Genomic DNA, 57,671 nt, shown 5'->3' on the forward strand with positions numbered 1-57,671 from the left:
TAATGATTAAGTTCAGTATCATGGTACTGATCAAAAAGTTCCTAATTATTTAGGAGGTGAATCTCAATGGCAAACAAGGCAGAATTAGTTAGCGATGTCGCAGAAAAGACTGGTTTAACTAAAAAGGATGCTACTGCAGCTGTAGATGCAGTATTCAACTCAATTGAAAGCCACCTATCAGATGGTGAAAAAGTTCAATTGATCGGTTTTGGTAACTTTGAAGTTCGTGAACGTGCAGCTCGTAAGGGTCGTAACCCACAAACTGGTGCAGAAATTCAAATTCCTGCAAGCAAGGTTCCAGCTTTCAAACCAGGTAAGGCTTTAAAGGATGCAGTTAAATAATTGTATTTTTTAAAAAAGCCAGTGCGACGAATGTCGGACTGGCTTTTTTTATTGAATCATTTTAGGAGGAAGCAACATGAATAGCTACTCACAAAAGGCATTGGATTTTTTAGAAGCTGGCAAGTTAGATGAGTTTGATGAACAATTCCAGTTAGCTTTAAAAAAAGACGATGATGACCTGTTATTCTCATTAGCAGAGGAATTATACTCACTCGGTTTTTTGAGTCAAGCTAAGCAAATTTATCATCAACTGCTAAACAAATACCCCGATGCTGATGAATTACGCGCTAACTTAGCAGAAATTGCAATTAGCGAAGATCAAAATGACCTAGCTCTTTCATACTTAAGTGAAATTAATCCCAATTCGGATAGCTATGTGCAATCACTAATGATCGCAGCAGATTTATATCAGACCCAAGGCTTATTTGAGGTCAGTAAGCAAAAATTATTGATGGCTAAACAAATCGCTCCTGATGAGGACATAATTAATTTTGCATTAGCCGAACTATACTTTTCAACTCGCGAGTTCGATAAGGCAATCCCCCTTTATTTGCATTTAATTAAAAAGGGGATTACTGAACTATCTTCTGTGAACTTAGTGGAACGAATTGGATTGGCATATGCCAATGCAGGTAGGTTTGGGCATGCAATTGGCTATTTAAAACAGATCAAGTTAATTAATATGACCTCAGATGTTAAATTTGAAACCGCCTTTACCTATTTGCAGCTGAAAGATTACCGCAAAGCAGTAGCGATTTTTGAGGACCTTCGTGATAGTGACCATGATTATCAGACGCTTTATCCATACTTAGGAGAAGCATTGGAAAAAATGCATAAAGAAAAAGATGCTTTAAAGGTCTTTCAAGAAGGTTTAGGAGTCGATGAGTATAATGAATCACTGTGGACTAAGACGGGTGATTTAGCCCTGAAATTAGGTGAAATCGAGCAAGCTGAGCATTATTATCGTCGTGGTCATGAGATTGCCCCAGATGATTTGAATCTCACGATCAAGTTATCAAACCTATTAGTTCAAGAAGAAGAATATGAAGCCAATATTTCGTTTTTAAAACAGTATTTAGAAACCCATGCTATTGATCCTCAATTAGCATGGAATTTGGCAACTTCATATTCTGAAATAGACGAGCTTGCTCAAGCAACTAATTTTTACGAACAGGCCGCTAAATCGTTTTCTGATAACCCTGACTTTTTAAAGGAAGCAGCATTATTCTATCGTTCAATTGGTAAAAACGATACGATGTTGCCGCTCTTGAAAAAATATTTAGAATTAGAACCCACTGATGATGAAATGGATCAAATATTGAATGAATATCATTAGTCTAAATTATGAATCAACTTGCGATAGTATAGGATCGAGACCATGTCTAGTCGTAGCTTTTCTGACAAGTCGGGATCTGATAATCTAGGATGCTTTAAAATATAATCAACAACATAACTTTGGAACAATTGGGATGGCTTCAACTGCATCCCAATTTTTTGTTCATCTGGTTTTAAATACTTATGAATTCCTTGAAGTGTAATGTGGGGGTCCCCAGCAAAACGCTGTTTTAAAAAAATATCAGGACTGGATTGGCGCAATTGAATTGGTTGAATAAAATTATTAAATTTATCAATAAATTGTTGTTCGTTAGGTTGCCATTTGATTTGTTCAAATTCACGGTAAAAATTAGGTTGCAGGAACTCTTTTAAGTTATAACCCTTACTGATCAGTAATAATACTAAACGAGTGTAGATATGGATGCTGTCATCTGCAATGATATTAGGCAGTTCTTTTAGCCACTTAACTGAAACTGATGCAGGCGTCTTGCGTTCCTTTCCCTTTAGGTTCAGTGTCGGTAATTTTTGGGTGAGTTCTTGCGTAAAGAGGTACTTAAAATAGATATTTAAGTGCGATAGAACTTTATTGTAGGTCGTGTTAGTAATATTTCTTTCAGTCAATAACATGTTCATATACTGTTGAATATCACGATCGAATAGTTGACTAACCCGATGATCTTTTTGGTACCCATGGTTAAAATTAGACAGATATTCAAATAGGTCGATTAAAGTCGATGAGTATTCATCGATCGTAATCTGGGCTAGTGGAATTTGATGTAAGTATGTTTCAAAATTATTTTGGTAGGGGTAATTATTAACGGTCATGAAGGGGCCTCCTCACTTGTACATTTTTACATTAACTTATCTTAAATAAATAATACCATAATTAAATCCAAAATCAACCAAATTGCTAACAAATAACTGATGAAATTTGGTAACATTAATAGTAGTAATTTAGAATGGGGCGTAAAAATGAAAATTCAAAACTTACCGCATGAATTTGAAAAAGCAAGACCGATTTTACAGACGATCGAAGCTGCAGGATATGAAGCCTATTTTGTTGGAGGGAGCGTTCGTGATACTATTTTAGGGTTACCAATTCACGATGTCGATATTGCTTCCAGTGCTTATCCAGCTGAAATCAAGGCCCTATTTAAACGGACCGTTGATACAGGCATTGAGCATGGTACTGTGATGGTATTGGACCATGGAAATGGATACGAAGTAACCACCTTTCGGACAGAATCTGGCTATCAAGATTATCGAAGACCCGATAAAGTTACCTTCATCCGCTCGTTATCCGAAGATCTAAAGCGACGTGATTTTACAATCAATGCACTTGCAATGAAGGAAGATGGAACGGTGATTGATTTGTTCAATGGTTTAACTGACTTGAAGAATCATTTGATTCGGGCAGTTGGGGATGCTAACACGCGCTTTAACGAAGATGCCCTGAGAATGATGCGAGCAGTCCGCTTTGCCAGTAAGCTAGACTTTAGTATTGATCATGGTACGATGCAGGCAATTACAAAGCATAGTTACTTGCTTTCAAAAATTGCAATTGAGCGTATTTATACTGAATTCGTCAAGATGATGATGGGTTACAAGCCACAACTAGGATTAAGTGACATGGTTAATACGAAAATGATCGACTATGTTCCTGTATTTAACGAATACTTACCAGCTGTCGAACGAATAATTGAATTACCGCCCTTTAAGCTTTCGAACGAGAATCAAGTTTGGGGACTATTGGGGGTGGCATTTAAATTAAATCACTCACAGATTAGTACAATCTTAAAAAAGTGGAAGGCTTCGAACCAAGTGATTGAAGCGACCCAAAAAATTGTCATGGCGACAAATGCAATTCAAAGGAATCAACTAGATGCGATGGCTTTATTTCATACGGGACGCACATTGTTAATGGACGTGGTCGTTGTTGTTCGTGCCTTTGGAACCCCAGTGGATGCAACTGAGTTATTTTATCGCTTTGATGAACTACCAATTAAAGATGTCCATGAACTAGCAATTAACGGCGGTCAATTAATTAAAGCAGGGGTCGTTAAACCTGGCCCAGCATTAGGGAAGCTTTTAAAACAGCTCCAAACATCGGTGATCAATGGTGAATTACCAAATGATGGTCCAACGTTGTTAGAGCATGCACGATTACTTTTAAAAAAATAATGAAGGGGTGTTTATTGAATGCAAACGCTAAGAGCAGAAAACCTAACTAAAACATATGGCGAAAAGACCCTTTTTAAGTCGCTTGATTTTATCATTAACGAACATGATCGAATTGGTTTAATTGGAACGAACGGAAGTGGTAAAACTTCTTTATTGAACGTATTATCAGGAGTTGATACTGATTCTAGTGGAACGATCATTACTTCTAAATCCTATACAATTGGGTATTTAAGACAACATCCGGAATTAGATGATGATCTAACGGTTTTGGATGCAGTTTTTAGTGGGACCCAGGCGGTCTTTGAAACGATCCGTCACTATGAAGAAGTTTTGGATCGTTATTCATTTAATCCCGAAGATCCTAAGGTCCAAAAGCAATATTTAGATGCGGAAGCTAAAATGAATGAAGAAGATGCTTGGAATGCCGAAAGTGATGTAAAAACGATTTTGACCCAACTAAAAATTACTGACATGCAGCAAAAGGTGGCTAGCCTTTCAGGAGGACAAAAGCGTCGGGTTGCATTGGCCCAGGTATTGATTCAATCACCAGATTTATTGTTAATGGACGAACCTACCAACCACTTAGATTTTGATTCGATCGAATGGCTTCAAGAATATCTTGCTAAGTACAAAGGGTCGTTGTTGTTAGTAACTCATGATCGTTACTTCTTGGACCGCGTTGTAAATAATATTTGGGAGCTTTCATTTGGTGAGCTATATGCATATCAGGGTAATTATCAAGACTATGTTCAACAAAAAGCAGCACGGGTCGATCGAGCTGTAAGTGCCGAACATAAACAGCAACGACTCTACAAACAGGAACTAGCGTGGATGAAGAAGGGCGCCAAAGCACGTTCTACTAAACAACAGGCACGAATCAATCGATTTAATGACATTAAGGATAATATTAATCATTTACAATTGGATCAAGATGTCGATATTTCATTGGGGCAAAAACGGCTTGGTAAAAAAGTCATTAACATTGAACATGCTGATTTGAAATTGGGCGGCAAGGTGATTTTGAATGACTTTAATATGTTAGTACAAGGCAACGAGCGAATTGGGATCAGTGGTGAAAATGGAGCAGGTAAGTCTTCATTGTTAAATGTAATTGCTGGTCGCATCCCATTAGATTCAGGAGTCGTTACGATTGGTGAAACGGTTAAGATGGCCTATTATACTCAACAAACCGAACCGATTCCAGGCGACAAGCGGGTTATTAACTACCTGAGCGATGTTGGGCAACACGTTACTGATAATCAGGGAAATGAACTTAGCATTACCGAATTATTGGAACAGTTCTTATTTCCACGGTTCATGCACGGCACCTTGATTCGAAAGCTATCCGGTGGTGAAAAACGGCGCTTATACCTTTTAAAATTATTGATGCAACAGCCCAATGTTTTGTTATTAGACGAACCAACTAACGATTTAGATATAAGTACTTTGACGGTATTGGAAGACTATATTGAACACTTTAGTGGGACCGTGATTACGGTATCGCATGACCGTTATTTCTTAGATAAGACCGCTAATCGACTTTTATTCTTTGATGGCAATGGTAAAATCGAAGAACACTTTGGTCAATTTACCGATTATCTTTCACAACGGGTTACGGATGCTAAGACGCTCAATAAGCAAACTGATAAAAATAATAAACAGCCATCAGCAGATAAATCAGCTAAAAAAGAGAAGGTTAAGTTGACCTATGCTGAAAAAATCGAATACGATCAAATTGAAGCTGAGATTGATGATTTAGATGAACAACAATCCAATATTGAACAAGCAATGGTTGACAATAGTGATAACTTTGAAAAATTAGCAAAGCTACAAAAGCAACTCAATGCAGTTCAAAAAGAAGCAGAAGAAAAAATGCAGCGCTGGGAGTATCTTAGCCAGTATGCTGATGAATAGGAGAATTTGAATGCTAGAAGATGCATATTTGAACTTAGAACGCTATGTATTAGAACATGGTCATCGCAAGGGTGATCGAACTGGGACTGGAACGCTCAGTACCTTTGGATACCAAATGCGTTTCGACTTAGGAGCTGGCTTTCCCCTGTTGACGACCAAACGGGTCCCATTTGGATTGATTAAGAGCGAGTTACTTTGGTTCTTGCATGGTGACACCAATATTAAATTTTTATTAGCGCACAATAATCATATTTGGGATGAGTGGGCATTTGCTAAATATGTTCAATCTGATGACTATGATGGTCCTGACATGACTGATTTTGGACGGCGGCATTTATCTGATGAACGATTTAATCAGGATTATCAAGAACAAAAGAAACTTTTTTGTGATCGGATATTGTCAGATGATCAATTTGCTCAAAAATATGGTAATTTGGGGGATGTTTACGGCAGCCAATGGCGACACTGGAAAACCCGTCGGGGAGAAACAATCGATCAAATTAAAAACGTAATTGAAATGATCAAGACGCACCCTGACTCAAGGCGCATGATCGTATCGGCTTGGAATCCTGAAGACATTCCTACAATGGCCTTACCGCCCTGTCATACAATGTTTCAGTTTTATGTTAATGATGGGAAACTTAGTTGTCAGCTGTACCAACGCAGTGGGGATATTTTCTTAGGCGTTCCATTTAACATTGCTAGTTATGCATTGTTGACATGTTTGATCGCAAAAGAAACGGGGTTAGAGCCTGGTGAATTTATCCATACGCTTGGGGATGCTCACATTTATTCTAACCATGTTGACCAGGTTAAAGAGCAATTGACGAGAAGTCCTAAACCAGCACCTAAATTATGGCTGAACCCAGCTAAAAAAAGTATATTTGATTATGGGATGGATGATATCAAGGTGATTGACTATGATAGTTATCCAGCAATTAAAGCTCCCGTAGCTGTTTGATTAGGAGAATGATAATGATTGCATTTGTATGGGCAGAAACAAAGAATGGAACGATTGGACAAAACGGTGGATTACCTTGGCAAATGCCAGCGGACATGCATCATTTTAAGACGTTAACGACTGGTCATAAAATTTTGGCAGGGCGGAAGACCTTTTTATCATTTGGACGCCCCCTGCCCAATCGGACTAACATGGTTTTAACTAGTCATCATGCAAGTGAATTACCAGATGGTGTGGTTGTATTTAATGATGTTGAATCATTTTTGGCTGATTACTCGCAACATAATTATGACGTATATGTTGTTGGGGGAGCGATGATTTTTAAGGCACTAATTAACGAAGTTGACGTATTGTACCGAACGGTAATTGAAGCAGATATTAATGGGGATACCAAGATGCCGACCATTGATTATTCGCGATTTGAAATGATTCAGCATACCAATTTTCCAGCTGATGAACGTAATCAATATCCATACCGTTTTGAAACGTACCGCAAAAAGAAATAATGCGAGGATGACTATTAATGGGACAAAGCTTTTATCAATATTTAATGACCGAACGGAATCCAAAAAGTTATGAACCGATTGCAGAGTTCGCTAATAACGCTTTTCATGATCACTCTTTTCCGAAAAATACTGCTGATTTTGATGAAATCTCTAAGTACTTAGAGGAAAATGGTTCGTATCTTCCATCGATGACAATTTTCGATGAAGCATGGAGTCGCTTTTTGGATTATAGGGATTAGAAACCGAGGTGCAAAAATGGGAGTAAATATTCAATGGTTTCCAGGACATATGGCAAAGGCAATTCGCCAATTTGAAGAAAATGTGCACTTAGTCGATATTATTTTTGAATTAGTCGATGCAAGGGCCCCCTTTAGTTCAATGAATCCAGAAGTAGCTAGAATTGGGGTCGATAAGCCACACCTATTGATTTTGACGAAGGCTGATTTAGCAGACCATAACCTTACTGATCAATGGATTAAATATTTTGATACACATGGTTATACTGCAATTGCTGTGGATTCCAAACAAAATGGTGCTAATAAATTAGTAACTCAAACGGCACTAAAAATCTTACGGCCTAAATTAGATTCAGAAATAAAACGAGGAATGAAGGAGCGTCCAATTAAAGCAATTTGTGTCGGAGTACCAAACGTTGGGAAGTCGACCTTGTTGAACCGCTTAGTAAAAAAACGGGCAGCTCAAGTAGGAAACCGACCAGGGGTCACAAAGGGGCAACAATGGCTTCGCTCTAGTAAGGATTTGGAACTTTTGGATACCCCAGGGATCCTATGGCCTAAATTTCAAAATCAATCAATCGCTAATAAATTAGCATTGACTGGTGCGATTAAGGATAATTTATATGCAAGTGATGATATTGCATTATTTGCTTTGGAATACTTCAGGAAGTACCGCACAAATGAATTAATGAAACGCTATCGTTTGAATGCTGATGATATGGAGAGCAATAACGTTGATCTATTGTTAAAGATCACGAAGCAAATTGGGATGAAAGACGATTATGAACGAGCCTCAGTGCGTTTGATTCAAGATGCGCGAAAGGGTAAATTAGGGCGGTTTACTCTTGATTCGATGGAGCTGGTTGAACCTGATGAAAAATGAAACGGTAAATGAAATCAAACATCGATTAGCTAAGATCGATTCTTTAGACGATGAACGGCTAAAGTTGATTGCAAAAGATGCGCGAAAAGGCGTGCAAACCGCTTTAAAACAACGGATTCGCAAGTTGCAAAAAAACGCAGATCAAATGGCTGCGTTTTTGCAACGCTCCCAAATTGAACGTTCGCTTTGGCAACGGGGCTTGAATTATATTGCTGGGGTGGATGAGGTCGGCAGAGGGCCTCTTGCAGGGCCAGTAGTATCAGCTGCGGTCATTTTACCCCATGATTTTGACTTAGTGGATGTAAATGATTCTAAACAATTGACGCCAGATCGTCGTGCAAAATTGGCACCCTTGATCAAGTCAAAAGCCTTAGCTTATGGAATTGGCGTTATGGATAATTCTGTTATTGATGACGTTAATATCTACGAGGCAACGAGATTAGCAATGAAGTCAGCTGTCAATCAGTTAAGCATTCAACCTGATCGAATTATCGTGGATGCGATGCAAATCGATCTGCCAATTGAACAAATTTGTTTAATCAAGGGGGATGCTAAGAGTATTTCGGTCGCTGCTGCTAGTATCTTAGCAAAGGTTTATCGAGATCAGTTAATGGATCAATATGCGATTCAATATCCTGAATATGATTTTAACCATAATGCTGGTTACGGAACGGCAAAGCATTTATCAGCATTAGCAAAGTTTGGCGTGACCCCTATTCATCGCATTAGTTTTGCACCAGTCAAAAAAATGATCAAAAAATAATTTAATTGCGTATCTTTCCTAAAATGAAGGGATTGATATAAATGCAGGCAAGAAGATTATTACTGAAGTTAAGGATCTGTCGTGGAATTAGTTTTAGAGGTGAATATCGAGTCTATCAATGGCTTAAAAGTAAAAAGTGGAATTCAAAAATGGAATTATCTGCTTTAGATATCATTGAGATTGCACAGATTAAAAAAAGCGCACAGGCTGAATTTAAAGCCCATTTTTTCAGTAATCAATTGGAGTCAGATATTATTTTAAACGAACAAATGTGTAAGTATACGACCATTTTGGATGATGATTATCCACCTAATTTAAAAGAGGCTGCATTTCCACCAATGGTCTTATTTTATCAAGGGGATATCCGACTTGCGCATTGCCAATTGTTGGGGGTCGTTGGGAGTCGCAAGAACTCCAATTACTCTTTTCAGTCGCTTAGAATTTTACTTCCCGAATTAGTTAGGCATCAAATCGTTACGGTTTCTGGTTTGGCTACCGGGGTAGATGGTCTGTGCCATCAAATGACGATTCAAAATGGTGGGAAAACGATTGCAGTGATTGGAACTGGACTAGACTATTGTTACCCCAGAAGCAATGTTCAACTACAATCAATTATTGCACATGAACACCTATTGCTATCTGAATATCCATTGGGCGTGAGCGTCCGTAAACATCACTTCCTTGAACGAAATCGCATTATTGCTGGGTTGATTAAAAATATTATTATCGTAGAAGCTGCTAAAAAATCGGGAAGCTTGATTACCGCTAATTTAGCCCTCCATAATAACCGCAATGTAATGGCAATTCCTGGTCCGATCAGCCATTTGCTGTCGGTCGGTTGTAACGAGTTAATTGCCGAAGGGGCTAAGCCTATTTTAACCGTTGAAGATATTTTAGAAGATTTTTAATTTGACACAAACCCTTAACTGCAATATTATGTGAGAGATTTAATGAATAAAAATAAATAATTTGATTGAGGGATTATTTAATGACTATAAAAACAAAAACTTCTACATCGAAACGTAAGAGAACAGTTAAGAAAAAGTTAGTAATCGTCGAATCACCGGCAAAAGCAAAAACAATTGAAAAATATTTAGGACGGACTTACCGAGTAATTGCAAGTAAGGGCCACATTAGAGATCTGCCTAAGAGTAAGATGGGGGTCGATATTGAAAATAATTTCGAACCGCATTACATTTCGATTCGAGGAAAGGGCGATACGATTAAGATGCTGCGCTCAGAGGCTAAAAAAGCAAAGGCAATTTACCTAGCATCTGACCCTGACCGCGAAGGAGAATCGATTGCATGGCATTTATCACATCTATTAGGATTAGATATTAATGATAATAATCGGGTCGCCTTTCATGAAATTACTAAGGATGCCGTCAAAGATGCCTTTAAAAACCCCCGAAGTATCGATATGAACTTAGTCGATGCTCAACAAGCCAGACGGGTATTAGACCGTCTAGTGGGTTATTCCATCTCACCATTGTTATGGAAAAAAGTAAAGAAGGGCTTGAGTGCTGGACGGGTCCAATCGATTGCTTTGTGGCTAATTATTGATCGGGAACGAGCAATCAGAAAATTTGTTCCTGAAGAATATTGGACGATTGATAGTGAATTCAAAAAGGGACGCTCTAAATTTAATGCCAGTTTTTACGGTTTAGATGGCCAAAAGACAGAACTACACAATAATAACGACGTTCAAGCTGTTTTAGGAAAACTTGATAGCAAGGCTGATTTTGAAGTCGTTAGTGTCAAGCGCCGTGAAAGAAAGCGCCAACCCCAACAACCATTCACGACCAGTACGATGCAACAAGTAGCGAATAGGCAGTTGAATTTTAGAACTGGTAAGACAATGATGGCTGCTCAACAGTTGTATGAAGGGATTCATTTAGGTAAAGATGGTAGTCAAGGTTTGATTACTTACATGCGGACGGATTCAACTAGAATCTCAGCAATTGCTAAACATGAAGCCGCTACTTTTCTTCATGAAAATTATGGAGCTGAATATGCAGCTAATAAGCCGTTGAAGGGGAAATTACCTGAGGGTGCCCAAGATGCCCATGAAGCGATTAGACCGACTTCTGTGATGCGGACGCCAGATAGCGTTAAGGAATACTTGAACAAAGACCAGTTTAGGCTTTATCAATTGATTTGGTCGCGATTCTTAGCTAGCCAAATGACACCTGCTTTAATGGATACCATGACCGTTGATATAGAACAAAACGGGGTTAATTTCCGTGCTAATGGTTCTAAACTGAAGTTTCCCGGTTTTTTGAAGGTGTATGGAACTCGTGAAAAGGACAATAACCTTCCTGATTTAAATGAGGGGGATGTTGTTAACCTAGTTAAAACGAATCCTGATCAACATTTTACCCAACCACCTGCACGTTACAGCGAAGCTAATTTAATCAAGGCATTAGAAGAAAATGGAGTTGGACGCCCATCTACTTATGCCCCAACGTTAGGGACGATTCAAAAACGTTATTATGTCAAGTTCGTTGGTCGCCGCTTTGAGCCAACCGAATTAGGTGAAATTGTTAATGGCATTATCGAGGAATATTTCCCTGATATTATTAACATTGATTTCACTGCTGATTTGGAATCTAAATTAGATGAAATTGAAGATGCTAAACAAAACTGGGTCAATGTCGTTGATCAATTTTACGAACCCTTTTCAAAGGAAGTCCACCATGCTGAAAAGACAATGGAAAACGTCCAGATCAAAGATGAGCCAGCAGGCTTTAATTGTGAAATTTGTGGCGCACCAATGGTGGTTAAGATGGGCCGTTATGGTAAATTCTATGCTTGTTCACGCTTCCCAGATTGCCGTAATACGCAGGCGATCGTAAAGGAAATTGGGGTTGTTTGTCCGAAGTGTAAGCAAGGCCAAGTAATTGAGAGAAAATCAAAGAAAAATCGGATCTTTTATGGATGTTCTAGATATCCAGAATGTGATTTTGTTACTTGGGATAAACCAGTTGGCCGCAATTGTCCACGCGATGGGCATTTCTTAGTCGAAAAGAAAATTAAGGGCGGGGTTCAAGTCGTTTGTCCAAATGGTGATTATGAAGAACCAGTCCAAAAATAAGGGATTATCTGAAAAGGGTAATGCCTTTTCTTTTTATCGATTAACGTCAAAAGTACTATTTTACTTTAACTAGGTGAAAAAATGAAAAATAAAGAGTTAATAAAAAAGTTTATCAACTACCTACAATTTGAAAAACAATATTCTGAACAAACAATTCGCGCGTATATTTCTGATTTAAATGAATTCAATAAAATTGCAGCAGGTAAGGCCGATCAATCATTGTTAAAAGCTAATGAAATCGATGTTGAAAATTACTTAAATTTTTTAAATCATAAAAATGACGAAAGAAATACAATTTTAAGAAAAATATCGGCAGTAAGATCATTTTATAATTATTTAATTAAAATCGATATCACTAAAAACCAGCCGTTTGAATATGTTCATTTGAAAAAGAAACAAAATCGGCTCCCTAAATTTTTATATCCAAACGAGATTAAAGAATTGTTTAAATCAGCTCGTAATGGAACAAATGAAGCCTTAATTCCTAGAAATGTTGCTATACTAGAAGTACTATTTAGTACTGGACTAAGAGTAAGCGAATGCGTAAATCTGACCTTTGCTAAAATTGATTTTAATAATCGGATTATGAATGTGTTTGGAAAGGGTGGCAAGCAACGCTACGTTCCATTTAGTAAGGAAACTGCTCAAGCTTTGAATGTATACATTCGTAAAAGCAGGAATCCATTAATGGCAAAATACAACAAAAGTCATGATAACCTATTCATTAACAATTATGGAAATCCACTGACCGCTCGTGGAGTTGAATATATTTTAGATGTAATTTTAAAGAATAGTTCACTAAATAGTAATATTTATCCGCATATGTTTAGACATACGTTCGCAACGGATATGCTAAATAATGGTGCTGACCTTAGGAGTGTTCAAGAGTTATTAGGACATAGCAGTCTTTCAACAACTCAAATTTACACGCATGTTACAAAAGAGAATCTACTAAAAAATTATAATCAGTTCTTCCCACGATCGAAGGACTAAAGGAGAATGAGTAATGACAGTAAAATTTGAAGCAACTACGATTTGTGCAGTTAGACATAACGGGCATATTGCAATGGCTGGAGATGGCCAAGTAACGATGGGTGAAAAGGTAATTATGAAGGGGACCGCTCATAAAGTTCGCAAAATTTATGATGGTAAGGTGGCTGTTGGATTTGCCGGAAGCGTTGCAGATGCTTTTAATCTAGAATCCAAGTTTGAAGCTAAGCTTAAAGAATATAGTGGCAATTTAAAGCAGGCTGCCGTTAAATTAGCGCAACAGTGGCGTGGTGATCAATCCCTTCAAAAATTAGAAGCGTTATTAATCGTGGCTGATAGTAAGGATTTATTATTAGTATCAGGTTCTGGTGAAGTGATTGAACCCGACGATGACATTTTAGCAATTGGATCTGGTGGTAACTTTGCTTTAGCAGCCGCTTTAGGTATGAAACACCATGCAAAAGATATGAGTGCAAAGGAAATTGCTGAAGCCTCAATCTATATTGCAGGAAGTATTGATATTTTTACTAATCAAAACATTATTTCAGAAGAGTTATAATCTATAATTAGACTAATTTTAAGGAGATTCAAGATGAAAGCAATTGATAAAACCCCAAAAAAAATCGTAAAAGAATTAAATGAATATATCATTGGTCAAGATGACGCTAAAAAAGCAGTTGCCGTTGCATTAAGGAACCGTTATCGACGGATGCACCTATCAAAAGCAATGCAAGAAGATATTACACCCAAAAACATTTTAATGATTGGACCTACTGGAGTCGGTAAAACTGAAATTGCTAGACGATTAGCTAAAATCGTTAATGCTCCATTCGTTAAGGTCGAAGCAACTAAATTCACTGAAGTGGGTTATGTTGGTGGTGATGTAGAATCGATGGTACGAGATTTAGTTGAAAATGCTGTTAAACAGGTTAAAGATGAACGGTTTAGCAAGGTTGCTGGTCAAGCTGAACAAAGAGCCAACGAACGGATTGCTGAATTGATGGTTCCAGATGATAACCAAAAAGCAAATCAAAATGCAGATATGAAGAACATGATGGACATGTTGAACCAATTACAAAAGGGTAAAATGCCTACCAACATGGAACAACCTGAACGAAAGCCAGTTAGTGAAGAAGTAAAACAAAAGCGTGCTCAAATTTTAAAGGAACTTGAATTAGGCCAACTTGAAGACCGCATGGTTGAAATTGATATGGACGACCCTAAACAATCAATTTCTAAGCAAAATAACATGCTTGGTCAAATGGGAATCGATTTAAATGACACCCTTGGGAGTATGCTACCAAAACAAAAAATCAAAGCCCATTTGAAGGTTTCAGAAGCACGTGAAGTATTAATCAGAGAGGAATCAGAAAAATTAGTTAATGATGCTGACCTCTACCATGAAGCCATTAACCGAGTGCAAAACACAGGGATTATCTTTATTGATGAAATTGATAAAATTGTCGGTGGCCAATCCCAAAATAAGGGTGAAGTTTCAAGAGAAGGGGTACAAAGAGATATTCTCCCCATCGTTGAAGGATCTAACATTAACACCAAATATGGGCTAGTTGATACTAGTCACATCCTATTTATTGCTTCTGGGGCTTTTGCTGAAAGTAAACCCAGTGATTTAATCGCTGAATTACAAGGGCGTTTCCCAATTCGAGTGGAATTAGATTCACTTAGTAAGGAAGATTTTGTCAATATCTTAACTAAGCCTAATAATGCGCTAATTAAGCAATACATTGCATTGATCGGAACCGATAATATTAAAGTTACTTTTACTATTGAATCTATTCAAAAAATTGCCGAAATTGCGTATAATGTTAATCGTGATGTTCAAAACATTGGAGCTAGAAGGCTTCATACGATTTTAGAAAAACTATTAGAAGACCTCTTGTTCGAGGGCCCAGACATGGAAATGGGTGATATTACGATTACTGAGCAATATGTTGAAAATAAAGTTGGTCATTTGGCTAAGGACCAAAATCTATCTCAATTTATTCTTTAATTATGTAATTAAGTGATTTAAGCTAATTTTTTTGCTAGAATTGATTTATAACTAATTATAGATGAGGATGATAGCATGATATTCACTTTATCAGATGATAACTTAACAATTAAAGTTAATTCAAAGGGTGCTGAATTAAATAGTATCAAGGGTGATAACGGAATTGAATATCTTTGGCAGGCTGATCCTGATTTTTGGGGACGGCATGCCCCTGTATTATTTCCAATCGTTGGTCGGCTCAAAAACGATCAATATGAATATGAAGGTAAAAAATATTCATTAGGGCAACACGGCTTTGCTCGTGATATGGAATTTGAATTGAGTGACAGAACGAATGATTCGATCACAATGGTCTTAAAATCAAATGCGGAGACTAAAAAGAGATATCCATTTGATTTTATGCTATTCGTTAAATATACATTAGATAAAACAACGGTAAAGGTTGATCTAACCGTTATGAATCCAGCTGATCGGGCGATGTACTTTTCAATTGGGGCCCATCCAGCATTTAACGTTCCATTAATTCCTGATCATCAATTCAATGATTATCAAATCAAAGTTACCCCAAGTGAAAGCTATCCTCAAATTCCACTAGTAAAATCATTGAGTTCTGCAAAGGATAGTACTGAATTGAACTTAAAACAACCAATCAACATTAATCGAGAATTATTTAAAAATGATGCTGTAATCTTAGATCTAAACAGCCGTTCGGTCGATGTTATGATACAAAACGCTCTTAATCAAGAAGAGCATCGGGTCTCATTGCAGGCCAAAGATGCGAAGTACATGGGATTATGGTCTCAATATCCTAAGGATGCTCAATTCGTCTGTATTGAACCATGGTGGGGGATTGCTGACGATGTCGAATCTGATGGATTATTGATTCATAAAAAGGGAATCAATCGTCTTGATGCGGGTGGTCGTTTTGATGCTCAATTCAACATTACGGTGTACTAGAAATTAAAAAAGGCGCTCACCAATTCGGTAAGCGTCTTTAATTATTTAATGGTTACTGTGTTTATATTTGATCCCAAAATGAACTAACCTTTCATTCCCGTTGATGATTCTTTGAATATTTTTACGATGACGATAAAAGACAAAGATAGTTAGGATAATCGCAATCGTTGCCAATAATGAATCGTGGATCAAAATGGCCACAATCGAGACAAAAATAAATGTGCAAAGACTAGCAAGACTCATCATGCTACTCAAGTATAAAACCGTAATTAATACTAACGTTGCTAAAACGAATAAAATTGGATTATAGGTTAGTAGCATCCCCGCACTAGTTGCAACGGCCTTGCCCCCCTTAAATCGATCGAAAATCGAAAAGGTATGCCCTAAGATAGCGAACAATCCAAAAATTAGTTCAGTTAAGTGCATCGAACCTAAATTAATGTTAAAAATTAATGGTAATGCTGCTGATAAGGAACCCTTAGCAATATCCATAATTAAAACGACTGACCCAGCAATTGGTCCCAACACTCGTAAGGTGTTAGTAGTCCCAATATTCCCGGAACCGTGTTGTCGAATGTCAACGTTAAAAAAAGTTTTTCCAATCCAAATCCCGCTCGGAATGGAACCTAATAAGTATGCTATGATTAATAATACCGCGACTTTCAAAATGAACCTCCCAATAAATTGGTTAATCGTAATGATGCAAATTAACCATCCCGTTCACTTACAAATTATTCATACTAAAACATTATACCATATAACGTTAGGGCGTTCGTTTTAATAAATTTGCAAAGTTGTTCAAATAAGTTATTATTATATAGACTGTATTCTGAAAGATAAAGGAGTTTTCTCATAATGGCTAAATCAAAACAAGAATATGATGATTCCTCCATTCAGGTCTTAGAGGGCTTAGAGGCTGTCCGTAAAAGACCAGGAATGTATATTGGATCCACTAACGGCAGTGGACTCCATCACTTGGTTTATGAAATCGTTGATAATGCCGTTGATGAGGCATTAGCTGGTTATGGCGATGAAATTAACGTGACGATCCATAAGGACAATCGCTTGACCGTCGTGGATCATGGGCGTGGAATGCCAGTTGGGATGCACTCTTCTGGTAAACCGACTCCTGAAGTGATCCTCACCGTGTTACATGCAGGTGGTAAATTTTCCGAAAATGGTGGCTATAAAACATCTGGAGGGCTCCATGGGGTCGGGTCCAGTGTTGTCAATGCTCTATCGACAGAACTAATGGTCACGATCGTCCGAGACGGGCATAAGTATCAAGAAAGATTTGAAAATGGTGGGCATCCGATCGGGACGCTAGAAGATTTGGGCAAGACCAATGAACACAGCGGAACGAAGGTAACTTTTAAGCCCGACCCTGCAATTTTTACCACGACGGTATTCAATTACGAGATCTTAAAGGAACGCCTGCGTGAATCAGCTTTCTTACTCCGGGGGATCAAGATCACGTTGACCGATGAACGAAGCGATCCACAAAAACACGATGAATTCCACTTTGAAAAGGGCATCGAAGAATTCGTTGAATACCTCAATGAGGGTAAGCATACCTTGGGACCAGTGATGGATTTCGATGGGACTAAGGACGGTATTAAGGTAGAAGTGGCAGCTCAATATAACGATGGGTACACCGAAAATACACTCTCCTTCGTTAATAATGTGCGGACTAAGGATGGGGGGACCCACGAATCTGGATTTAGGAGTGCTTGGACGAAGGCATTCAATGAATATGCCAAGAAGGTAGGATTATTAAAGGGCAATAAAAAATTAGATGGCTCTGATGTTCGAGAAGGGCTCTCAGCAGTCATTTCACTAAAGATCCCAGAAGAACTATTGCAATTCGAAGGGCAGACAAAGGGGAAGCTAGGGACTCCAGAAGCGCGTTCGATCGTTGACAGCATCATTAGCGAAAAGTTAGTTTACTTTTTGATGGAAAATGGTGATTTTGCCCAACAACTAGTACAAAAAGCATTACGCGCCCAACAAGCACGCGACGCTGCTAGAAAGGCCCGCGATGAAAGTCGTGGTGGCAATAAAAAACGTAAAAAAGAACGGTTACTATCCGGTAAACTGACCCCCGCTCAATCTAAGGATGCCTCTAAGAATGAATTGTTCCTAGTCGAAGGGGATTCAGCTGGTGGTTCTGCTAAACAGGGCCGTGATCGTAAGCATCAAGCAATCCTGCCACTACGGGGGAAAGTCTTGAACACCGAACGGGCTAAGTTACCTGATATTATGAAGAACGAAGAAATCAGCACCATGATCTATACCGTGGGCGCTGGTGTGGGTTCTGATTTCAATATTAAAGATGCGAACTACGACAAGATCATCATCATGACCGATGCCGATGATGATGGGGCCCATATTCAAATCCTACTTTTGACCTTCTTTTACAAGTACATGCGGCCAATGATCGAAGCTGGACGTGTCTACATTGCCTTACCACCACTTTACAAGGTGCAAAAAAAGGTCGGCAAAAAGGAAAAAACCGCTTACGCTTGGACCAATGATGAAATGGAAAAATTGACCAAGGAATTCAAGAAACCATATACCCTGCAACGTTTCAAGGGACTCGGTGAAATGAACGCTGACCAGTTATGGGAAACGACCATGGACCCAAGTTCTCGGACGTTAATTCAGGTCCATATCGATGATGCTAAATTAGCAGATCGCAGAGTTACGACCTTAATGGGTGATAAAGTTGCGCCTAGACGGGATTGGATCGAAAATAACGTTCAATTCAACCTAGAAGAAGAAGGCAGTATATTAGACAATACTGCTAAATAGTTAATCAAGGGAGGCCCAATTAATTGAAGAACGGACAAACAATTGAACGGCTAACGCTTGAAGACATCATGAGTGAACGATTCAGTCGTTATTCAAAGTCGATCATTCAAGAAAGAGCGTTGCCCGACGTGCGGGATGGCTTAAAGCCAGTTCAAAGAAGAATCCTCTATGCCATGAACAAAGATGGAAATACCTATAATAAGGGGTTCAGAAAGGCCGCTAAGTCGGTTGGGAACGTAATGGGTAACTTTCATCCCCACGGAGATAGTTCAATCTACGAAGCATTAGTAAGAATGAGTCAAGACTGGAAGCTACGTGAACCATTGATCGAAATGCATGGTAACAATGGATCCATGGATGGGGATCCACCTGCTGCGATGCGGTACACGGAAGCAAGGCTCAGCAAGATCGCAGGTGAAATGCTCAGAGACATTGATAAGGATACTGTTGATTGGGTATTGAATTTTGACGATACCGAATATGAACCAGTTGTCCTCCCAGCACGTTTTCCGAACTTATTAGTTAATGGTGCAACTGGAATTTCTGCTGGTTATGCAACGGACATCCCCCCACACAACTTAGGGGAAGTGATCGATGCCGTGATCGCATTGCAAAAGAATCCAGATGCAACGCTTGCGGACCTAATGCAATACATCAAGGGCCCCGATTTTCCAACGGGTGGCATCATCCAGGGAATCGATGAGATCAAAAAAGCATATGAAACTGGCAAGGGTCGCATTGCTGTTCGTTCTAAGACGGCGATCGAATCCCTTCGTGGTAACAAGCAATTGATTCGGGTCACTGAGATTCCATACGAAGTCAACAAACTGCAGTTAGTAAAGCAGATGGATGAAATCAGAATCGCTAAAAAGATCGATGGAATCGCTGAAGTGCGGGATGAAAGTGATCGTAATGGACTTTCAATCGCCATTGAATTGAAACGCGATGTTGATTCTAAGGGGATCTTGAACTATCTTTTCAAGAATACGGATTTACAGATCTCATATAACTTCAACATGGTCGCCATCGATAACATGCGTCCAGAACGGTTATCGCTTAAGCGTGCCTTGAGTTCATACCTTAATTTTCAAAGACTCGTGGTGAAAAAGCGGACCCAATTCGATTTAGATAAGGCTTTAGATCGTCAAGAAATCGTGCAAGGGTTGATCAAGGCGTTATCAATTCTGGATGAAGTGATCAAAACGATCCGCGGAAGTAAGGATAAGGCTTCTGCACGCGAGAACTTAATTCATGAATATGACTTCACCAAGGCCCAAGCTGAATCGATCGTTAATTTACAGCTATACAGATTAACGAATACTGACGTTACGCAATTAAACCAAGAAGCAGCCGCTCTTGCTGAACAGATCGATAAATTCAAGGCGATCTTAGCTGACCCTAAAAAGTTAGACACGGTGCTTAGAAACGAGTTGCGTGCGATCAAGAAGGCGTATGCTTCAAGTCGCCTCAGTGAAGTGGAAGCCGAGATCGAAAACCTTAAGATCAGCACGAAGGTAACGGTCCCTGATGAAGATGTCATGGTATTAGTTAGTGACGATGGTTATTTGAAACGTAGTAGTATTCGATCCTATCGGGCCTCTGAGGTCAACGAAAATGGTTTGAAATCAGATGATCATCCCATCTTCATGCAACAATTGAACACTCGTGATCACTTGATGATGTTTACTAATAAGGGTCATTTGATCTATCGCCCCGTATTTGAAATTTCAGAGACGCGTTGGAAGGACACGGGTGAACACATCTCACAGACGATTGGGCTTGCCGATGATGAAAAGATCATCAAGACGTTTGCTTTTAAGGATCTCAAACAAGTCGGTCACTTTATGATTGCCACTAGCGATGGATATATCAAGTTAACCGAATTTAACAAGTTGTTACCAGGGCGGACCTATAAGAGTCATGCCAGTGTGTATGAGAAGTTAAAGGATTCTGCGGCGCAAGTCTTAACGATCGAATACCTGACTGGCGATCTGAACGACCACCAAGTCGTAGTTGCTAGTCAAAATGGGATGGCAACACGTTATGAACTAAGTGAAGTGTCATTTAGTGGTGCTAAAAGTACTGGGGTGCGCTCGATCGATCTAAAAGACGATGACCAAGTCGCTGGTTGTCAATTAGCGACTGAGGATTCCATAATGGCGATCGTAACTCAACGAGGGGCTTATAAAAACCTACCTGTCAATCAAATCCCATTAGCTGGAAGAGGACGGCGCGGGGTGATCATCTTAAAGGCCCTCAAGTCCCAACCACATGCAATCGCTGCTTTTGTGACGGTCGCACCGATCGATTTAGAACAACCATTGCATGTCTATACCGACAGAAGACGGATGCATGATGTGATTCCGATCGATCACCCAATGAGTGAACGATATTCGAACGGTTCGTTCGTAATCGACGTTAAATCAGAAGGAGAACCGATTTCAATTCAAAAAGCTTTAAATTAATTTCCAAAAAGTGCTAAAATATAATGGAAGCGTCATTATATTAACTATCTAATAGAATTGGGGCAATAATAATGAGTAAAGAATTAGTTTTTGGACACCAAAATCCAGATACCGATGCAGTTAACGCAGCCAAGGCATTCGCATACCTACAAAATAAGTTAGGTCACGATGTTGAAGCCGTTGCATTGGGCGAAGTCAATGATGAAACGAAGTTCGTCTTAGATTACTTTGACGAACCAGCACCACGGGTAATCACGGCTGCTAAGCCAGAAGTCGATTCCGTAATGTTAGTGGACCATAACGAATTCCAACAAAGTGTCAGTGACATTAAGGATGTTACCATCACCCACGTCGTTGATCACCACAAGGTGGGTAACTTTGAAACTGAAAAGCCACTTTACATGCGTGAAGAACCACTAGGTTGTACTAGTACGATCGTCTACAAGCTCTTCAAGGAAAACAACGTTGAAGTGCCTGCAAAGATCGCTGGTCTAATGCTATCAGCAATCATTTCAGATACTCTATTATTACAATCACCTACTACCACTGATCAAGATCGCGATGCAGTGGAAGCATTGGCTAAGATTGCCGATGTTGATTACAAGGATTACGGGATCAAGATGTTAAAGGCGGGAACGAACGTTGACGCTAGTTCCGCTGACGAATTAGTCGACCAAGACGCTAAGTCATTCACGATGGGTGGCAAGAACGTGCGGATCGATCAAATTAATGTTGTTGACCTCCAAGATATCCTAAAGCGGACTGACGAAATTAAGGCCGCCATGGAAAAGGCTAGTGCAGCAAATGGTTTTGATCTTTACTTGGTATTAGTTACCAACGTCTTAGACAGTAATTCTGCATTGATCGTTACTGGTGACCCTAAGGATGCGGTTGAAAAAGCCTTCAATGGTAAATTAAACGATGCCGATGTAATGAACTTGCCAGGTGTTGTTTCACGGAAGAAACAAGTGGTTCCTCCATTAACCGAAGCATTCGAATAATCTTTGAACTAAATAGTAATTCAGTTGACCAGTTTTAACCATCTCGTGGTGGTGAAAGCTGGTCAATTTGTATCTAGCAGTTCTTACTTTAAAATTGTAAGCATATCATTTGCAATTAATCTCGAATTATTTAAACTATTAATATGTAGTGTAAGATATATTTTTTTACGGGGGGATTTTTAAATGACTGAATACGATAAAAGTAAATTAACTAGAGAACAATACGATGTTACCCAAAACGCTGGAACGGAAGCCCCATTCAGTGGTAAGTACGATAACTTCTATGAAGACGGCCTTTACGTTGACGTGGTTAGTGGACAACCATTGTTCACTTCTAAGGATAAGTATGACTCTGGTTGTGGGTGGCCTGCATTTACGAAGCCCGTTAATGACCAAAATATTAAATCGAATCTAGATACGTCCTATGGGATGGTGAGAAATGAAGTCCGTAGTAAGGATGCAAACTCCCACTTAGGGCACGTTTTTCCAGATGGACCTAAAGACCGCGGTGGCCTCAGATACTGTATCAATTCCGCCGCACTGAAGTTCATCCCCGTTGATAAATTAAAAGAAGAAGGGTATGGAGAATACCTCAAAGATTTTAAATAATGTTTTGCAAATGCGAATAAATCTAAAATGAAAAGAGTGATTTGAATGGAAACTGCAATTTTTGCTGGGGGCTGTTTTTGGTGTATGGTAAAGCCCTTTGATACGATTCCTGGAATTGAAAAGGTGGTCTCAGGATATACTGGGGGCCACGTTGCTAACCCAACGTACGAACAAGTATGTAGCCATACGACCGGGCATACCGAGGCAGTTAAGATTACCTTTGATCCCAAGAAGATCTCATACGCAAAGTTAGTTGAAATCTATTGGCACCAAACTGATCCAACCGATGCATCCGGACAATTCCAAGACCGTGGTGATAGTTACCGCCCAGTGATCTTTGTGAACAGTCCTGAACAAAGAAAGATCGCTGAAAAATCCAAGGAAGATTTACAAAACAGTGGGATGTTCGATCAACCGATCGTCACTCAAATTGAAGATGCCAAACCATTTTATCCTGCTGAAGATTATCACCAAGACTTCTACAAGAAGGATCCACTCCGTTACGTGATGGAAGAAAGTGGTGGCCGTGAAGCCTTCAAGAAACAACACTGGAATGAAAAATAATTAAAGCTTTGAAAAAGTACCGTTGAATCGAACAATTCAACGGTACTTTTTTATTTATAAATAATTATTCATCAAAACGAATAATTTTTCAAATAGCTACCACTTAAGTGACACAATTAACTTTTTCAACTCGCAAAAATGCAAATAAATTTAAATAACCATACATCCCTACCACCATGGCATTTAAGAACGTTAATATTTTTATATCCAACCTATTTAGATAGTGCTATAATACTTTATGTAACAAACGTAACTTTATGTACGAATGCGTTATATACAATATACGCATAAACGTCCCTAAAGTTATACACTATCAAAAGGAAGTGTCGATTATGTTCAAAAAAACAAGCAAGAATTTATTACTATCTTCGACTTTGGGATTCCTAGCAATTGCTGGAACGACTGGTTTATTAGCCCACGCTGATTCAGCAGCGACTCAACAGTCTGCAAACGTTGCCGTTACGCCGGGCAGTCTCGCAGCTTCAGCATCTAACATTACTTTTACAAGCGTTGCCGTATCTGACATCGCTAATAGTAGTACGGCTGCTAAAGCCTCCTCTGCATCCCTTGCGACCGATGATAATCGTGGGTTAGGAGCAGTCGGGTGGAACGTTACCGTTGCCGTAAGTTCATTAACTGATGGAACTAATAAAAATTCCTTGAACGGGAGTATTAACTTCGCACCTACCGCTGCCGATAATGGCGCTACCGTTAATCAAAACGCCACTGCTAAGATCGGTGACAATTCTACCGTTCAAGTCGTTCAAGGGAGTAACGAAGGCCATACGATCACGAACTTGAATCCTGTTTTGAACTTGAATCAAAACGCAAGCGTTGTTGCAACATCATACTCTGCTTCCATTAACTGGACCATTAACGGAAGTACAGTTAATTCGGCTGCGACTAGTGCATCCAACAATGACTAGGGTCAATAATGAAGACCAAGCTTAAGCGTATCTGTTTATTAGTTAGTATTTGCTTTGCAACGAATTTATTGGGGTTTGGCCAAACGGGGCATGCGGATGATGGCAATGCTAAGTTCAGCTATTCGGTAGCGATCGATGATGCTAATAATACGTCTGCCATTCAACAAAAGGTCAAGCCAGGCGAGGCTTTGAATGTTAAACTGGTCTTTGCCAACAACAGTGGTCAATCGCAAAAATTAAAGCTGAATTTCAATACTGCTGTTACTGGTGATAACGGTGTAATCCAATATAACTTTAATAATTTAAAGGACCGTTATTTTGGTAGTGTCAATTTTAATCATTTGATCACAGGCCCTAAAGAAATCGAATTAGGCCCGTACCAAAAGGTGATTAAACAATACACGCTTACCGTGCCTAAAAAGAAATTTGATGGGGTGATCGCTGGTGGCTTTTACGTTATTCAAGGAAGCAGTGGGCATCAAAGTCAGCAATCAGGGGTCAGCTTTAAAAACACGATCGCGTATGCCATCCCGATCGTGTTGCATGAAAATGACCGCATCATTAATACTAAACTTGGGTTACACAGCGTATCAGCAAAGATCGATTATGATTATCCAACTGTTATCGCTAAACTCGATAACTTAACGCCAACGATGTTCGGCCAAATGAATATCAATGCTAAGGTTGTCGATAATAACACTAATAAAGTCGTATTCAAACAGCAACAAGCCAACATGAACATGGCACCATTAACGCGGATGAGCTATCCGATCGTTTTAAATCGAAAGTTGAACGCTGGAAAGTATAAATTGCAGTTAGCAATTACTTCTGGCAAAGCCCATTGGCACTTTCAAAATGATTTTACGATCGATGCAAAGATAGCTTCAGCAACGCAAAAACAAGTCCATTCCAAATCGCATCCACCAATCTTAATTTATCTGTTATTCGGTGGATTGGGGATGGCTGCATTAATGGTAGGGGTCTACTACCTTGGCAAACACAGAGCCTAAATATTTGAAACCAATCATTGAGCATTGCAAAACTAATGTTCAATGGTTGGTTTTTATTATACAAGTAATCAAGATAGGGATATTAGGGATGTTTTGATTTAAGGCCAGTTCGACTAACTGGTCGACTGCAATAGCGAAACTGATCACTGAGCGCCTCTTATTCATTTTTGCTTATTACGTCTATATCACGGTTGTTTACTAATAGTGATATTGAAACGTGATTATAAAAGCTTTTATAATCATATCTCAAAAACATATCACTGTTTTAATGAATTAATTAAAAATAATGATATAATAATCATCAGGTGGTGATTATAATGGCAGAAGAAAAAGTATATCCAATCAAGGATGATCAAACACTACGGGATGTAGAGGATACGTTATTGCATAACTTCGCTAAGAGCGGACCTAGGAACTATATGATCTTTCAACTCGGTAAAGCAACTTTACTCCGTTGTAGCGATGTAATGAAATTAAAGTATTCAGACGCATTCGATGTAGATGGCATCTTAAAGGATAGTAGTTACATTCATGATCAAAAAACTGGGAAGCAAAACCGTTTGTATCTAAAACCAGTCGCCAATGATTTATTACAATATCAACAATGGCGACAAAAGCTGCTTAGAAATCGGCATCAAAGTTCTGAATGGCTCTTTCCTTCAATCATGTATCCAGATCGGCATATTACCGTCAACCAATTTTATAAGATCATGCAACGAACAGGAGAATTATTAGATATTGATTATCTTGGTACCCATACCATGCGTAAAACGGGCGCATATCGACTCTATGAGCAGACTAACCATAATATTGCATTGGTGATGCAGTCATTGAACCATTCTAGTGAGGCGATGACATTACATTACCTCGGATTGGATGAGATCACAAAAAGAAGTATTTTTGATACGATCGATTTTGGTTAAATAAAAACACCTTAGAAACTCTGATTTCTAGGGTGTTTTTATTTTAAGCTTCATTTAAGTTTATTAGCCATTTCCTAAAAACATTGTACATTTCCTTACGTTGAATAAGGTTTGTTTGCGTTTGGTTAAAAGTGATTCCAAATGATGCCAGAATCAAATATACTAATGTCAATTCAAGAGGAAAGAAGGAATTCAACATTAAAAATAAACTATTGATCAGTATCCTCTCAATCGCTTTAGTGGTACCAATTGCTGCTAAGTGGGTCTATCAACCGCAACGTCTGGTCACAATTAGAAATGAACGTGACGATAATTAATAGCAAAATATAAAAGCAAAGGAAGTCTTTATTATGAAAAGAAATCATAAGAACATTCTAGTTTCCATTTTATTAAGTGCTTCATTATTAGGATTTACCGCCACTCCAATCAACAAAATCCAAGATCCGTTGGTCCATGCCGCCATGGTCCAAAACAATAAACCAAGCGCCAAACCTGATTCTAAAAACTCATCCTCAAGTTCCAGTAGTGCTGATATCACGGGTAACAAGACCGTCACTAGTAATACGACGCAAAGTGATGCTGATTTTAGCACCAATCAGAAAAATAAATCCGCTGTGTTAGTCAAAAATGGTGGGAACTTGACACTCAACAATAGTGTGATCGCAAAAACAGGTGAAACGACTAGCGAGGACAACAGTAATTTTTTTGGCCAAAACTCCGGATTACTAGTTACTAGTAATGCGACGGCCACTGTCAATGGGCTAACTGAGACAACAGCTGCCAACGGGGCGAATGCGGTGTTCTCAACTGGATCGAATGCGACAATTAAATTGAACAACGCCAAAATCAATACCACAAAGGATTCATCTAGAGGGTTAGATGCCACTCAAAAGGGGAGCATCGTTGCTACTAACACTAATATTTCAACCAAGGGGAGCCATTCTGCAACCCTAGCCACTGATCGTGGGGGCGGGAGCGTTTCATTGAACACTGGTAACCTCAAGACCGCTGGGGATGGTTCGCCAATTATTTACTCCACTGGTAAAATCAGCGTTAAGAACGTTCAAGGAAACGCAAGCGATGCAGAAGCTGCTGTGATCGAAGGCGATAACAATATCAACGCTGCTGATTCCCACTTGACGGCCAACAAGAACAATGGTGTCATGTTGTACCAAAGTATGTCTGGTGATTCTAAAACAGGGACTGCCTCGTTCACAATGAAGGGTGGTTCACTGACATCTAAGGTTACTGATGGCTCAACGGGGACGACTAAGCATACGGGAGCATTGTTCTACGTCACCAACACGAATGCAAAGATCAATTTGAACAACGTTAAATTAACGAACGCATCTGATACATTGATTAGAGCCGCTAGTGATCGGTGGGGCAATAGCAATAGTAACGGCGGTAAACTAGCATTCACCGCTACCAAGCAGGCCTTGAACGGAAACGTTGAAGTGGCTGCCAAAAGCTCAGTTGCATTGACCTTAAGGGATGGTTCTAGTTTATCTGGAAGTATCAATAATGCCGATAGCAGTGGCTTAGCAAAGCTAACGTTAAGTGCAGATAGTAGTTGGAACGTCACCAAAGACTCTTATTTAACGGCTTTAGTTGGCAGTAAAACTTCAATTAAGAACATCAAATCAAATGGGCATAACGTTTATTATGATAAAAGCAACAGTAGTAATGCCTGGCTTGATGGGCAAACTTATAAGCTAACTGGTGGCGGCAAACTAATGCCGAAATAATTAGCGCTAAGTTCAAACAGTTGCTTTACGTTATATTATGATTATAATGTAGTTAATAATTAATATTGTTCGAAATAAAGAAAAGATGAGTAAGTTAAGTTATGACCTATAGAGAGATGCGGATGGTGGAAAGCATTGGTCTTGCTTGATTGAAGATGGTCTTTGCATCCTTTAAGTTACTGAGTTGAATTATGAAGTAACTTCGGAGCCTTCCGTTAAGAAGTTAAAGCGTGGTAGTTTTATAAACTATCAAAATAAGGTGGTACCGCGGAAAAGAGTGCTTTCGTCCTTTTTATTAGGGATGTTAGCGCTCTTTTTTTAATTTAAAGGAGGAATTTAAATGGCAAAAGTTGCAGTTATTACTGGTGCAGGACAAGGAATTGGTGAAGGGATTGCCCACCAATTAGCAAAGGATGGGTTTGCAATCGCTGTTGCAGATATTAACGCACAATCCGCAGTGAAGGTCGCAAATGATCTAAAGAATGCAGGCTATTCAGCTCATGCTTATACGGTCGATGTTTCTGATCGAAAAGCGGTATTTCAATTAGCGGCGGATGCGGTCAATGATCTCGGTGAACTAGCCGTGTGGGTCAACAACGCTGGAATTGCGTTCATTGATTCAATCGTTGATTCAGACCCTGAGAAGTTCGAACGATTGATCGACGTGAACTTAAAGGGGACTTTTTGGGGCATTCAAGCCGCTGCCAAGCAATTCTTAAAGCAGGGCCATGGTGGACGAATCGTAAACGCCGCCTCGCTAGCCGGTGTGGAAGCTTCCGCATTGCAAAGTGCTTATTCAGCATCTAAGTTTGGGATTCGTGGGTTAACACAATCCGCAGCAAAAGAATTAGCAGCAGATGATATCACGGTGAACGCTTACAATCCAGGTGTGGTCAGGACCCCAATGCGGGATGCAATTGATAAGCGCACTTCTGAGATCAAGAATATCCCAATCGCCCAACAACGCGCCAACGTCTTAACCGAAATTGACCGCGGTCGTGAAGCATTACCAGCAGATGTTGCCAACGTCGTATCTTGGTTGGTATCGCCAAAGACAGAATACATTACCGGCCAATCGATCATGGTCGATGGTGGGATGCACTACCTCTAAAAAACAAAATATTGATTCCAAATCGACGGTTCGTTCAATCACGGATCGTCGATTTTTTAATCCAATTATCATAATCGATATAAATGGGACAAAAAATGACATATTTAAATATACATCTTGTAAGCCCTAAAGAGTTGTTTTAATGCATAAAAGACGCTGATAATACATAAAATGAATAATCAAATAATTAAAAGGAGATTAGAATTGACATTTTAATCTTATGATTAGTATAATTAATACTAATTTAATCATTTGTGCAGTTCAAAGATGATTCGATGTTATTCTTTTTCACATTGAGGAGGCTCTTGATGCAACCATTTAAAATTATTCCAGTTGGTGATCAAGCACTGTCGATCAATTTTCCAAATCAGATCGACGAATCGATCAACCAACAGATTCAGACCTTAGTTAAAGCAATCGAGCAATTGCAAATCAGTGCCATTCAATCATTAGTTCCTGCCTACCATACCTTAATGATCACATTTGATGCCCTTGAAATTAGCTATCAGCAGTTACAAGAACGCCTAACCCCACTATTGAATGATGATCGCTTGGCATCAAAGGGACCGCGTCGGATCTTACAGATTCCGGTTTGTTATGAAGCTCCTTATAATCCTGATTTACAAGCAGTGGCTGATTTTGCAGCTATGACTCCAGAAAACGTCATCAAGCTGCATACCGACCGACCGTACTTAATTTATTTTATGGGCTTTTTACCGGGGTTTGCTTACATGGCCAGCGTCGATAAAAAGATCGCGATGCCACGTTTAGCCACCCCGCGCGTTAAAATTCCAGCCGGAAGCGTTGGGATTGCTGGGATTCAGACTGGTTTTTATCCAGTCGATGCGCCCGGTGGTTGGCAGTTGATCGGCCGGACCCCGGTGAAGTTGTACGACCAACAGCACCCCGAATTATTTTTTCACGCTGGTGACTTCGTGCAATTCTTTGCCATTACCAGCCGTGAATATGAACAGATCAAAGCTGCAGATCAGCAGGGGACTTATACAGTAAAGGTGGTAATCGAGAATGAATAATTTAGTCGTTCTAGACGGTGGTTTGCAAACAACGGTGCAAGATCTGGGCCGTTTCAACCATCAAATCGATGGGTTCCCAACTTCGGGATGGTTAGATGCAGATGCAGCCAAGCTAGCCAATTTGTTAGTTGGTAATCAGCTAACGGCCGCCACATTGGAATTTTGTCTCCTCGGTGGCCGCTACTTATTTCAAGCCGCTACGTTCATCGCCTTTGCCGGGGGCCAGTTCCCGCTAACGTTGAACGATCAACCAATTAATAGCGACCAGGCGATCCAAGTCAAAAGCGGCGACGTCTTAACGGTGGGGGCGGTCCAACATGGCCGCTATGGATACCTAGCAGTTGCCGAGGGAGTCTTAGAGCCCCTGGTAATGGGGAGTCGCGCGACCACAACGCGAATCCGGATTGGCGGACACCTGGGGCGAAAATTGATGTCAGGTGATCGCATCCCCATTGGCACGACCCAACGCTTAACTAGCTTCGCATTCAGAAAAGTTCAAAAGCCACAATGGCCGTCCACTGATGAAGTTTTGACCATTCGGATCACTAAGGGTCCTCAATGGGCATTGTTCGACCCAAAGGATACGGAATTGTTCATCAACAATTCATATCAAGTTGGCCCAAATGCTGATCGGATGGGGTATCGACTGGCCGGGAATCCGATCGAAATGGGCGTTGCCAACATGCTATCAGAAGCGACGCCTTTAGGGGGGATTCAAATTAGTTCAGATGGAAAACCGATCGTTTTATTAGCGGATCGCCAAACGACCGGTGGATATCCAGTAATCGGGGTCATTATCTCAGCTGACCTGCATAAGTTCGTGCAAAGCCAGCCCAAGCAGTTGATCAAGTTTCAATTAGTATCACTAGCGGATGCTCGAGCTAAGCTTTTGGAACAACACGAAAGCAGCCAAAGGCTAGCTGAGCGGTTCGAACAACGCCGATTTAAGGCCCCGATTGGAATTAACCGAGGGGCTGCCCAACGCATTCAGACGTTATTTCAATAGGAGGAATTTAGATGGACTTAAAGGTCGTAAAGAAATTGATTCAATATTTAAAAAGCAATGGCTTAAGCGAAATCACTTACCGCAGTGGGAACGATGAAATCACGTTAAAACAGGAATTAAAAAATCCTGCCCAGCCGAATCCAGACTTAGTGAGTCAGACCCCGCCACCGGCTGCAAAATCAGCTAGTGCTGAAACGCAGGCAGACAACGTGATCAAAGCGCCACTGGTGGGCGTCTTCTATGCTGCTAAGTCCCCAGATGAAGCTCCATTCATAGCCGTCGGTGATCATATCAAGGCGGGGGATTCGATCGGGATTATCGAGGCGATGAAGGTAATGACACCAATTAAAGCCGATCGCTCAGGAGTCGTCACTAAGGTATTGGTGGCCGATGGAGAAGAGGTGGAATACGATGAACCACTTATTCAAGTCAAGTAAACCCGTTACCGAGTGGCCGTTTCATAAGTTATTGATCGCCAATCGGGGTGAAATTGCGGTCCGAATCATTCGGGCATGCCGTGCTTTGGGGATCAAAACGGTCGCAGTCTATTCAACTGCGGACAGTAAGGCGCTGCATGTAAAACTAGCCGATGAACGGGTTTGCATTGGCCCGCAAAGTGCTAAGCAGAGCTACTTGAACATGGCCAACTTAATTGCAGCTGCCAAAATAACCGAGGCGGATGCCATTCATCCAGGATATGGTTTTTTATCTGAAAATCCAGAATTTGCCCGCCGCGTTGTTGAAAGTGGCATCACCTACATCGGAGCGGATGCCAAAGTCATTTCCCTACTTGGCAATAAGGAAGCCGCCCGCAAGACGATGCATCAATATGGGATGCCAATCGTAAAGGGCAGCCCGAATGCGGTAACGAGTGTGGATGCTGCGGCTGCCCAAGCCAAATTAGTGGGCTATCCAGTCATGCTAAAAGCTAGTTCTGGTGGTGGCGGCAAGGGGATGCGCATTATTCCGACCGCCGCTGACTTTGCGGCTAACTTTAACATCGCTCAAGAAGAAGCGATCGAATCATTTAACGATGGGCATATGTACATTGAACAATACTTAAAACATCCCCGCCATGTTGAAGTGCAGATCATTGCCGATCAATTTGGGCACGTGGTTTCAATCGGCGAGCGCGACTGTACGATTCAATCCCACAATCAAAAGGTAATGGAAGAAGCGCCCGCCGTTGTCTTAAACCCAGCTGACCGTGAAAAGATGCTCTCGATCTGTGAGGCAGTGGTCGCCCCGCTGCATTACGTCGGGTTAGGCACGATCGAGTTCTTATACAACGGGCCAGGTCAATTCTACTTTATGGAGATGAACACGCGAATCCAAGTGGAACACCCGATCACCGAATTGACCAGTGGAATCGACTTGGTCCAAGCGCAGTTGATGGTATCCGCCGGTGCCGAGTTAGCAGAGCAACGGCATGTTGAAAAGGGCTTTGCCCTGGAATGTCGGGTTACGGCCCGCTCTGCTGGGCAGATCACTGGCTTACACCTGCCAGGTGGCTATGGGGTGCGGGTTGATAGTGCACTGTATCAAGGATATAAGGTCCCGCCATATTACGATGCAATGATCGCCAAGATAATCGTCTATGGCAATCAGCGTTCCCAAGTCATAAAACAGATGCGGGCGGTCATTGATGAGACCGTGGTGGCTGGGATTGATACTAACTTGAATCTATTAGCGCAGATCTTAGCCGATGCAGACTTTGAAAATCTCAATACGGATGTGAATTGGCTAGATAACAAAATTACACTCGCTAATCAGGAGTAGGAGGCAACGCAGATGACAATTAACAACACAAAAATTGCATTAACCAAATTAAGTCCCGTCGAATTACGGCATTTAATCCGAAGTGGTGAATATACTGGCCAGACTAGCGGGTTATGCACTGGATACACGCAGGCCAATTTAGTCATCTTACCGCGTGAACTCGCCTATGATTTCTTATTGTTCACGCAACGCAACCCGAGACCCTGTCCCGTTTTAGAGGTCAGTGACGTGGGGAGTAAAAAGTTAGTGGACTTTGCGACTGATATTGACTTAGCTAATGATTTTCCGAAGTATCGGATCTATCGGGATGGTCAATTAGCCGCCGAAACTACATCGGTAGCAGATATTTGGTCGGATGACTTCGTCAGCTTCATCATTGGTTGTAGCTTCTCATTTGAAGCCGAATTGATTGCTGCTGGGATCGAAGTGCGAAACATCAGCGAGCACGTAAACGTTCCAATGTTCAACACCAACATCCCGTTGAAACCAGCGGGGGCGTTTCACGGGCAGATGGTGGTCAGCATGCGGCCGATCAAAGATGAATTAGTGCCGATCGCCGTTCAAGTTACCGCTAATATGCCTAAGGTGCACGGGGCGCCGATTCAAATTGGCCATCCCGAAGAAATTGGCATCACAGACCTACAAAATCCGGATTATGGGGATGCAGTGACCATCAAGCCTGGGGAAACCCCCGTCTTTTGGCCATGTGGAGTGACACCCCAAAATGCGATTATGCAGACCAAACCGCCGCTGGTGATTACGCACGCACCGGGGCATATGTTAGTGACCGATGTCATTAATTCAACATTAAAATATTAATAAGGGAAGTGTTAGTAATGGTTGCGATTGATTTGAACAGTGATTTAGGGGAAAGCTATGGTAGATACGATTTAGGAAATGACGCTGAAATCATCCCGTTGATCAGTGCATGTAACATTGCATGCGGGTTTCATGCGGGCGATCCCAACGTCATGCAACGCACCGTGCAATTAGCCGAGGCGGCAGGGATTGGAATCGGGGCGCATCCCGGTTTTCCTGATTTAAATGGCTTCGGACGGCGGTACATGCAAATGGACATGCAGGCGGTTACCAACATGGTGACCTACCAGGTAGCGGCGTTAGCTGGTTTTACGAAAACGCATCGCTTGCACCACGTGAAACCGCATGGCGCGCTTTATAACGCAGCCGGCAAAGACATCGAGCTAGCCCGCGCAATTTGTCAGGGCATCAAAGCCTTTGATCCCAATTTATTGGTATATGGCCTAGCCAACAGTCAATTAGTCACTGCAGCCAATGAATTAGGGTTACCAGTAGCCCAAGAAGTCTTTGCAGACCGAAACTACCAAGCCGATGGGAGCTTAGTGCCACGTTCTAAACCCAACGCCGTCTTGAGTGACCCCACCGCAATTGCGCATCGGACCGTTCAAATGATCAAAGAGCAATCCGTTACGGCCATTACCGGGGAAACCGTTACATTAAAGGTCGATTCGATATGCGTGCATGGGGATAACCAAAAGGCATTGTCAATCGTACGGCAGTTAGTTGCCCAGCTTAAAGCAGATTCGATCGACATTGCGACGGTTTAAGTAATCGAATAATTGATAGGGGGATGAATTAACATGGACAACAAAGCGAATCCAGTCACCAACAACCACAGTAAAAAAATGAGAAGTGTTGCGATGGGGGCCGCGTTCTTAATGGCAATGGCTGCCGTAGGCCCTGGTTTTTTAACTCAAACAGCGACTTTTACTGGGAAATTGGGTGCTAACTTTGCGTTTGCAATTGTAATTTGTATCGTCATGGATATAATCGTTCAATTGAACATTTGGCGAATCATCGTTGTTTCAGGCAAACGGGCGCAGGTGTTAGCCAACGAAGTCTTTCCAGGCTTAGGATACTTACTTTCAACATTAGTTGCGGTCGGCGGGCTGGTCTTTAATATCGGAAACGTCGGGGGTGCTGGCTTAGGGCTGAACGTTTTATTTGGGATTTCACCAGAAAACGGGGCCGTCATCGCAGCAGTAATTGCAATTTGTATTTTTATCGTTAAGAATGCATTGAAAGCAATGGATCGAACGGTTCAGCTCCTGGCAGTTATCAAGATCGGGATTTTGATCTATATTCTATTTGTAACTAAGATTCCATTCCAAGCAGCTGCTACCCATGCGTTTACGCCAACCCACGTTGACTTTTACTCAATCGTGACCATCGTCGGTGGGACCGTTGGTGGATACATTTCATTCTCAGGTGGCCACCGCCTCTTAGACGGGGGTGCCAAGGGTGTTAAAGATATCAAATACATTAATGAAGGGGCATTGACAGGGATTACATTAGCTTCAATCATTAGAATCATGCTCTTCTTAGCTGGACTAGCCGTCGTCGTAGAAGGCTTTAAACTAGACCCAGCCAACCCCGCAGCTTCTATTTTTCTACATGCAGCGGGGAACTTTGGTTATAAATTCTTCGGGTTGTTATTGTTTGCTTCAGGGATGTCTTCTATTCTAGGATCAACCTTTACATCAACATCATTTCTGGACTATGCAGTTAGTGAAAAATCAACGGCACTGTTTAAGAAATACCGTAATGCCATTATCATTAGTTTCATCGTATTTTCGACGATCATTTTCTACTTTATCGGAAATCCCGCTAAGGTACTCGTGTTCGTAGGAGCATTAAACGGCTTCGTGCTGCCAATTGCATTAAGCATCTTATTAATTGCAGTTCGCAGAAGTAAAATCATGGGAAACACATATCATCATCCAGTATGGCTGACAATTACCGGATGGCTCGTCGTTATTTTTATGGCATATGCCAGTGTCGATACATTATTAGAACTATTCTAAGAGACTAAAAAGATCGTCTTAAGTTGATTGTGAATGCTTAAGACGATCTTTTTTATTTATTATTAAATGCAACTATTTTCAGTTAGAAAATTAAAGCGCCCAGTTAATTTTAAATAGCTGGACGTAATAATCTAGATTAATTGATATATCTTCTCTTTGAATTAAATATATCACATAAATTTATATTTTCAATCAAAATGATTGAATTTAATAATTACTGCATTTGTTGTTGATATTTCAATTTTAGATATAACTTCAGATAATATATATTATGTAAAGTAATATAAATTAATTGAAATTGTAAGTCCCTATTCATTCGGTAATTAAAAATCCAGCAACCAAATTTGATTGCTGGATAACTAAATTATTTTCTAAATCGATTGCCTAAAGAAATAATGGTTTTGTTTTTGGATATTAAATACATAATGATAACTTGAATTACGACTGTGAAAATTTCCTTAATGAACCTGGAAAGAAAAATAACTTCAAACGGAACGTGATTCAAGATTACCACCCACAACGTATTTAAAAGCAAGTTGACTAAAAATACTACAATTAATTGTGATATAATAATCGATTTTAACGTTGGTTTTCGGTTAAAGAAAAACAATCCGAAAATAACCCCAGTTAAAATTGCTGATAGCGTGAACCCTGGAAAGTATATTTGTCCAGAAGTTAGCGTTAAAAAGATATCAGCAAATCCACCGATGGTCCCCGCCCAAAACGGCCCGAACCACAGTGCAATTAAGAAAGTAGCAATGAACGCAAAGCTAAATTGGATCTTATTGGGAACCAAATAGAACGTAAATAAACTACTTCCTAAAATTAACCTAATCGCAGTGAGTAATCCTAAAATCGCAATTCCACTTGCGCTAGGTTTGGCAAAAATTTTCTTTTGTGTATGCAAAAGAGACATCTCCTAAATAGAGCTGCCACTATAATTGTGGCGAATGCGGGACTAATATCGCAAACGCATCGTTTTTCGTCCAAAGTTCACATTCCGTTCCAATGGCACTTGACGCATTAATCCCTACTCCGAAATATTTTATAATAATTTTAAAATTATTATAATATCTTTTATTTTACACGCAACCATAAAGATAATCAAACCCATCTGTTACTTATCAAAGTCGCGCATCCAAGCCAACGCTAGTGATTTATTACCTAGATGGGCGCCAACCACAGGGCCAAAATAGCTTTGGGTTACAGATAGATTAGGATACATCGTTTTAATTTTATCTGTCCATGCTTGACCATCTTCTGGATCGTTTCCATTGATTATAATTACCCGAATCGGATAGTTTAATTGGTTAGTTCGACTTGCAAAAATTTCTTCAGCACGTTTTAAAGCACGCTTACGTGTACGGACCTTATCAAATGCAACGATTTTATTGCTGTCATCATCGAACGTTAATAACGGCTTTATATGAAGCAAACTACCAACCATCCCCGCGGCATTTGACAATCTACCGCCCTTGACTAAGTTCTTTAAATCATCAACGACAAAGATTTCATCAATCGTTGCCCTTAAGGCATCTAATTCACTAATGATTGTTTCTAATGATTTACCAGCTGAAACCATTTCAGATGCTGCAATTGCTAGATATCCCATTAATTTAACTGTAATTTTGGAATCATATGGAATGACTTTAATATTACTAATCGTAGGAGCAATTGCCATTAACTGGTTATAAAGTCCTGAAATGGTGCTTGATAAGTGAATACTAATAACAGCGTCATACCCTTCTTGAGCTAGTTGATCATATAGTTCGATAATCCGCCCGGTCGCTGGCTGAGCCGTACTGGGAAACTCTTTTGCAGTTTTTAATTTATGATAAAATTCTGGAGTGTCGATATCAACACCTTCATCATATGTTTTACCATCAATAATCACTGAGATTGGTAAAATATGAATATTATATTTAGCAAGCTCATCCTTAGATAAATAAGCAGTACTATCAGTTACAATTGCAATTTTCATGTATTCATCAATCCTTTAATTTTTTGCACTTACACTTCCATTATAACATTAATGGCTTTTTTGTTATAATACACTTATAAAATCATACTGAAAGTAAGTGATCAAAAGTGTCATTTGACGGAAGTTTTACCCACTCGATGGTAAAAGAGCTCAATGATAACCTCAAAGGGGGGCGAATTGCTAAAATCAATCAACCCTATCCAAATGAAATCATTATTACAATTCGTTCGAATCGAAAAACATATCCCCTTTTACTATCAGCGAACCCTAGCTATGCGCGTGCCCAAGTAACGAATATTCCATATGTAAATCCCCCAGTCCCCACTAACTTTAATATGACGCTTAGGAAGTATCTAAGTGGAAGTGTGCTAACCGAAATTACTCAATTACAAAATGATCGAGTAATGCAATTACACTTTACGGTTAGGAATGAAATTGGTGACCTTAAATCAATGGTCTTGATCATTGAAATTATGGCTAGGCACAGTAACGTTATCTTAGTTGATGGCTCTGATCGACGAATTATCGATGCGATTAAACGAATCGGTCCTGACAAGAGTCGCTATCGGACGATTTTACCAGGGACAGAATACATTAATCCCCCTAAGCAAGACCGCTTAGACCCATTTCAATTTAATGATGAATCAATGTTAAAACAATTAGTTAATGATTTTCCGAACCAAGATGTTTTAGCCAGTGAATTACAAAAAACATTTCAAGGATTGGGCAAGGATACAGCCAATCAATTAGCGCGTTTTTTACATCAACCAGGCGAATTAGGCGCACACTTTACCCAATTTTTCGATCAGTTCAATTCCCCCACCGCAACCATGATCGAACAAGCCAAACCAGATTTTTTACCATTCATTCCAATTGGTGTTGATTCACCAACCAAACAATATGACTCGTTAAGCACCCTTTTGGATGATTATTATCAGACCAAAGCACAAAAAGATCGGGTGCGAGAACAAGGTGGGGTCTTGATCAAGGTAACTAGAAATGAACTGAAAAAGAATCGAACTAAGTTGAAAAAGTTACGTAAGACCATTGATGAAACCAAGTTTGCTGATGATTATCGAATTAAGGGTGAGATTCTTACTACTTACTTGAATCAAGTTCACCACGGAGCCAAAATGATCGAGCTGCCTAACTTTTATGATAATAATCAACCGTTAAAAATTAAACTAGCTCCTGATAAAACCCCTTCACAAAATGCCCAGTGGTATTTTAAACAATATCAAAAAAAGAAAAATGCGATTCAATTCGTTAATCATCAAATTGAATTGACCAATGGTGAGATTGATTACCTTGAGAGCATTGTCTCTCAGATCGAATTAGCAGAACCTAGTAATTTAGTCGACATTAAAGCCGAATTACAACAAGGTGGTTATTTACGTGATCATGAACATCAAAACAAGAAAAAACAATTAAAACGTCAAATTAGCCAACCTGAACAGTTTAAAGCTAGTGATGGTACAACGATCTTAGTTGGGAAAAATAACCTACAAAACGATAAATTGACCACTAAAACAGCTGATAAACGTGATACTTGGTTGCATACTCAAAAAATTCATGGATCCCATGTGATCGTGCGTTCTTTTGCCCCTAGTGATCAGACACTTTTTGAAGCGGCCATGTTAGCTGCTTATTATTCTAAGGGCCGTGATTCTGCGAACGTCCCCGTCGATTACGTTCAAGTTCGCCATGTTAAAAAGCCTAGTGGTGCAAAGCCAGGGTTTGTCATTTATGAAGGCCAAAATACACTTTACGTTACCCCTAACCAAAAGATCGTTGAAGAACTTAGGGCTAATAATCATCAATAAAAAAAGAGCAGTTTTGACTGCTCTTTTTATTTGGCATCAGGATCAAAGCTAATCTTAGCCCCCACTTCTTGATTGGTCGAGCCCACTGCTTGATCGATCTTAAGATCAATGAATGGAAACGTTGGATTCATTTCAGCAAACGGTAAAAATGATAGTTCCCTAAAGGTTTTATCCAAATCGTCTGAAGTTAAGTTATCAGTATATAATTTTATTAGCATTTTAATCCAGTTAACGTTGGAAATACGATTTAAGAATATCGTTTCAATAATTCTGATCGGTCTAATCCCAACGACTTTAAAAAGCCCTTGATCGGCTAACACTAAGATCTGAACGAGGCCCTTCCAATAGGAATTACTAATTAGCTCCCGTGCATCCCCAATCAACGGTTCTAACTCATCGATAGTAATGTCATAGGGGAATGCTAAGTGAGAAATATCTTTTAATTCGTGGTTCTTACCAGAAGCTAATTTGACCGTATTAATAAAGCGACTTTCTTCCTTCGTTACAAAGAAATTCATAGCAAAGCTCGTTTTTTGCGGAAGGGTCACCCCAGTTTCTTGATCAGGCGGTAACACCACAACGTTTAAATTCGGGTATTGTTTGAGTTGGCGAACTAAGTAATGCCGATTTCCTGGCACTACGACGATTTTAGGTTTCTCGATTTCTGCGATGTTCAAGATTGCACCGATTTGAATCGGTTCAATGTATTGCTTATCACTCAACTGCGGACTGAGTGAGACCGAGTTCGGGTTATTGTTCATAACGATCGTTTTATAACCCAGTCGATGCATTTGAATCAATACTTCCGAAGTATAGTAATCGGCTGCTGAATTAGGACCCAGCCGATTTCCACCGCGCCCAATTACTAATGCTGAACGATCTGATAATTGGTGTGATTCGTTCTCGCGCTCAAAACTACTGTAAAAAGAATAAATCGATGGGGTTTCTTCCCCTGCTGATGGTTCGATCATCTTATAGGTTGGCAGACTATTATTGATCTTACCGAGGTATCTGACCTTATCCAAATCTGTTTGCCAAGCAGCGGCTAGCATCCCATCCCCGAACCCGCTGCGATGGGCGATGTGCATTGCATGCTCGGTTAACGGCTCGTTAACAACTAGGTTTTCGACCGCCAATAGCTTTTTGAAACGCTTAAAATAGAAGGGATCGATCTTGGTCAGTTCTGATAAATCTTCGACCGGGTAGTTCCTCCTTAAGGCCTCGATCAAAACTAAGATTCGACTTGCTTTGGGATGAATCAACTGGCTGATCATTTCATCGTCACTTAACTCTTCCATATTGGGGAGTGCATCTCTAGGATTGAACTGTGAACTACGCATGGCCTTTAAAATCGCCTCTTCTACAGTTCGCCCGATTCCCACCGCTGAACCGATCGATTTCATTGATTGATCCAAGTGCTGATCAACGTTTTTCAGACTATCATAGGGCCAAAGTGGAATTCGAATTAAAATCCGATCCATTACTGGCTCCATGAACGTGGTCAATTTTGCATATTCATGTGGAAGGTGAATGTCTGCAAAGCCATTCCCTAGCATTAACTGTGCTGACACGTAATTTAAGGGATACCCAGTTGCAAGGGTGGCTAAAGCAAAGCCCCGATTGTAGTTCGGGCTGACCTTAGTAACAAAGTAATTATCATTATCAGGGTTCAGTGCAAAACTAACCTCACAGCTACCAATGATTTCTAGTTGTTCTAACACCTTAAGCGTTGCTTCACGCATCCGTTGATAAACAGAGTCGGTAATCGTTTGGATCGGTGAAACTGCGATTGAGTCTCCTGAATGGATTCCAATGGCATCGATATCCTCGACTCCGTTAATAATTAATTTAGTCCCGTTGGGATCACGGATTCCGACGATACTTAGTTCTTTATATCCTACAATGCTCTTTTCGATCACACACCGATTCAATGTCGAATCCGTGAATGACTCGGTCAGTGCAATATCAAGGTCATCAAAGTTAGTACAAATCGTTCGGCGACTATTGATCGAAGAAAGGACTGGTTTAATAATGATGGGGAACCCCACTTGACGAACGAGATCAAAGGCTTCGGTATTCGAATGGACGATCGTAGATGAAATGATCGGTTCATTGATCTCCTTCATTAACTGACTGAATCTTAATGGGTTACCGATCAATTTCAGTGCCTGCTTAGAAAGGCCTAATAGTTGCACCGAATACTTGGCCAGTAATTTCATTTCAATCAATTTTTGACAGATTTTGATGGCGTTCGAACCCCCCAATGTTGGCAAAATTGCATCGGGATGTTCATTGCGAATGATACTGACCACGTTATCGATGTCCACCGTTTCAATAAAAGCACTGGCTGGTTGAATCTCAGTCGTCGCGATCGAATAAGGATTGTTATCGATAACGATACTCTTGACGCCGACCCGTTTGAAACTAATGATGGTCTGAAAAACAGCAGCATCTAACTCGTTTTCTTGACCAATTTTGGATGGCCCCCCACCAATAATTAAAACCTTATGAATATCTTGATTGATCAACTTGTGATCACCTCCTTTGTGAACCGATGTTTTCTAGAAATTCATCGAAGATATCCGAAGCAATCGTGGGGCCAGGTTCACCATCTGGTGAAAATTGAACTGACAATGCAGGATAATCACGATGTCTAAGTCCCTGGACGGTCCCGTTATAAAGATCAATATACGTCGTGATTAAAATATCCTTGTTGATTGATTTATAGTCAACAGCATATCCCTGGGCCTGAGAAACGTAAATCACTTGATTGGTTATGATCTTTCGGACGGGATGGTTACTACCATGATGCTCATTGGCTAGTTTGTAGACCTTTGCGTGATTAGCCAATGCAAATAACTCGTGGCCGAGCCCGATTGCTAGCAATGGGAATTGGCTTTGTAATTCGCGAATCATTTGTAAGGTTGACTGGGGTAAGTCAGCCGGATTACCAGGCCCCGTGGAAATAACGATCCCATCTGGATCTAAACTTAAGATCATTTCAATCGACGTGTTCCAAGGGACTACCACCACATTACATTTTCGTTCATCAAGGCGTCTTAAAATCCCCTGTTTTAGCCCAAAATCGATCACAATGATATTGAAACCATTGCCTGGATTCGGATACGGTTTAGGGGTCGCAACTTGTGAGACCTGCTGATTAGTCAATACGGTCGCATTTAGCTGGTCAAAAGCATGTTCATCATCAACATCAACAATGCTTGCCTTCATCGTTCCCTGCTTAGTGATGTGATGGGCTAATTCACGGGTATCGATTCCAGAAATCCCTGGAATTTCATGTTGTTTTAAAAACGTATCCAATGATTGCTTGTGTTGGTGATTATTAGTGGTATCAGAATACTCACGGGTAATGACCCCCTTGATACTAGTAATGATCGATTCATAACTCTTATGATTAATTCCTACGTTACCAATTGTCGGTTGGGTGAACACGATGATTTGATTATGATAAATTGGATTAGTAATGGATTCTTGATAGCCCATCATATTTGAATTAATAATGATTTCTCCAGTCGTGGTGGCAAGAGCTCCGAACGCTTCGCCAGGATACGATGAGCCATCCTCTAGGATTAAATAGCGTTTTGTCATTTTACTGCTCCCATCCAATTGCAGGATTACTTATTAACGATTTCAACAGCATCGCGTTTATCGATTTCTTGGACTGACACTTGAATTTTTTCGTTTTGAGCACTAGGGATGTTCTTTCCCACGAAATCAGCTCTGATTGGTAATTCACGGTGTCCACGATCCACTAATACTGCTAATCGAATGCTGTTTGGTCGACCAAGTTCTGAGATGGCACTTAATGCTGCTTTGATTGTCCGTCCAGTGTACAAAACGTCATCCACTAAGATCACGTTCTTGCCCTCAACTGAAACGCGTTCATCACTTGCAACAACGGTTGGGGTTTCTTTAGCACTATCATGTTCAATATCATCCCGATACTTAGTAATATCCAATGCGCCAACTGGAACCTCCACATTTTCTAGCTTTTGGAGTCGATTGGCAATTCTCTTCGCGAGATAAATCCCCCGTGTCTTGATCCCTACGATCACGAGGTCTTTGATGCCCTTATTTTTTTCAATGATTTCATATGTGATTCTAGTCAAGGCACGTTGCATTGCCATCTTATCGATAATTACTTTTGCCATTATATTTTCCTTCCTTTAATAAAAAAGGCTGCTAATTCGATCACTCGAACAGCAACCATTTTTTCAGTGGTTATATACTATCAGAATATTTTAATTTCATCAGTTTGTCAATGCTAAGGCTGCTGATGACGCAATTGCTTAAGGGTTTTTTCAAAAATCGGTGGAATCGGGGATGAAAATGATAACTGTTGACCGCTTCTCGGATGTTTAAAACCTAACACTTGGGCATGTAAGAATTGCCCATGCCCCTTAATCGTTTTACGGGGGCCATAGAGGGGATCGCCAACTAGTGGATGGCCAATCGACTTCATATGGACTCTAATTTGATGCGTTCGACCAGTCTCCAATTGACATTCGACTAACGTATAATTAGCGAATCGTTCTAAAACATGGTAATGCGTAACAGCATGCCTACCATTTGGGACAATCGCCTGTTTTTTACGATCCTTTTTATCACGTCCGATCGGCGCATCGATCGTTCCATTATCATCCTTGATCACCCCATGAACTAACGCAACATACTTACGAAGATTCGTCTTATTCTTTAGTTGCTTTGATAATGATTCATGCGCCATATTATTCTTGGCCACCATGAGCAATCCAGATGTGTCCTTATCGATGCGATGAACGATTCCAGGCCTCAATGTCCCATTGATGTTAGAAAGTGGCGTATGATACAAAAGTGCATTTACCAACGTATGGTCAGGATGGCCTGGAGCGGGATGCACGACCATCCCCTGTGGTTTGTTAATGACGATTACATCCTCATCTTCGTAAACGATGTCTAATGGAATTGGTTCGGCATCTAAAGCCAACTTCTTGGGTTCTGGAATCATAATGGTGATTTGATCGCCCGTTTTGACCTCATACTTGGGCTTAACTGGCTGTTGATTTACCATAATATTTTGTGATTGAATCAAGTCTTTAGCTCGTGAACGGCTGAGCTCAGGAGCTAGTTCTGAGCAGACCTTATCAATGCGTCCCGATTGATTAGTAATTTTAAATGATTCCATTATTGTTTAGCACGATCTTTCTGCTCACTCTTCCATAACATCAATAACAATAAAATGACCCCAATTGTTAAACATGCATCAGCAAAGTTAAATACGAAATTTAAGAATGGTAAATTCAATTCAACTTGAAACATATCAACTACATAGCCGTGAATTAGTCGGTCGATGAAGTTACCGATCGTTCCAGCTAATAGGAACGTGATCGTTAACGCATAACCAAATTTTCGATGCAGCTTGAATAGATAATAAAACATCACCAATCCAGCAATAATGGAAATGATAATAAAAAAGTTCATTTTTCCCTGTAACATGCTCCATGCAGCACCGTGATTATGAAGATTAGTCAATGCAATGACCCCTGGGATCAATTGATCACTTTGGCCCTGGGCCATTGAGATTGATACCCAGGCTTTGATTCCCTGATCAGCACCGATTAGGATCACCAAGAGCCCAAAAATATATATAAAAGGCATTCATAACTTCCTTTCGTTCTAGAATAATCCAGTAATTTCACCGTTTTCCTTGATATCCATATCCAATGCAGCGGGATGGCTAGGCAAACCAGGCATGGTCAAAACATTCCCAGTTAGCGCTACAATAAACCCAGCCCCTAATTTAACTTGGAATTCACGGATATGAATTTTAAATCCAGTGGGTGCTCCATGAACCGATGCGTCATCAGTAAGTGAATATTGTGTCTTGGCCATACATACGGGGAGTTTGTCCCAGCCATTTTTTACGATTTGCTTGAGTTGTTTTTGGGCCTTACTGGAAATTTCGATTCCACTGCCTCCGTAAATTTCGGTCACGATTTTGTTGATTTTAGTTTCAATTGGATCTTCAACGGAATAAAGCGGATTAAATGGCTTTTCTTGATCAGCAGCAGTGACAACTAGCTTTGCTAGGTCAACAGCTCCCTTGCCACCCTGGGCCCATTCGTAGCAAGTAACGCTTGGAACGGCAAAGTTATCATCAACGTATTTCTTTAATTGGTTAATTTCAGCTTCAGTATCACTGGCAAAGTCATTGATTGCAACGATGACTTGCTTACCATACCGACTCATTGCCGAAATATGGCGTCCTAAATTGGCTGAACCCTTTGCTAATGCATCCAGATCCTCAGTTTCTAGGTTATCCTTATCAGCGCCACCATTCAGCTTCAATGCCCGAATTGTTGCAACGAGCACTACGACATCTGGAGTCTTGCCTAACCGTGGTGAGACGATATCCATAAACTTTTCGCCCCCTAGGTCAGAACCAAATCCTGATTCAGTGACGGTATAATCAGCAGTATTGAGTCCTGCCTGGGTTGCAATGATACTGTTACATCCATGGGCGATGTTTGCGAATGGCCCCCCATGGATGTAGGCAGGGGTGTGTTCAATCGTTTGGACTAGGTTAGGTTTAATCGCATCCTTTAACAATAAGGTTAATGCCCCTTGAACCTTTAGATCCCGAACGTAAACGGGCTTACGGTCATAAGTATAACCAATTAAAATATTACTAATGCGTTCCTTTAAATCCTTAAGATTGCGACTAAGGCATAAAATGGCCATTAATTCACTAGCAACGGTGATATCAAAACCATCTTCCCTAGGAACCCCAGATGTTCTACCGCCAAGGCCAATAACCGTGTGTCTTAGTTCACGGTCATTTATATCTAAAACCCGTTTCCAAGTGATTTGGCGTGGATCAATATTTAATTGATTACCGTGATGAATGTGATTGTCGATTAATGCAGAAAGGGTATCATGAGCCTCAGTAAGGGCGTGAAAATCACCTGTAAAATGAAGGTTAATATCTTCCATCGGAATAACTTGTGAGTATCCCCCACCAGTAGCACCACCCTTCATGCCCATTACGGGGCCTAATGATGGTTCTCTTAGTGCGAGCGCAGTCTTATAGTTCAATTCGCTCAATGCATCGCCTAGTCCGACTGCCATGGTCGTTTTACCTTCACCGGCAGCGGTTGGGTTAATCGATGTAACTAGGACTAACTTACCCTTAGTAGCTTGATCAGCTACTGGTAACGTGATTTTGGCTTTATAGTGCCCATAAGGCTCGATTTGTTGTTCAGTTAAGCCTAGTTGCCCTGCAATTTTGCTAATTGGTAATAATTTACTATCTTGAGAAATCTCAATGTCTGTTTTCAAAATTTTCCACCCCACTTATTTATATGCGTTTATTATACCATTGATTTCAATCACAGAATTAGCTGGTAACATAAAAATACAGTGTCTTTTGTTATAATCAAAGGTAAGTGTAAACTTATTAATTTTTAAATTTTCAATATTTTGCATATCAATGTCCAACCAATTAGGATTCATAACGTGGCCAACCTTAAAATGATGGTCTTCAATTGTAATTTTACGGAAAAGAATTTGAAATGCGCTAATTAGAACAAATAAAACAAAGAAGAAGAGTGTGATCCATGAGAATTGGGTTACTTCGAGCCAAAAAATAATTCCTAATAGCAACAAAACGAATGTCCAACTCCAACAAATCGTTGAAGTTAATGGGTTGGGTTGGTAAAAAAATGTTCTTTTAGTCGTTGTCATTAAAATTAGATCCCTTCGAATGGAGTGTAAAAAAATGTACAAGCTATATACTGATGCAGCAACATTGAACCATGGCGATATTAATCACGATAAAAGTGCTGGTGGGATTTTGATTTTGAACGCTGGTCAACAATTGCAGTTAAAGGTCCCCCTTACAGATGCTCATGATAATCATACCGCCGAATTTGAAACCTGTATTGCTGGATTTAAAAAACTAATTGAATATATTCCTAATAATTTGCTAAACCAGACCATCGTTTTTTACTACACCGATAGTAAGATCTTAGCAGATAGTTTAACCAAAAAGTATGCTAAACACTATCAACCATTAGTTGATGAGATTTTAAAATTACAATCGCATTTTCAATTAGTCATGAATCAATGGATTCCGGAAGCGGAAAACATGGGAGCTCATGAGTTAGCCCAACAAGCACTTCATCATTACTTCAAATAGGTTTCAATCGGTTTTGTAAATGCTGACCAGTCGGGATGTTGAGGAGCAATGATTTCTTTCGCCAATAACTTTGCGATCATTGGCCCCGTTGTTAATCCAGATGATCCAAGGCCACCACCAATTAAACAGTTATCTACATTAGGTAGATATCCAAAATAAGGCGCAAAATCGTCTGTATAAGCCCTCGTGCCGACTTTTACATAGTCAATATTGTCCTTATTAATATCTGGAATCAAGCGATTTGCACTTGCTAAAAGATCACTGATCACTTCTGGACTAGGTGATAAGTCAAATCCCATGTCATTTTCATGGGTCGCACCAATGATGACTTCACTTTGATTTAATGGGATAAAGTCCCGCTCCCCCTCTGGCATTAAAACGGGCATATTATTCAATTCTACTGGATTATTTAAATGAATTTGAATCAATTGCCCTTTTTGGGGGCGCACCATTAAATTTAATCCAATTGTTGCTAGCGTTTCTTTCATCCATGCGCCGGTACAGATAATGATTTGGTCAAAAGCTTGCTCTTTAATTATTTTTATTTTTTTATTTTCTCTTGTTAAAGTAACTTTTTGCTTTTTACTGATAAGGTTACGCATTTGCGCAATCCTTAAAAGATGCTCCGTATAACTTTGTCCATCAATACGGGCCCCGCCACTGACGAATAACCCAGGGAGTTGATTATCAACCGAGGGAATCAATTGACAAACTTCATCAGCCGTAAGTTTGCGTAACTGCCCCATTAACGGAGCATCAAAACGTCTGGTTTGAGCCAATGCCAGGAGCTCATCGATTCGTTGCTCTGTATTTCTAGTAATGATCGTCCCGCTTTGCTGGTAAGTGGCTTTATCCATCTGTGTGGTCGTTGCCAATTGATTGACCACCTCAGCCCCCATCCTTGCTAACCGATACCACTTTTGGTTGCGCCGTTTTGATAGCCATGGTGAAATGATCCCAGCAGCCGCTTTGGTGGCCTGCCCAATTCCATCATCAAATAAGGTGACCTCTAAATTCTTCCAATTCGGCGCTGTTGCTAAGTAATATGCAACCGTACTACCAACGATTCCACCACCGATGATTGCAATTTTGCGTTTAGTCATTTTGATGGTTCTTTCTAAAATCAGGATGGCCCCAGTATTGGAAATAATCGGTCCTAATCGAACCGTTGTAGAGTTTCCGTTTCTTAGTTGCTTTTTCACCGTAGTGTTGTTCGAATTCTAAATCACTGGTTAAAAAGTATTTTGACCAGGTCTGCAGCGGCTTAAATACCTGCCCCATTTGATGATAAAGCCGAATAATGCTTTCCTTATCGCTCATCCGTTCCCCATATGGTGGGTTGGCTACGATAACCCCATTCATTAAGTCCGTTTTAAAGTCTTGTACGGCCAATTGCTTCGTTTGAATGTCGTACAATAATCCAGCTTCTTGAGCGTTACGCTTAGTAGCTTCGACCATGTTCCCGTCAATATCGGAAGCAAAGATCTGTAACTCAGTATCATAATCAGCATGTGAATCAGCTTCATCGCGAACCTGCTGTGATAGATCGTTTGGGACCCAGTCCCATTCTTCGCATTGAAAATCACGGTTAAAGCCAGGAGCAATGTTTCGAGCAATCAGGGCCGCTTCAATCGGTAATGTTCCAGATCCACACATCGGATCCCAAAACGGCATGTCTGGCTTCCAGTTCGTCAACATAATCAATGCTGCCGCCATGTTTTCCTTTAATGGTGCAATTCCCTTTTCGACCCGATAACCCCGTTTGAACAAACTAGAGCCAGTCGTATCCAGTGTCAACATGACCTTATCCTTATTGATCACTACTTCCAATGGAAACTTTGCCCCAGTTTCTGGAAACCGAGTTCGCCGATGATAAACAGCACTCATTTTACTAACCACTGCTTTTTTAGCAATTGCTTGGGCATCCGGAACGCTATGCAGTTTAGAGTTTTTGGAGCGCCCTTCCATTGGAAATTCAGCATCCATCGGAAGTAGCGTCCCCCAATCAAGTGCCTTAGTTTTTTCAAATAACTCATCAAAAGTAACCGCTTTAAATTCACCGACCACAATTTTGATTCGATCGGCAGTCCTTAGCCAAACATTCGTGGTTAAAATATCCTTGATCGTTCCTTGAAAGCGCACCCGACCGTTCTCTACCTGTGTTTCATAACCTAAATCACGTAGTTCTTTGCCAACCAATGCTTCGATTCCAGCAGCACAAGTGGCGATTAAATTAAATTTTTGCATGTTATTGCTCCTTTAAAAAATATAAAAAAGGGGTGAGAGTTAAACTCTCACCCCTTCCTGAAGGTGTAAATCCCTGTAAGCCATGTTTTGTGCTCAATTAAAATTTCAGGAAAAAATTAATTGAGTAGTAATCATCTATCTGAGAAATAAAATTTCTCCCCCATGCTTGGTTCAATTTCCGTACATGAAGCTCCCCTACCGTAGTTTGGGTTTCCCGCTCGAGGGGTTTACCGCGTTCCACCAATTGGATTTCTCCAATTGTTTCGTCACTGTGGCACTTTACAGAGTATTAAAGCATAGCCGAAGCCTTAGCTCGTTTCTCCGCCATAATTACCGAATGGTAATTCCTCGGCTTATTTTTTCGCCGAGCACGAACACTACAGACATCGCAGTCTGTGCGAGAGTGGACTTTCCTCAGCTGATACGAACCAGCCGCGATTACTCAGGATTTACACCAGGTTATAAATTAGAAACGATGGGAGTCAGTTGAACCATTACCCATTTGCGTACCAAAAACCCGTCTTTCCAGATTGGATACTCGTTTTAAAATATCGATCGTCGTCGCATTGTTCATAGCAGGCGCTGGATTTGGTTGTTGGTTTTGGAAACCATCGTTAAAACTATCATTACTAGCTGATCTATTATTTGTAGTGGTATCTTGACCCATCGCAAGCTGACGATTAAGCTCGTCAACTTGGCTCTTTAAACGGTCATTTTCATCCCGCAGTTGTTGATTCATCTTATCAAATGAATTGTAATCCTTGATTACATCATCTAAGAAGCCATCAACATCATTAGGGTCGTACCCACGCATCTTTTGTCTAAATTCCTTATTCAAAATCTGCTTAGGAGTAAAATGAATTTGTTCCATCGTTTATTACACCTCACGAATTTCTCAAGCACGAATAACATTATACCAAAAAAATAAATTATTGAAAACTATTATTTTGATTTTCTTGATATTCATTAGCGGCTTCTTGTAAATCATCAAAATCGATCATTCTTAACTGATAGTCATTAAAACCCATGTAGTTATGAATCGCTTGATAATCATATTGCGCTTTGCCTTGTTTATCTACATCATAAATCATAACCGCCCCATCTGTATGCTTTAACATAAATTCTTGATAATTTCTTAATTGTTGTGGAGATTGGTAGGGCAGATTGCTAACACTTGCAGTAAAATCAACCTTTGACTTTAAAGCATTCAGTTTCATTTGATTTTGTTCGTTCCATTTATTACCGAAATCGGCAAACGGCAGCATCATTGCAACTTGAAATTCATCGGGATAATCCTTTTTTAAATCGTTAGCAACCTCAATTTCCCATTGTTCAATGCCCATTTGTCCGCCTGTAATAATCCAATTATATCCCGATTCAATTGCTTGAATGGTTATATCATGCAAAACTGATTTTAAGACCGCTAACTTCGGGTCTCGATCATTAAAGACCCCCAATTCATAGCTTCGATAACCAGTTAACCAAAGTCGTTTCAAGAAACCACTCCTTCTAAAAAAAATTTAAAAAAACCGCGATAATTGGTATAATTAAAAAAGTAAGTTATTATTTATATTTTAACACATTTAATTTGTTAAAATAAAAGATTGAAAGGTGGTTATATGTCCATTAACTATCCGGGCGGGACTTCCCCCCATAGCTCCCAACCACAAATTAACCACCCACTTAGCACGGTTAATTACGGTGATCGTGGAATGACCCTTGAAGATGAGTTAAATAAGAGTAACCAATATTATCTTGCTAATGATATTGCAGTAATTCACAAAAAGCCGACCCCCATTCAAGTGGTCAAAGTTGATTATCAAAAGCGGACTGCCGCGGTAATCAAGGAAGCTTATTTTAGCAAAGCTTCTACTACTGACTACAACGGTATCTATAAGGGGCGCTATATTGACTTTGATGCCAAGGAAACCAGAAATCAAAATGCATTTCCATTACGTAATTTCCACGAACACCAAGTTGAACACATGCGTAAATGCACCCAACTTGGTGGTATTTGTTTTGCAATTATTAAATTCGTAAAAACAGACGAAATCTTTTTATTCAAGGCGACTGATTTATTTAAATTTTGGGACGCTCAATTTACAGGGGGGCGTAAATCCATTCCAAAATTGACAATTCAAGAACTTGGGTACAATATTAAATATCGACTACAACCACTAATTCCCTACCTAGCGGCTGTTGATCAGATAATTGGTTAAATGAAGGAGTTTTTTTGCATGTCAGATAATAATCAAGAATCCCGAGTGAATCGGAATCGATCTAAGTATCGAAATGGCAATCGCCATATTTTAAGAAAAATCATCCTTAGTCTGGTTGCATTTTTTGTTGTAATCATTACGCTAGGGTTCGGATTATTCTTCTACTACGCCTCGAGTGCCCCTCAAATTACCTATAATGCCCTTTCAAGTGATAATTCCACTAAAATTTACGATTCAACGGGGAAGGTCATTTCCAGATTAGGGGCACAAAATCGTGAATACGTTAAGTCACAAAACATTCCGACCCAACTAAAAGAAGCCGTTGTCTCTATCGAAGACCGCCGCTTTTATAAAGAAGGCGGTGTCGATCCCCTCAGAATCCTAGGGGCTGCATTCGGTAACCTAACTGATTCATCGCTAGGCCTCCAGGGTGGTAGTACGTTAACCCAACAGCTAGTTAAATTATCAGTATTCTCAACTGCAGCATCTGATCAGACCTTAAAACGAAAGGCCCAAGAAGCATACCTAGCAATTAAGGTCAATCGTCAATACTCAAAGGATCAAATTCTAGAGTTCTACATCAACAAAGTTTACATGGGGAATAATGTTTACGGAATGCAAACAGCTGCTGAATACTACTACGGTAAAAAACTCAGCAAGTTGACCCTTCCTGAATATGCCTTGTTAGCTGGGATGCCTCAATCACCTACTAATTACAATCCATACGTATATCCAAAATATGCGAAGGAAAGAAGAGACCAAGTCTTACAGGCCATGGTCCGTAATAAAGAAATTTCACAATCTGATGCTGATAAGGCTAAGGCCGTTAGTGTCAAACATGGGCTTGCTAAGACCCACCATAATACTGATGTCACATCGGTTAATGAAAAATACATTGACGCATATCTAAAGCAGACCCTTCAAGAACTCAAAGCCAAGGGTTACAATACTAATTCAGGATTAAAGATTTATACCAACCTTAATTTAGATAACCAAAAGTACCTTTATAACTTGGCAAATAATAATCAATCAATTGCATTTCCTAATAATCAATTTCAAGTTGGGGCAACAATGATGGACTCCAACAATGGAAAAGTGGTTGCAATGCTTGGTAACCGTAAAACTAAGATTTCATTCGGTCTTAATCGAGCAGTGCAAACTGATCGATCAAGTGGTTCTACAATGAAGCCATTAATGGATTATGGACCAGCAATCGAATACCTGCACTTCCCGACCTATCAGACCGTCCAAGATACTCCATTCACTTATCCTGGGACCACAACTAAGTTAATGGACTTCGATGACCGCTATGAAGGTGATATCTCAATGCGGCGTGCGTTAGTTGAATCCAGAAATATTCCTGCGATCAGGACATTACAAGAAGTGGGAATCGATCGAGCAACCGAATTCTTAAAGGGGTTGGGGATTACCCAAAAGAGTCAATTCCAGCTTCAAAATGGGATCGGTGCCTATATTTCTTCTGAACAAGAAGCAGCCGCATACGCTGCATTTGCCAACGGTGGGACTTACTACAAGCCTTACTACATTAATAAGATCGTAGAAGCCAACGGCAAGGTTCATAACTACGCTAGCAAGGGAACCAAAGCAATGTCATCGGCCACTGCATTTATGATTACCGATATGCTAAAGGGAGTCATGACGGATGCAAATGGTTCTGGAACGGCTGCTAAGGTTGATGGTCTGTATGAAGCCGGTAAAACTGGAACGACCCAATACCCTGATAATTACTTGAGTTCAGTTCCTAGTTATTCTTCGATGGATTCTTGGTTCACTGGATATACCAAGAACTATTCCCTATCGATCTGGACTGGGTACGATAAACCGCTAGAAGCCAATCACTACGTTACTGAACAACAATCAGCAATTGCCCAACAAATCTATAAGTATCAAATGGCATATGCATCGCAAAACAAGCCAAATGAGGATTGGACCAAACCAGATGATGTTGGCGAAGTCAGCAGAAATGGTAAAACTGAATACTACGTTGTGGGCTATAGCAACGGGGTCATGAATAATAGTAATTCATCTAGCAGCGCATCTTCTTCAGTCAATTCCAATTCGAAAAGCGATAGTGAATCAAGTAGCAAGGATAGCTCAAATAGCACTAATAATTCTTCTGGTCGTGCTTCTAGTGATATTGAAAGCAAGCCAAGCGATGGGAACAAAGATAGCAGTAGTTCTTCATCCAGTAGCTCTTCTTCATCCAGCAGTAGTTCCAGTAGTAGCGACAATACCAATACCAATGCTACAAATGCCAATAACAATAATGACCAGAATCAAAACAATGGCAATAATAATTAATTCGATTCAAAAAAAGGATGCTCGATTTATTATCGGGCATCCTTTTTTGCTACTTAATTTTAAAAATTGGAATATCGGGCCAATTACCATCATCATTATGATTTGAATTTGCTGGATTCTTCTTGTTGCGGTAATTATTTAATTCTTTTTCAACATCAGCTGCCGTTCGAATGTTTTTCTTTTCCCAATTCATCAAAATATGATCAATATACTTTAAATTATAAACTTGATTTAGAACTGCTTCACGTAACGCTAGTTCAATTAGTTCTGGTGAATAATGGCTTTGATCGATCCAACCACTAATGGTTTCCAATTCAATTGGTGATAAATCACGACCGAATTCACGTTCAATGCTAGCAAAAACGTGTCGACGGCTATTTACCGTCATACTGTCGGTAACATTATTTTCACTATATTCTGGAGTCTGACTAGTAGTTACTGGATAATCGTTGTCCTGAGCACTTAATTCCGCCAATTTTTCATATAATAGATCAAAATCGTACTGATCGAAATCCTTACCGTTTTGGTCTTGCTTAGTTTCAATTGTCATTAGCTTTTTTTGAATTAAATTATGCAGGATTTGATAAATATTTTTACTATCAATATTAGTAGCAGCACTGATTTGATCAATATCAGGGGCGTTGATTCCCCGATCAAAAAAGCGCTTAAATTGAAGATAGATAATTAATTCATTGGCATCCATCCCTAATTTATTATAGTTATCTAATAAGTAATTAGGGATCACAGTTTGGCCACCGATAATTAACCTTTGTGCAAATTTATCCATTTTGAATCTTCCTCCTCACGATTTTAAAAATAAAAAAGTAGCCCCGCGGCTACTTCTATTTTTATGCGCTTATGGCTTAAGACGGTTTAATAGTCTTGGGAACGGAATCGTTTCACGAACATGATCCTCAAGGGTCAACCAAGTTAAGATTCTTTCTAACCCCAGTCCGAAACCAGAATGAGGAACACTACCATACTTTCTTAAGTCCAGATACCATGAATATTCATTTGGATCTAAACCAGCTGCTTTAATTCGATCAAGCAAGTACTTGTAATCAGTAGCTCTTTCAGAACCTCCAATAATTTCACCATACCCCTCTGGTGCTAATAAATCTGCACAAATAACTACGTCATCACGAGTTGGGTGTGGTTTCATGTAGAATGGCTTAAGCGACTTAGGATAGTTCAAGACAAAGACTGGGCGGTCAAAATGATCAGCTAAGTAAGTTTCTTCTGGAGATCCAAAGTCATCCCCCCACTTAGTATCAAAATCAGCCTTTTGAAGGAGTTCGACTGCTTCATCGTAACTGATTCGTGGGTATGGCACCCTTGTGTAACGCTTAAGCGTTTCAATATCCCGATCTAAAATCGATAATTCGTATTGACAATTATCAATTACGCTTTGAACTAGATATGCAATATAACGTTCTTGAATATCCAAGCTTTCTTCTTGATGCATGAACGCCATTTCGGGTTCGATCATCCAAAACTCAGTCAAATGACGCCGCGTCTTTGATTTTTCAGCACGAAAAGTAGGTCCAAATGAATATACTTTCCCAAATGCTTCGGCACCTGCTTCTTCGTACAATTGGCCACTTTGGGACAGATAGGCGTTGGTATCAAAGTAATCAATGTGGAACAACTCGGTCGTCCCCTCAGGAGCACTACCAGTTAAGATCGGTGCATCGAACTTTACGAAGCCTTCCTTCCCAAAGAATTCGTAAGTTGCCCGAATCACTTGGTCTCTAATTCTAAGGACCGCAAATGGACGCTTGGAGCGAAGCCATAAGTGCCGATGGTCTAACAAGAATTCAATCCCATGTTCCTTAGGCGTAATTGGGTAATCTTCGGTCTCAGAAATCACTTCAATGTCTTCAATTTCCATTTCATAACCAAATTTAGAACGTTCATCCTTATGAATGATTCCAATTACGTACATACTAGTTTCTTGTCTTAACTTTTTGGCTTCTTCGAACAATTCTTCAGAAACGTTTTTCTTGAGCACGACCCCTTGGAAAAATGCCGTTCCATCCCGTAATTGTAGGAAAGCGATCTTCCCACTAGAACGCTTATTAGTTAACCACACCCCAATTTTAACTTTTTCATCAACGTGGTTTTGAGCGTCGATAATATTAATCTGTTGCATTTAAAACTCCTCCGTCCTTTGTAATTAATAATCTATACGTTTGTAATCGTTTGAATTGCTCGACCATTAGAATAATTCAAAGTGTAATAGCATAGCTTATTAGATTGGTTTAAATAACTAACGATCCAAACCGGTTTATTATTAAATAGCGATGGTGCAGCATTCAGGATTTTTTTAACTTTATCAGCTGATTTGACCTGATTAATTGCATCGGTTTGATTGATCCCCTGACTAGCATTTAAAACCGTTGTACTACCGTTATCCTTGCTAATAATAACATAAAGATTTGAATTATGGTTATTAGTTCCTTGAACTGTATAATAAGTCCGGTTCAACTCGGACGTGTAAAACTTATCCACATTTTGAATTCCTGCTTTTTTAGCAATCGTAATTGACTGCCCTTTCGCGCGGCTAAGTGGTCTTTGAGCCCGAAAAAGTAGGATACAAAAGATGATAATCAATAGCGCAACCACACCATAGGTAATTTTTCTGACCTTTCGACGGTGCTGCTGGCGTAAAAATTCTCTTTGCATGGCGAACTTCCTTTTTACATTGACATTAACAATAACATTATATCAAATCCAAAATAAAATTGATTTATTTTTTAATAAAATTTTTAAAGAAATTAGCAATCGTAAATATTAAGTGATCAGCCGAGATCAACGTGGTTTTAAATTGCCCGTTAATGCTTTTTAAAATCGTTTTGCCAAATGGTTTCTTAACGATA

The 57,671-nt window shown here is 40.0% G+C and carries 56 protein-coding genes, 1 other RNA gene, 1 riboswitch and 1 other annotated feature (1 of these 59 running past the window's edge); of the genes, 37 read left to right on the plus strand and 20 right to left on the minus strand.

The annotated features are described in order from the left end of the window. Nucleotides 1-66 precede the first annotated feature (66 nt). Together ACSYTE_RS04290 and ACSYTE_RS04295 are read left to right on the plus strand one after the other, a co-directional pair. Nucleotides 67-342 (plus strand): HU family DNA-binding protein, encoded by a 276-nt coding sequence (locus ACSYTE_RS04290; protein ID WP_491716234.1) that lies wholly within the window; start codon nt 67-69, stop codon nt 340-342. A gap of 76 nt (nt 343-418) precedes the next feature. Beyond that, nucleotides 419-1,678, plus strand: coding sequence for a tetratricopeptide repeat protein (locus tag ACSYTE_RS04295; protein WP_491716235.1), 1,260 nt, complete (start codon nt 419-421; stop codon nt 1,676-1,678). Here the strand turns inward: ACSYTE_RS04295 and ACSYTE_RS04300 are convergent. Next, entirely contained in the window at nt 1,675-2,502 is an 828-nt protein-coding gene (locus tag ACSYTE_RS04300) for a phage integrase N-terminal SAM-like domain-containing protein (protein ID WP_491716236.1), read from the minus strand. The two genes, ACSYTE_RS04295 and ACSYTE_RS04300, sit on opposite strands and share 4 nt — an antisense overlap. Nucleotides 2,503-2,649: 147 nt before the next feature. Here ACSYTE_RS04300 and ACSYTE_RS04305 point away from each other — a divergent pair, with 147 nt between their 5' ends. The 13 genes from ACSYTE_RS04305 (at nt 2,650) to ACSYTE_RS04365 (ending at nt 16,173) form a co-directional block, all read left to right on the plus strand. Continuing rightward, nucleotides 2,650-3,858, plus strand: a complete 1,209-nt coding sequence (locus tag ACSYTE_RS04305; protein ID WP_491717293.1) for a CCA tRNA nucleotidyltransferase — start codon at nt 2,650-2,652, stop codon at nt 3,856-3,858. Nucleotides 3,859-3,876: 18 nt separating this feature from the next. Next, nucleotides 3,877-5,772 (plus strand): ABC-F family ATP-binding cassette domain-containing protein, encoded by a 1,896-nt coding sequence (locus ACSYTE_RS04310; RefSeq protein WP_491716237.1) that lies wholly within the window; start codon nt 3,877-3,879, stop codon nt 5,770-5,772. 10 nt (nt 5,773-5,782) lie between these two features. Continuing rightward, nucleotides 5,783-6,733, plus strand: coding sequence for a thymidylate synthase (locus ACSYTE_RS04315; RefSeq protein ID WP_491716238.1), 951 nt, complete (start codon nt 5,783-5,785; stop codon nt 6,731-6,733). Between the two features lie 14 nt (nt 6,734-6,747). Then, a complete protein-coding gene (locus ACSYTE_RS04320) occupies nt 6,748-7,239 on the plus strand; it encodes a dihydrofolate reductase (protein ID WP_491716239.1) in 492 nt (163 codons plus the stop codon). Nucleotides 7,240-7,256: 17 nt separating this feature from the next. Then, nucleotides 7,257-7,478 (plus strand): YozE family protein, encoded by a 222-nt coding sequence (locus ACSYTE_RS04325; RefSeq protein ID WP_491716240.1) that lies wholly within the window; start codon nt 7,257-7,259, stop codon nt 7,476-7,478. A 16-nt stretch (nt 7,479-7,494) separates the two neighbouring features. Beyond that, nucleotides 7,495-8,358, plus strand: a complete 864-nt coding sequence (ylqF, locus tag ACSYTE_RS04330) for a ribosome biogenesis GTPase YlqF (protein WP_491716241.1) — start codon at nt 7,495-7,497, stop codon at nt 8,356-8,358. After that, nucleotides 8,348-9,121, plus strand: coding sequence for a ribonuclease HII (rnhB, locus tag ACSYTE_RS04335; protein ID WP_491716242.1), 774 nt, complete (start codon nt 8,348-8,350; stop codon nt 9,119-9,121). The genes ylqF and rnhB overlap by 11 nt, the downstream gene beginning before the upstream one ends. Nucleotides 9,122-9,162: 41 nt before the next feature. Then, nucleotides 9,163-10,029 (plus strand): DNA-processing protein DprA, encoded by an 867-nt coding sequence (gene dprA, locus ACSYTE_RS04340; protein WP_491716243.1) that lies wholly within the window; start codon nt 9,163-9,165, stop codon nt 10,027-10,029. Between the two features lie 80 nt (nt 10,030-10,109). Next, nucleotides 10,110-12,215, plus strand: coding sequence for a type I DNA topoisomerase (gene topA / locus ACSYTE_RS04345; RefSeq protein WP_491716244.1), 2,106 nt, complete (start codon nt 10,110-10,112; stop codon nt 12,213-12,215). 81 nt (nt 12,216-12,296) lie between these two features. Further along, nucleotides 12,297-13,208, plus strand: a complete 912-nt coding sequence (xerA, locus tag ACSYTE_RS04350) for a site-specific tyrosine recombinase/integron integrase (RefSeq protein WP_491716245.1) — start codon at nt 12,297-12,299, stop codon at nt 13,206-13,208. A gap of 13 nt (nt 13,209-13,221) precedes the next feature. Further along, nucleotides 13,222-13,764, plus strand: a complete 543-nt coding sequence (hslV, locus tag ACSYTE_RS04355; protein WP_491716246.1) for an HslVU peptidase proteolytic subunit — start codon at nt 13,222-13,224, stop codon at nt 13,762-13,764. Nucleotides 13,765-13,797: 33 nt separating this feature from the next. Continuing rightward, complete coding sequence (hslU, locus tag ACSYTE_RS04360) at nt 13,798-15,216, plus strand: ATP-dependent protease ATPase subunit HslU (protein ID WP_491716247.1); 1,419 nt, start codon at nt 13,798-13,800, stop codon at nt 15,214-15,216. Between the two features lie 75 nt (nt 15,217-15,291). Then, nucleotides 15,292-16,173: an aldose 1-epimerase family protein gene (locus ACSYTE_RS04365; protein WP_491716248.1), complete on the plus strand. Its 882-nt coding sequence runs from the start codon at nt 15,292-15,294 to the stop codon at nt 16,171-16,173. Between the two features lie 45 nt (nt 16,174-16,218). Here the strand turns inward: ACSYTE_RS04365 and plsY are convergent, their stop codons facing one another. Next, nucleotides 16,219-16,839 carry a glycerol-3-phosphate 1-O-acyltransferase PlsY gene (plsY, locus tag ACSYTE_RS04370; RefSeq protein WP_491716249.1) on the minus strand — a complete coding sequence of 207 codons (621 nt, stop codon included), beginning with the start codon at nt 16,837-16,839 and terminating at the stop codon, nt 16,219-16,221. 189 nt (nt 16,840-17,028) lie between these two features. Between plsY and parE the strand changes: the two genes are divergently transcribed. The 18 genes from parE (at nt 17,029) to ACSYTE_RS04460 (ending at nt 36,003) form a co-directional block, all read left to right on the plus strand. Continuing rightward, the gene (gene parE, locus ACSYTE_RS04375) at nt 17,029-18,984 is read left to right on the plus strand and encodes a DNA topoisomerase IV subunit B (protein ID WP_491716250.1); all 1,956 of its coding nucleotides are present in this window, start codon (nt 17,029-17,031) and stop codon (nt 18,982-18,984) included. A gap of 68 nt (nt 18,985-19,052) precedes the next feature. Continuing rightward, nucleotides 19,053-21,449, plus strand: coding sequence for a DNA topoisomerase IV subunit A (gene parC / locus ACSYTE_RS04380; protein WP_491717294.1), 2,397 nt, complete (start codon nt 19,053-19,055; stop codon nt 21,447-21,449). 71 nt (nt 21,450-21,520) lie between these two features. Further along, a complete protein-coding gene (locus ACSYTE_RS04385) occupies nt 21,521-22,450 on the plus strand; it encodes a manganese-dependent inorganic pyrophosphatase (protein ID WP_491716251.1) in 930 nt (309 codons plus the stop codon). Between the two features lie 183 nt (nt 22,451-22,633). Beyond that, the gene (gene msrB, locus ACSYTE_RS04390) at nt 22,634-23,059 is read left to right on the plus strand and encodes a peptide-methionine (R)-S-oxide reductase MsrB (RefSeq protein ID WP_491716252.1); all 426 of its coding nucleotides are present in this window, start codon (nt 22,634-22,636) and stop codon (nt 23,057-23,059) included. Between the two features lie 45 nt (nt 23,060-23,104). After that, nucleotides 23,105-23,623 carry a peptide-methionine (S)-S-oxide reductase MsrA gene (gene msrA / locus ACSYTE_RS04395; RefSeq protein WP_491716253.1) on the plus strand — a complete coding sequence of 173 codons (519 nt, stop codon included), beginning with the start codon at nt 23,105-23,107 and terminating at the stop codon, nt 23,621-23,623. A gap of 332 nt (nt 23,624-23,955) precedes the next feature. Further along, on the plus strand, nt 23,956-24,549 hold the full coding sequence (locus ACSYTE_RS04400; RefSeq protein WP_491716254.1) for a hypothetical protein: 594 nt from the start codon (nt 23,956-23,958) through the stop codon (nt 24,547-24,549). 8 nt (nt 24,550-24,557) lie between these two features. After that, the gene (locus tag ACSYTE_RS04405) at nt 24,558-25,559 is read left to right on the plus strand and encodes a DUF3324 domain-containing protein (protein ID WP_491716255.1); all 1,002 of its coding nucleotides are present in this window, start codon (nt 24,558-24,560) and stop codon (nt 25,557-25,559) included. 317 nt (nt 25,560-25,876) lie between these two features. Beyond that, complete coding sequence (locus ACSYTE_RS04410) at nt 25,877-26,482, plus strand: tyrosine-type recombinase/integrase (RefSeq protein ID WP_491716256.1); 606 nt, start codon at nt 25,877-25,879, stop codon at nt 26,480-26,482. Between the two features lie 131 nt (nt 26,483-26,613). Beyond that, nucleotides 26,614-26,799: a hypothetical protein gene (locus tag ACSYTE_RS04415; RefSeq protein ID WP_491716257.1), complete on the plus strand. Its 186-nt coding sequence runs from the start codon at nt 26,614-26,616 to the stop codon at nt 26,797-26,799. Between the two features lie 33 nt (nt 26,800-26,832). Further along, nucleotides 26,833-28,230 carry a hypothetical protein gene (locus ACSYTE_RS04420; protein WP_491716258.1) on the plus strand — a complete coding sequence of 466 codons (1,398 nt, stop codon included), beginning with the start codon at nt 26,833-26,835 and terminating at the stop codon, nt 28,228-28,230. Between the two features lie 68 nt (nt 28,231-28,298). After that, nucleotides 28,299-28,524 (plus strand) — a binding site (T-box leader). Nucleotides 28,525-28,570: 46 nt separating this feature from the next. Next, nucleotides 28,571-29,341, plus strand: a complete 771-nt coding sequence (locus ACSYTE_RS04425; RefSeq protein ID WP_491716259.1) for an acetoin reductase — start codon at nt 28,571-28,573, stop codon at nt 29,339-29,341. A gap of 308 nt (nt 29,342-29,649) precedes the next feature. After that, a complete protein-coding gene (gene pxpB / locus ACSYTE_RS04430; RefSeq protein ID WP_491716260.1) occupies nt 29,650-30,375 on the plus strand; it encodes a 5-oxoprolinase subunit PxpB in 726 nt (241 codons plus the stop codon). Continuing rightward, on the plus strand, nt 30,368-31,381 hold the full coding sequence (locus tag ACSYTE_RS04435; protein WP_491716261.1) for a 5-oxoprolinase subunit C family protein: 1,014 nt from the start codon (nt 30,368-30,370) through the stop codon (nt 31,379-31,381). The genes pxpB and ACSYTE_RS04435 overlap by 8 nt, the downstream gene beginning before the upstream one ends. An 11-nt stretch (nt 31,382-31,392) precedes the next feature. Further along, a complete protein-coding gene (locus tag ACSYTE_RS04440) occupies nt 31,393-31,818 on the plus strand; it encodes an acetyl-CoA carboxylase biotin carboxyl carrier protein (protein ID WP_491716262.1) in 426 nt (141 codons plus the stop codon). Further along, nucleotides 31,793-33,160: an acetyl-CoA carboxylase biotin carboxylase subunit gene (locus tag ACSYTE_RS04445; protein WP_491716263.1), complete on the plus strand. Its 1,368-nt coding sequence runs from the start codon at nt 31,793-31,795 to the stop codon at nt 33,158-33,160. Before ACSYTE_RS04440 ends, ACSYTE_RS04445 begins: the two co-directional genes overlap by 26 nt. A gap of 12 nt (nt 33,161-33,172) precedes the next feature. Next, nucleotides 33,173-33,979, plus strand: coding sequence for a putative hydro-lyase (locus ACSYTE_RS04450; RefSeq protein WP_491716264.1), 807 nt, complete (start codon nt 33,173-33,175; stop codon nt 33,977-33,979). A gap of 17 nt (nt 33,980-33,996) precedes the next feature. Further along, complete coding sequence (locus tag ACSYTE_RS04455) at nt 33,997-34,746, plus strand: LamB/YcsF family protein (protein ID WP_491716265.1); 750 nt, start codon at nt 33,997-33,999, stop codon at nt 34,744-34,746. 33 nt (nt 34,747-34,779) lie between these two features. Beyond that, nucleotides 34,780-36,003 carry an NRAMP family divalent metal transporter gene (locus tag ACSYTE_RS04460; protein ID WP_491716266.1) on the plus strand — a complete coding sequence of 408 codons (1,224 nt, stop codon included), beginning with the start codon at nt 34,780-34,782 and terminating at the stop codon, nt 36,001-36,003. Between the two features lie 364 nt (nt 36,004-36,367). On the opposite strand, the gene ACSYTE_RS04465 is transcribed toward ACSYTE_RS04460, so the two are convergent. Together ACSYTE_RS04465 and ACSYTE_RS04470 are read right to left on the minus strand one after the other, a co-directional pair. After that, nucleotides 36,368-36,910: a folate family ECF transporter S component gene (locus tag ACSYTE_RS04465; RefSeq protein WP_491716267.1), complete on the minus strand. Its 543-nt coding sequence runs from the start codon at nt 36,908-36,910 to the stop codon at nt 36,368-36,370. 35 nt (nt 36,911-36,945) lie between these two features. Next, a riboswitch (THF riboswitch) is annotated at nt 36,946-37,043 on the minus strand. Between the two features lie 77 nt (nt 37,044-37,120). Continuing rightward, nucleotides 37,121-37,984: a DegV family protein gene (locus tag ACSYTE_RS04470; protein ID WP_491716268.1), complete on the minus strand. Its 864-nt coding sequence runs from the start codon at nt 37,982-37,984 to the stop codon at nt 37,121-37,123. A 107-nt stretch (nt 37,985-38,091) separates the two neighbouring features. On the opposite strand from ACSYTE_RS04470, the gene ACSYTE_RS04475 reads away from it, so the two are divergent. Further along, the gene (locus ACSYTE_RS04475; RefSeq protein WP_491716269.1) at nt 38,092-39,807 is read left to right on the plus strand and encodes an NFACT RNA binding domain-containing protein; all 1,716 of its coding nucleotides are present in this window, start codon (nt 38,092-38,094) and stop codon (nt 39,805-39,807) included. Between the two features lie 26 nt (nt 39,808-39,833). Here ACSYTE_RS04475 and ACSYTE_RS04480 read toward each other — a convergent pair whose 3' ends face one another. The 7 genes from ACSYTE_RS04480 to ACSYTE_RS04510 form a co-directional block, all read right to left on the minus strand. Continuing rightward, complete coding sequence (locus ACSYTE_RS04480) at nt 39,834-42,335, minus strand: carbamoyl phosphate synthase preATP-grasp domain-containing protein (RefSeq protein WP_491716270.1); 2,502 nt, start codon at nt 42,333-42,335, stop codon at nt 39,834-39,836. A gap of 7 nt (nt 42,336-42,342) precedes the next feature. Continuing rightward, on the minus strand, nt 42,343-43,416 hold the full coding sequence (locus ACSYTE_RS04485; RefSeq protein WP_491716271.1) for a carbamoyl phosphate synthase small subunit: 1,074 nt from the start codon (nt 43,414-43,416) through the stop codon (nt 42,343-42,345). Between the two features lie 26 nt (nt 43,417-43,442). Beyond that, complete coding sequence (pyrR, locus tag ACSYTE_RS04490) at nt 43,443-43,979, minus strand: bifunctional pyr operon transcriptional regulator/uracil phosphoribosyltransferase PyrR (RefSeq protein WP_491716272.1); 537 nt, start codon at nt 43,977-43,979, stop codon at nt 43,443-43,445. Between the two features lie 113 nt (nt 43,980-44,092). After that, the gene (locus ACSYTE_RS04495) at nt 44,093-44,992 is read right to left on the minus strand and encodes an RluA family pseudouridine synthase (protein ID WP_491716273.1); all 900 of its coding nucleotides are present in this window, start codon (nt 44,990-44,992) and stop codon (nt 44,093-44,095) included. Next, complete coding sequence (gene lspA, locus ACSYTE_RS04500; RefSeq protein WP_491716274.1) at nt 44,992-45,465, minus strand: signal peptidase II; 474 nt, start codon at nt 45,463-45,465, stop codon at nt 44,992-44,994. The genes ACSYTE_RS04495 and lspA overlap by 1 nt, the downstream gene beginning before the upstream one ends. An 18-nt stretch (nt 45,466-45,483) precedes the next feature. Next, nucleotides 45,484-47,145, minus strand: coding sequence for a formate--tetrahydrofolate ligase (locus ACSYTE_RS04505; protein ID WP_491716275.1), 1,662 nt, complete (start codon nt 47,143-47,145; stop codon nt 45,484-45,486). 15 nt (nt 47,146-47,160) lie between these two features. Then, a complete protein-coding gene (locus ACSYTE_RS04510; protein ID WP_491716276.1) occupies nt 47,161-47,550 on the minus strand; it encodes an EbsA family protein in 390 nt (129 codons plus the stop codon). A 34-nt stretch (nt 47,551-47,584) separates the two neighbouring features. Here ACSYTE_RS04510 and ACSYTE_RS04515 point away from each other — a divergent pair, with 34 nt between their 5' ends. Next, nucleotides 47,585-48,004 (plus strand): ribonuclease HI family protein, encoded by a 420-nt coding sequence (locus tag ACSYTE_RS04515; RefSeq protein ID WP_491716277.1) that lies wholly within the window; start codon nt 47,585-47,587, stop codon nt 48,002-48,004. Here ACSYTE_RS04515 and ACSYTE_RS04520 read toward each other — a convergent pair. The 5 genes from ACSYTE_RS04520 to ACSYTE_RS04540 all read right to left on the minus strand — a co-directional run bounded on the left by ACSYTE_RS04520 (nt 47,992) and on the right by ACSYTE_RS04540 (nt 51,747). Next, nucleotides 47,992-49,107, minus strand: a complete 1,116-nt coding sequence (locus ACSYTE_RS04520) for an NAD(P)/FAD-dependent oxidoreductase (protein WP_491716278.1) — start codon at nt 49,105-49,107, stop codon at nt 47,992-47,994. The genes ACSYTE_RS04515 and ACSYTE_RS04520 overlap by 13 nt on opposite strands. Continuing rightward, nucleotides 49,100-50,251 (minus strand): THUMP domain-containing class I SAM-dependent RNA methyltransferase, encoded by a 1,152-nt coding sequence (locus ACSYTE_RS04525; protein ID WP_491716279.1) that lies wholly within the window; start codon nt 50,249-50,251, stop codon nt 49,100-49,102. Before ACSYTE_RS04525 ends, ACSYTE_RS04520 begins: the two co-directional genes overlap by 8 nt. Before the next feature lie 71 nt (nt 50,252-50,322). Further along, nucleotides 50,323-50,701: RNase P RNA component class B (gene rnpB, locus ACSYTE_RS04530), an RNA gene on the minus strand. A gap of 16 nt (nt 50,702-50,717) precedes the next feature. Next, nucleotides 50,718-51,122 (minus strand): cell division regulator GpsB, encoded by a 405-nt coding sequence (gene gpsB, locus ACSYTE_RS04535; RefSeq protein ID WP_491716280.1) that lies wholly within the window; start codon nt 51,120-51,122, stop codon nt 50,718-50,720. A 58-nt stretch (nt 51,123-51,180) separates the two neighbouring features. Then, entirely contained in the window at nt 51,181-51,747 is a 567-nt protein-coding gene (locus ACSYTE_RS04540; protein ID WP_491716281.1) for an SLOG family protein, read from the minus strand. 123 nt (nt 51,748-51,870) lie between these two features. Here ACSYTE_RS04540 and recU point away from each other — a divergent pair, with 123 nt between their 5' ends. After that, nucleotides 51,871-52,470 (plus strand): Holliday junction resolvase RecU, encoded by a 600-nt coding sequence (recU, locus tag ACSYTE_RS04545; RefSeq protein ID WP_491716282.1) that lies wholly within the window; start codon nt 51,871-51,873, stop codon nt 52,468-52,470. Between the two features lie 18 nt (nt 52,471-52,488). Further along, nucleotides 52,489-54,792 (plus strand): PBP1A family penicillin-binding protein, encoded by a 2,304-nt coding sequence (locus ACSYTE_RS04550; RefSeq protein WP_491716283.1) that lies wholly within the window; start codon nt 52,489-52,491, stop codon nt 54,790-54,792. A 49-nt stretch (nt 54,793-54,841) separates the two neighbouring features. Here ACSYTE_RS04550 and ACSYTE_RS04555 read toward each other — a convergent pair whose 3' ends face one another. The 4 genes from ACSYTE_RS04555 to ACSYTE_RS04570 form a co-directional block, all read right to left on the minus strand. After that, nucleotides 54,842-55,579: a DnaD domain-containing protein gene (locus tag ACSYTE_RS04555; protein ID WP_491716284.1), complete on the minus strand. Its 738-nt coding sequence runs from the start codon at nt 55,577-55,579 to the stop codon at nt 54,842-54,844. Nucleotides 55,580-55,648: 69 nt separating this feature from the next. Beyond that, nucleotides 55,649-56,944 (minus strand): asparagine--tRNA ligase, encoded by a 1,296-nt coding sequence (asnS, locus tag ACSYTE_RS04560; protein WP_491716285.1) that lies wholly within the window; start codon nt 56,942-56,944, stop codon nt 55,649-55,651. A gap of 32 nt (nt 56,945-56,976) precedes the next feature. After that, nucleotides 56,977-57,477: a cell wall elongation regulator TseB-like domain-containing protein gene (locus tag ACSYTE_RS04565; RefSeq protein WP_491716286.1), complete on the minus strand. Its 501-nt coding sequence runs from the start codon at nt 57,475-57,477 to the stop codon at nt 56,977-56,979. Nucleotides 57,478-57,541: 64 nt separating this feature from the next. Further along, on the minus strand, nt 57,542-57,671 hold the final stretch of the coding sequence (locus ACSYTE_RS04570; protein WP_491716287.1) for an exonuclease domain-containing protein. The gene runs 2,660 nt beyond the window's last position; 130 of the gene's 2,790 nt are visible here — the last part of the coding sequence; the start codon falls outside the window, past its right edge; it ends in the stop codon at nt 57,542-57,544.

Source organism: Nicoliella sp. ESL1120, assembly GCF_058508515.1.

What these genes read in the sequence shown, in the direction of transcription:
- ACSYTE_RS04290 (WP_491716234.1), top strand. Translation starts at nt 67, where the DNA reads ATGGCAAACAAGGCAGAATTAGTTAGCGATGTCGCAGAAAAGACTGGT.
- ACSYTE_RS04295 (WP_491716235.1), top strand. Translation starts at nt 419, where the DNA reads ATGAATAGCTACTCACAAAAGGCATTGGATTTTTTAGAAGCTGGCAAG.
- ACSYTE_RS04300 (WP_491716236.1), bottom strand. Translation starts at nt 2,502, where the DNA reads ATGACCGTTAATAATTACCCCTACCAAAATAATTTTGAAACATACTTA.
- ACSYTE_RS04305 (WP_491717293.1), top strand. Translation starts at nt 2,650, where the DNA reads ATGAAAATTCAAAACTTACCGCATGAATTTGAAAAAGCAAGACCGATT.
- ACSYTE_RS04310 (WP_491716237.1), top strand. Translation starts at nt 3,877, where the DNA reads ATGCAAACGCTAAGAGCAGAAAACCTAACTAAAACATATGGCGAAAAG.
- ACSYTE_RS04315 (WP_491716238.1), top strand. Translation starts at nt 5,783, where the DNA reads ATGCTAGAAGATGCATATTTGAACTTAGAACGCTATGTATTAGAACAT.
- ACSYTE_RS04320 (WP_491716239.1), top strand. Translation starts at nt 6,748, where the DNA reads ATGATTGCATTTGTATGGGCAGAAACAAAGAATGGAACGATTGGACAA.
- ACSYTE_RS04325 (WP_491716240.1), top strand. Translation starts at nt 7,257, where the DNA reads ATGGGACAAAGCTTTTATCAATATTTAATGACCGAACGGAATCCAAAA.
- ylqF (WP_491716241.1), top strand. Translation starts at nt 7,495, where the DNA reads ATGGGAGTAAATATTCAATGGTTTCCAGGACATATGGCAAAGGCAATT.
- rnhB (WP_491716242.1), top strand. Translation starts at nt 8,348, where the DNA reads ATGAAAAATGAAACGGTAAATGAAATCAAACATCGATTAGCTAAGATC.
- dprA (WP_491716243.1), top strand. Translation starts at nt 9,163, where the DNA reads ATGCAGGCAAGAAGATTATTACTGAAGTTAAGGATCTGTCGTGGAATT.
- topA (WP_491716244.1), top strand. Translation starts at nt 10,110, where the DNA reads ATGACTATAAAAACAAAAACTTCTACATCGAAACGTAAGAGAACAGTT.
- xerA (WP_491716245.1), top strand. Translation starts at nt 12,297, where the DNA reads ATGAAAAATAAAGAGTTAATAAAAAAGTTTATCAACTACCTACAATTT.
- hslV (WP_491716246.1), top strand. Translation starts at nt 13,222, where the DNA reads ATGACAGTAAAATTTGAAGCAACTACGATTTGTGCAGTTAGACATAAC.
- hslU (WP_491716247.1), top strand. Translation starts at nt 13,798, where the DNA reads ATGAAAGCAATTGATAAAACCCCAAAAAAAATCGTAAAAGAATTAAAT.
- ACSYTE_RS04365 (WP_491716248.1), top strand. Translation starts at nt 15,292, where the DNA reads ATGATATTCACTTTATCAGATGATAACTTAACAATTAAAGTTAATTCA.
- parE (WP_491716250.1), top strand. Translation starts at nt 17,029, where the DNA reads ATGGCTAAATCAAAACAAGAATATGATGATTCCTCCATTCAGGTCTTA.
- parC (WP_491717294.1), top strand. Translation starts at nt 19,053, where the DNA reads ATGAGTGAACGATTCAGTCGTTATTCAAAGTCGATCATTCAAGAAAGA.
- ACSYTE_RS04385 (WP_491716251.1), top strand. Translation starts at nt 21,521, where the DNA reads ATGAGTAAAGAATTAGTTTTTGGACACCAAAATCCAGATACCGATGCA.
- msrB (WP_491716252.1), top strand. Translation starts at nt 22,634, where the DNA reads ATGACTGAATACGATAAAAGTAAATTAACTAGAGAACAATACGATGTT.
- msrA (WP_491716253.1), top strand. Translation starts at nt 23,105, where the DNA reads ATGGAAACTGCAATTTTTGCTGGGGGCTGTTTTTGGTGTATGGTAAAG.
- ACSYTE_RS04400 (WP_491716254.1), top strand. Translation starts at nt 23,956, where the DNA reads ATGTTCAAAAAAACAAGCAAGAATTTATTACTATCTTCGACTTTGGGA.
- ACSYTE_RS04405 (WP_491716255.1), top strand. Translation starts at nt 24,558, where the DNA reads ATGAAGACCAAGCTTAAGCGTATCTGTTTATTAGTTAGTATTTGCTTT.
- ACSYTE_RS04410 (WP_491716256.1), top strand. Translation starts at nt 25,877, where the DNA reads ATGGCAGAAGAAAAAGTATATCCAATCAAGGATGATCAAACACTACGG.
- ACSYTE_RS04420 (WP_491716258.1), top strand. Translation starts at nt 26,833, where the DNA reads ATGAAAAGAAATCATAAGAACATTCTAGTTTCCATTTTATTAAGTGCT.
- ACSYTE_RS04425 (WP_491716259.1), top strand. Translation starts at nt 28,571, where the DNA reads ATGGCAAAAGTTGCAGTTATTACTGGTGCAGGACAAGGAATTGGTGAA.
- pxpB (WP_491716260.1), top strand. Translation starts at nt 29,650, where the DNA reads ATGCAACCATTTAAAATTATTCCAGTTGGTGATCAAGCACTGTCGATC.
- ACSYTE_RS04435 (WP_491716261.1), top strand. Translation starts at nt 30,368, where the DNA reads ATGAATAATTTAGTCGTTCTAGACGGTGGTTTGCAAACAACGGTGCAA.
- ACSYTE_RS04440 (WP_491716262.1), top strand. Translation starts at nt 31,393, where the DNA reads ATGGACTTAAAGGTCGTAAAGAAATTGATTCAATATTTAAAAAGCAAT.
- ACSYTE_RS04445 (WP_491716263.1), top strand. Translation starts at nt 31,793, where the DNA reads ATGAACCACTTATTCAAGTCAAGTAAACCCGTTACCGAGTGGCCGTTT.
- ACSYTE_RS04450 (WP_491716264.1), top strand. Translation starts at nt 33,173, where the DNA reads ATGACAATTAACAACACAAAAATTGCATTAACCAAATTAAGTCCCGTC.
- ACSYTE_RS04455 (WP_491716265.1), top strand. Translation starts at nt 33,997, where the DNA reads ATGGTTGCGATTGATTTGAACAGTGATTTAGGGGAAAGCTATGGTAGA.
- ACSYTE_RS04460 (WP_491716266.1), top strand. Translation starts at nt 34,780, where the DNA reads ATGGACAACAAAGCGAATCCAGTCACCAACAACCACAGTAAAAAAATG.
- ACSYTE_RS04470 (WP_491716268.1), bottom strand. Translation starts at nt 37,984, where the DNA reads ATGAAAATTGCAATTGTAACTGATAGTACTGCTTATTTATCTAAGGAT.
- ACSYTE_RS04485 (WP_491716271.1), bottom strand. Translation starts at nt 43,416, where the DNA reads ATGACAAAACGCTATTTAATCCTAGAGGATGGCTCATCGTATCCTGGC.
- pyrR (WP_491716272.1), bottom strand. Translation starts at nt 43,979, where the DNA reads ATGGCAAAAGTAATTATCGATAAGATGGCAATGCAACGTGCCTTGACT.
- ACSYTE_RS04495 (WP_491716273.1), bottom strand. Translation starts at nt 44,992, where the DNA reads ATGGAATCATTTAAAATTACTAATCAATCGGGACGCATTGATAAGGTC.
- lspA (WP_491716274.1), bottom strand. Translation starts at nt 45,465, where the DNA reads ATGCCTTTTATATATATTTTTGGGCTCTTGGTGATCCTAATCGGTGCT.
- ACSYTE_RS04510 (WP_491716276.1), bottom strand. Translation starts at nt 47,550, where the DNA reads ATGACAACGACTAAAAGAACATTTTTTTACCAACCCAACCCATTAACT.
- ACSYTE_RS04515 (WP_491716277.1), top strand. Translation starts at nt 47,585, where the DNA reads ATGTACAAGCTATATACTGATGCAGCAACATTGAACCATGGCGATATT.
- ACSYTE_RS04520 (WP_491716278.1), bottom strand. Translation starts at nt 49,107, where the DNA reads ATGACTAAACGCAAAATTGCAATCATCGGTGGTGGAATCGTTGGTAGT.
- ACSYTE_RS04525 (WP_491716279.1), bottom strand. Translation starts at nt 50,251, where the DNA reads ATGCAAAAATTTAATTTAATCGCCACTTGTGCTGCTGGAATCGAAGCA.
- gpsB (WP_491716280.1), bottom strand. Translation starts at nt 51,122, where the DNA reads ATGGAACAAATTCATTTTACTCCTAAGCAGATTTTGAATAAGGAATTT.
- recU (WP_491716282.1), top strand. Translation starts at nt 51,871, where the DNA reads ATGTCCATTAACTATCCGGGCGGGACTTCCCCCCATAGCTCCCAACCA.
- ACSYTE_RS04550 (WP_491716283.1), top strand. Translation starts at nt 52,489, where the DNA reads ATGTCAGATAATAATCAAGAATCCCGAGTGAATCGGAATCGATCTAAG.
- ACSYTE_RS04555 (WP_491716284.1), bottom strand. Translation starts at nt 55,579, where the DNA reads ATGGATAAATTTGCACAAAGGTTAATTATCGGTGGCCAAACTGTGATC.
- asnS (WP_491716285.1), bottom strand. Translation starts at nt 56,944, where the DNA reads ATGCAACAGATTAATATTATCGACGCTCAAAACCACGTTGATGAAAAA.
- ACSYTE_RS04565 (WP_491716286.1), bottom strand. Translation starts at nt 57,477, where the DNA reads ATGCAAAGAGAATTTTTACGCCAGCAGCACCGTCGAAAGGTCAGAAAA.